33 protein-coding genes, 1 pseudogene and 1 CRISPR repeat array are annotated in these 43227 nt (G+C 61.3%); of the genes and pseudogenes, 17 read left to right on the top strand and 17 right to left on the bottom strand.

Annotation, left to right across the window (positions count from 1 at the left end; translation table 11 throughout):
- A partial coding sequence (locus HMPREF3120_RS01305) for an IS1249 family transposase (protein ID WP_070450099.1) occupies positions 1–820 on the bottom strand: 820 nt, incomplete at its 3' end.
- Between the two features lie 161 nt (positions 821–981).
- Here HMPREF3120_RS01305 and HMPREF3120_RS01300 point away from each other — a divergent pair.
- From HMPREF3120_RS01300 to HMPREF3120_RS01290, 3 genes are all read left to right on the top strand, one after another.
- Entirely contained in the window at positions 982–1803 is an 822-nt protein-coding gene (locus HMPREF3120_RS01300; protein ID WP_070450072.1) for a PhzF family phenazine biosynthesis protein, read from the top strand.
- Between the two features lie 81 nt (positions 1804–1884).
- The gene (locus HMPREF3120_RS01295) at positions 1885–2463 is read left to right on the top strand and encodes an HD domain-containing protein (protein WP_070450069.1); all 579 of its coding nucleotides are present in this window, start codon (positions 1885–1887) and stop codon (positions 2461–2463) included.
- 120 nt (positions 2464–2583) lie between these two features.
- Positions 2584–4008, top strand: coding sequence for an FAD/NAD(P)-binding protein (locus HMPREF3120_RS01290; RefSeq protein WP_070450066.1), 1425 nt, complete (start codon positions 2584–2586; stop codon positions 4006–4008).
- 3 nt (positions 4009–4011) lie between these two features.
- Here the strand turns inward: HMPREF3120_RS01290 and HMPREF3120_RS01285 are convergent, their stop codons facing one another.
- Positions 4012–5790, bottom strand: coding sequence for a fibronectin type III domain-containing protein (locus HMPREF3120_RS01285; RefSeq protein WP_141739330.1), 1779 nt, complete (start codon positions 5788–5790; stop codon positions 4012–4014).
- Between the two features lie 136 nt (positions 5791–5926).
- Between HMPREF3120_RS01285 and HMPREF3120_RS01280 the strand changes: the two genes are divergently transcribed.
- A complete protein-coding gene (locus HMPREF3120_RS01280; protein ID WP_070450060.1) occupies positions 5927–7621 on the top strand; it encodes an alkaline phosphatase D family protein in 1695 nt (564 codons plus the stop codon).
- 85 nt (positions 7622–7706) lie between these two features.
- Here the strand turns inward: HMPREF3120_RS01280 and HMPREF3120_RS01275 are convergent, their stop codons facing one another.
- Entirely contained in the window at positions 7707–9896 is a 2190-nt protein-coding gene (locus tag HMPREF3120_RS01275) for a YhgE/Pip domain-containing protein (RefSeq protein ID WP_246815388.1), read from the bottom strand.
- Complete coding sequence (locus HMPREF3120_RS01270) at positions 9893–12484, bottom strand: YhgE/Pip domain-containing protein (RefSeq protein ID WP_168156393.1); 2592 nt, start codon at positions 12482–12484, stop codon at positions 9893–9895. Before HMPREF3120_RS01270 ends, HMPREF3120_RS01275 begins: the two co-directional genes overlap by 4 nt.
- Positions 12485–12635: 151 nt before the next feature.
- Here HMPREF3120_RS01270 and HMPREF3120_RS01265 point away from each other — a divergent pair.
- Positions 12636–13028: pseudogene (locus HMPREF3120_RS01265) on the top strand (hypothetical protein); the annotation flags it as partial.
- A 48-nt stretch (positions 13029–13076) separates the two neighbouring features.
- Here HMPREF3120_RS01265 and HMPREF3120_RS01260 read toward each other — a convergent pair.
- Positions 13077–13763 carry an IclR family transcriptional regulator gene (locus HMPREF3120_RS01260; protein WP_070450053.1) on the bottom strand — a complete coding sequence of 229 codons (687 nt, stop codon included), beginning with the start codon at positions 13761–13763 and terminating at the stop codon, positions 13077–13079.
- Positions 13764–13823: 60 nt separating this feature from the next.
- Here HMPREF3120_RS01260 and leuC point away from each other — a divergent pair, with 60 nt between their 5' ends.
- Together leuC and leuD are read left to right on the top strand one after the other, a co-directional pair.
- Positions 13824–15245, top strand: a complete 1422-nt coding sequence (leuC, locus tag HMPREF3120_RS01255) for a 3-isopropylmalate dehydratase large subunit (RefSeq protein ID WP_070450050.1) — start codon at positions 13824–13826, stop codon at positions 15243–15245.
- Between the two features lie 12 nt (positions 15246–15257).
- Positions 15258–15851 carry a 3-isopropylmalate dehydratase small subunit gene (gene leuD / locus HMPREF3120_RS01250; protein ID WP_070450047.1) on the top strand — a complete coding sequence of 198 codons (594 nt, stop codon included), beginning with the start codon at positions 15258–15260 and terminating at the stop codon, positions 15849–15851.
- Between the two features lie 31 nt (positions 15852–15882).
- Here leuD and HMPREF3120_RS01245 read toward each other — a convergent pair whose 3' ends face one another.
- Genes HMPREF3120_RS01245 through HMPREF3120_RS01235 form a run of 3 tightly spaced genes read right to left on the bottom strand, consistent with a single transcriptional unit; the run spans position 15883 to position 17885 of the window.
- Positions 15883–16329, bottom strand: coding sequence for a hypothetical protein (locus HMPREF3120_RS01245; RefSeq protein ID WP_070450044.1), 447 nt, complete (start codon positions 16327–16329; stop codon positions 15883–15885).
- A 3-nt stretch (positions 16330–16332) separates the two neighbouring features.
- Positions 16333–16827, bottom strand: a complete 495-nt coding sequence (locus HMPREF3120_RS01240; protein ID WP_070450041.1) for a YbjN domain-containing protein — start codon at positions 16825–16827, stop codon at positions 16333–16335.
- 26 nt (positions 16828–16853) lie between these two features.
- The gene (locus HMPREF3120_RS01235) at positions 16854–17885 is read right to left on the bottom strand and encodes an NUDIX hydrolase (protein WP_141739329.1); all 1032 of its coding nucleotides are present in this window, start codon (positions 17883–17885) and stop codon (positions 16854–16856) included.
- Positions 17886–17989: 104 nt separating this feature from the next.
- Here HMPREF3120_RS01235 and HMPREF3120_RS01230 point away from each other — a divergent pair, with 104 nt between their 5' ends.
- Together HMPREF3120_RS01230 and HMPREF3120_RS01225 are read left to right on the top strand one after the other, a co-directional pair.
- Positions 17990–18988, top strand: coding sequence for an NAD(P)H-dependent glycerol-3-phosphate dehydrogenase (locus HMPREF3120_RS01230; RefSeq protein ID WP_070450038.1), 999 nt, complete (start codon positions 17990–17992; stop codon positions 18986–18988).
- 25 nt (positions 18989–19013) lie between these two features.
- Entirely contained in the window at positions 19014–20063 is a 1050-nt protein-coding gene (locus HMPREF3120_RS01225) for a D-alanine--D-alanine ligase family protein (RefSeq protein ID WP_168156392.1), read from the top strand.
- A gap of 35 nt (positions 20064–20098) precedes the next feature.
- On the opposite strand, the gene HMPREF3120_RS01220 is transcribed toward HMPREF3120_RS01225, so the two are convergent.
- Positions 20099–21025 carry a DUF3515 domain-containing protein gene (locus HMPREF3120_RS01220; RefSeq protein WP_070450085.1) on the bottom strand — a complete coding sequence of 309 codons (927 nt, stop codon included), beginning with the start codon at positions 21023–21025 and terminating at the stop codon, positions 20099–20101.
- Between the two features lie 34 nt (positions 21026–21059).
- Here HMPREF3120_RS01220 and HMPREF3120_RS01215 point away from each other — a divergent pair, with 34 nt between their 5' ends.
- Genes HMPREF3120_RS01215 through HMPREF3120_RS01185 form a run of 7 tightly spaced genes read left to right on the top strand, consistent with a single transcriptional unit; the run spans position 21060 to position 28265 of the window.
- Positions 21060–22022, top strand: a complete 963-nt coding sequence (locus tag HMPREF3120_RS01215) for a thiamine-phosphate kinase (RefSeq protein ID WP_070422950.1) — start codon at positions 21060–21062, stop codon at positions 22020–22022.
- Positions 22023–22664 carry a uracil-DNA glycosylase gene (locus HMPREF3120_RS01210; protein ID WP_070422949.1) on the top strand — a complete coding sequence of 214 codons (642 nt, stop codon included), beginning with the start codon at positions 22023–22025 and terminating at the stop codon, positions 22662–22664.
- A gap of 24 nt (positions 22665–22688) precedes the next feature.
- Positions 22689–24341, top strand: coding sequence for a DAK2 domain-containing protein (locus tag HMPREF3120_RS01205; RefSeq protein WP_083284720.1), 1653 nt, complete (start codon positions 22689–22691; stop codon positions 24339–24341).
- On the top strand, positions 24342–26444 hold the full coding sequence (locus tag HMPREF3120_RS01200; protein WP_070450032.1) for an ATP-dependent DNA helicase RecG: 2103 nt from the start codon (positions 24342–24344) through the stop codon (positions 26442–26444).
- An 18-nt stretch (positions 26445–26462) separates the two neighbouring features.
- Positions 26463–27044 carry a 16S rRNA (guanine(966)-N(2))-methyltransferase RsmD gene (gene rsmD, locus HMPREF3120_RS01195; RefSeq protein ID WP_180949979.1) on the top strand — a complete coding sequence of 194 codons (582 nt, stop codon included), beginning with the start codon at positions 26463–26465 and terminating at the stop codon, positions 27042–27044.
- A 1-nt stretch (position 27045) separates the two neighbouring features.
- Positions 27046–27525 carry a pantetheine-phosphate adenylyltransferase gene (gene coaD / locus HMPREF3120_RS01190; RefSeq protein ID WP_070450029.1) on the top strand — a complete coding sequence of 160 codons (480 nt, stop codon included), beginning with the start codon at positions 27046–27048 and terminating at the stop codon, positions 27523–27525.
- The gene (locus HMPREF3120_RS01185) at positions 27525–28265 is read left to right on the top strand and encodes a sulfite exporter TauE/SafE family protein (protein WP_070450026.1); all 741 of its coding nucleotides are present in this window, start codon (positions 27525–27527) and stop codon (positions 28263–28265) included. Before coaD ends, HMPREF3120_RS01185 begins: the two co-directional genes overlap by 1 nt.
- Positions 28266–28322: 57 nt before the next feature.
- Here HMPREF3120_RS01185 and HMPREF3120_RS01180 read toward each other — a convergent pair whose 3' ends face one another.
- The 4 genes from HMPREF3120_RS01180 to HMPREF3120_RS01165 all read right to left on the bottom strand — a co-directional run bounded on the left by HMPREF3120_RS01180 (position 28323) and on the right by HMPREF3120_RS01165 (position 31686).
- A complete protein-coding gene (locus HMPREF3120_RS01180) occupies positions 28323–29075 on the bottom strand; it encodes an amino acid ABC transporter ATP-binding protein (RefSeq protein WP_141739328.1) in 753 nt (250 codons plus the stop codon).
- A gap of 20 nt (positions 29076–29095) precedes the next feature.
- A complete protein-coding gene (locus tag HMPREF3120_RS01175) occupies positions 29096–30061 on the bottom strand; it encodes an amino acid ABC transporter permease (RefSeq protein WP_070422944.1) in 966 nt (321 codons plus the stop codon).
- A gap of 2 nt (positions 30062–30063) precedes the next feature.
- The gene (locus HMPREF3120_RS01170) at positions 30064–30972 is read right to left on the bottom strand and encodes an ABC transporter substrate-binding protein (protein WP_070422943.1); all 909 of its coding nucleotides are present in this window, start codon (positions 30970–30972) and stop codon (positions 30064–30066) included.
- A 90-nt stretch (positions 30973–31062) separates the two neighbouring features.
- Complete coding sequence (locus HMPREF3120_RS01165; RefSeq protein WP_070422942.1) at positions 31063–31686, bottom strand: hypothetical protein; 624 nt, start codon at positions 31684–31686, stop codon at positions 31063–31065.
- 70 nt (positions 31687–31756) lie between these two features.
- Between HMPREF3120_RS01165 and HMPREF3120_RS01160 the strand changes: the two genes are divergently transcribed.
- Positions 31757–33379 carry an SWIM zinc finger family protein gene (locus tag HMPREF3120_RS01160; protein WP_141739327.1) on the top strand — a complete coding sequence of 541 codons (1623 nt, stop codon included), beginning with the start codon at positions 31757–31759 and terminating at the stop codon, positions 33377–33379.
- Between the two features lie 223 nt (positions 33380–33602).
- Positions 33603–36136: a CRISPR direct-repeat array (repeat unit 28 nt; unit sequence GGACCACCCCCGCGTATGCGGGGAAGAC).
- A 115-nt stretch (positions 36137–36251) separates the two neighbouring features.
- On the opposite strand, the gene cas3u is transcribed toward HMPREF3120_RS01160, so the two are convergent.
- The 4 genes from cas3u to HMPREF3120_RS11635 are packed head-to-tail and all read right to left on the bottom strand — an operon-like array spanning position 36252 to position 42912.
- Positions 36252–39614, bottom strand: coding sequence for a type I-G CRISPR-associated helicase/endonuclease Cas3g (gene cas3u, locus HMPREF3120_RS01155; protein ID WP_070450018.1), 3363 nt, complete (start codon positions 39612–39614; stop codon positions 36252–36254).
- Entirely contained in the window at positions 39611–40861 is a 1251-nt protein-coding gene (gene csb2, locus HMPREF3120_RS01150) for a type I-G CRISPR-associated protein Csb2 (RefSeq protein ID WP_070450015.1), read from the bottom strand. Before csb2 ends, cas3u begins: the two co-directional genes overlap by 4 nt.
- On the bottom strand, positions 40861–42153 hold the full coding sequence (gene cas7u / locus HMPREF3120_RS01145) for a type I-G CRISPR-associated RAMP protein Csb1/Cas7g (protein WP_070450012.1): 1293 nt from the start codon (positions 42151–42153) through the stop codon (positions 40861–40863). Before cas7u ends, csb2 begins: the two co-directional genes overlap by 1 nt.
- Positions 42154–42186: 33 nt before the next feature.
- On the bottom strand, positions 42187–42912 hold the full coding sequence (locus HMPREF3120_RS11635) for a type I-E CRISPR-associated protein Cas6/Cse3/CasE (protein ID WP_141739326.1): 726 nt from the start codon (positions 42910–42912) through the stop codon (positions 42187–42189).
- Positions 42913–43227: the final 315 nt, after the last annotated feature.

The following is a 43227-nucleotide window of genomic DNA, read 5'->3' as shown; positions in this document are numbered from 1 at the left end:
CAAACAGCAGGTCATTGCGCCACAGGTGGTTGAGGCTGTTGTAGGCCTTGCGCACGTTGACATGGGTCCACACGAGTGTGTCTTTGCCTGTTTTCGGGTCTTTGACCTGTGTCTTTTCGTTGAGCCAATCCTTGTAGAGCGTGTGAAACTCTTGCAGTTGTGCACCCCATTGTGCAGCCTCGTCCAGGGTGGTGATGCGGGTGAGTTTCAGTGCGAGTTGGTAGATGGTGCGGCCAGCATCAGTGCGTGGTCGTGAGGTGGTGTAGCGGCGTACTCTGCGTTGGGCGTGCACGAGGCAGCGTTGGATTTTGGTGTTTGGCCAGCACGTTTTAATTGCGCTTGTGGCCCCTTGTCCACCGTCGATCACAGCGATCAACGGTGCTTCGATGCGCTCAAGCAAGCGCTTGTAGTCGTGCGTGGTTTCTTGTTTGCACCAGTGCCAGGCGATGACGTGGTCGAGCGTTGCCGCCACGATCAGACAGCCACCTGCGGTGTAGGTGCCGTCGATGAAGATCTGGTCGTAGACCCTGCCTGCATGGCCGATGGTCGGATCAGGCACGTCAACCAGCCAGCACCAAGTAAACCGTCGTTTCATGGTGGCAAGGCTGATCCCGTGGCGTTGAGCCATTGCCCTTAACGAGCTTGACGTGGTGCAGTGATCAATGAACTGGGCGAACACTGCAGCATTGGCTAGATCGTCACGGCGTTTCACGCTGGACGCACCGCAAGCCTTGCATCGCCATCGGGTAGTTCCGTTGCTGGTGGTGCCGTTTCGTTTCATATCGCCGCCACAGTGGCAGCGTGGTCGGTTCTTTGGCATTGGGCAACCGAACCACCGCCGCGTAGCACACCAGGGCAGCCACACCGGGGATTGAGAGCGAAACTGCCAGATATATACCCGCAGCGCTTATACTTTCAGCATTAGCCCAGATCAACTGCTAAAAATCAGCCCAATCGGACACACTTTTTGAGCCTTAACCCGTGACTTCCCTTAGTTTCTTCGAACTCGACGTGTTCTCAACCGGTGCCTACACGGGAAACCCTCTCGCGGTGATCTGCGGGGCGGACCATCTGACCACTGAGCAGATGCAGCGGATCGCAGCTTGGACGAACTTCTCGGAGACGACGTTTCTGCTCGAACCTACTAACGACGAGGCCGACTACCGGGTCCGAATCTTCACCCCAACCGAGGAATACGCCTTCGCAGGGCACCCGACCTTGGGCACGGCGCGTGCGTGGCTGGAGTTGGGTAACACGCCGAAGGCCTCAGACGGCGTCGTCCAAGAGTGCGGTGTTGGCAATGTGCAGGTGCGTATCAGCGACTCGATGCTCGCGTTCGCAACCCCACCGCTGAAGAATTCTGCACCTCTTACGGCATGCGAACGTGCAGAGATCTGCGACGTGTTCGGGGTGGGGGAGAGTTCGCTCGTTGACGCCGCGTGGGGCGACAACGGGCCGGGCTGGCGGTTGGCACTGCTGGATAGCGTAGAAACCCTTCTCGCGTTACAACGACCGGCATCGAGCGATCTCAAGGTTGCATTTGCCGCACTCACGGGTGGGACGGATCCGGCGTATGTGTTACGCGCTTTTACTCCGACGTTTGAAGACCCGGTGACGGGTAGCGCGAACGGTGCGATGGCGCAGTGGCTGCGATCGCGCGGGGACGTGCCGGCAACTTACTCGGTCTCCCAAGGTACTGCGCTCGGCCGGGACGGCCGTGTGACCATCAGTGACGACGGCTCTGACATCTGGGTTGGTGGAGCGGTGACGGTACGGGTGCGGGGACAGATTGTCGTCGATTAGCAGCAGTGTTCGAATGTTCCGTCTTTCGTGTCGGCGGCATCTTTACAGTGGGACGTGTTTCCCGACAGAAAGGAGCCGTACATGGCAGAACACATTCCGGTTGTATCACCGCGAATCATTCGGGCTATCAACGTCGCCGCATTTGCGCACCGCAATGACGTGCGCAAAGGCACCGACATTCCCTACGTATCGCACGTGTTTGGCGTGATGCACTTCGTTTCTCAAGTCACCGACGACGAGGACGTTCTCATCGGTGCACTATTCCACGACATTTTCGAAGATGTCCCCGAGGAATACAGCGCAGAGCAGATGGCTGCGGATTTCGGCGAACGCGTCGTCGAGCTCGTCCGAGGCGTGACCAAAGAGGACAGCATCGGCAGCTGGCAGGGGCGCGCCGACGCATACCTTGCGCATCTTCGCGAAGCCGAGGAAGGCAGTGTTTTCATCGCAGCGGCAGACAAACTGCACAACCTGCTCTCCATTCATGCCGACCTCGACACAATCGGGGATGACCTCTGGGGACGCTTCAATTCGCCTGTAGAGCGGCAGGTGTGGTGGTACCGCTCAGTGTGCGATGTGGTTCAGGAACGCTTGCCGGGCAATCAGTTAGGTGCGGAGCTTCGTCGCCAAGTCGAGCGATTGGAAGCCCGCACCGCCTAAGGTGGGGCACATGTCCGGCGTACCTTTTGGCGAATGCGACGCGCGTCGCGGCATACGCCGTGCCGATTTCGAGTGGGCAGCAGCAACGCTCGACGAGTACTCCGCAAAGGGGCGTAGGAAATGAAAGTTGCCATCATCGGAGCAGGCCCCCGTGGGCTGTGGGCTGCAGAAGAGCTCATTGATCGTGCGGGGCAGCGTGGAGCAGCCATCGAACTTACGGTGTTTAACGAGACACCGATGGAAGAAATTTCAGCACCAGGAGCGTTTGGTGCCTCGGTTCCGGAGCAGTGGATCCTCAACGCCCCAAAATCCATTGTGGAGACCCACCTGGGGCCCTTAGATCCAAACGACGAGTTAGAAGGGCAGTTCCCTCCACGACGACGCGTAGGCGAGCACTTGGATGCTTCGTGGGAAGCCTTGCGGACGAACTTGCCAGCAAAGTGCACGCTTGATTTCCGCATCACTCGAGTACAGGACGTAACCCCTGTGGGAAATGGCGTTGAAGTGGACGGCGAGCAGTTCGACGAAGTACTCATGGTGACAGGGCACGCGCATGATTGGCCAGGCTCGCTTGCTCATCAGGATCTCGGGGATCTTCGTGTAATCGCCCCGGCGTACCCGGCAAGCAATCTGGATTCGGTCACATCCGATGACATCGCGCTCGTGCGCGGAGCAGCGCTGACCTTTATCGATGTCGTGCGCTACGCAAAGGCGAAAGTGTTTTACCCAGTGACCCGATCGGGCCGTTTTATGGAGGTCAAGGCCTACCTCGACGAGGAGCAATCGCGCCAGGCCCAACCCGTTATTGCGGAAGCTGACCGGGCGATTCTGCAGTGCCAGTCGCTTGAAGAGCTCAAGGAAATTCTGACGGAGTCAGCAGAAGCCATCCTCGCGATCGTCGGTGGCGAAGGTGCGCGTGAGGATATTCAAGCGGTGATCAACGGTGAGGACTTCACAGGGGATCCAGTGACGGAACTTCGCACATCGGTCGCTGCTGCAAAAGGGGAGAGACGATGGACGTCGGCGCTTGCTGTGGCGCTGGCGTTTCGCGACACCGAGGATGCGCTCATCCAGCGCGCGTCCTTCGGCGGCCGAGAATCGCTTGGCGGCTCCGAGTTCGACGATTTCATGAGCACACTCGGGCGCGTTGCTACCGGCCCACCTGTTGAATCGGCGGTGGAGATGCTCGCGCTTATCGACGACAACCGGATCCGCACCGACGTCTTCAACCGTGGCGAAGACGATTTGACCGAAGTGGCCAAGGAGGTCGGCGCAACAGCCGTGATTGACGCCGTGAACGCACCTGCCGGAGTCGTCGACGGGACTCTCATTGGGGATCTCGTCGAGCATGGTGTCGGGATGCGTTATGCAGACACTAGCGCCCTGCACATCCACCCAGACGGCACATTGGTGGGGCAGAAGCACCTTGCTGCTGCAGGGCGGATGAACGAGGGGTTGGTCCTCGGCCACGACACGCTGCGCCGAGATAAACAGAACATTATCTATCGGTGGGCTGAGCGTGTCAGTGCCCGTGCAGCGGAGTAGCCCTTAGATCCCGTACTTGTGGCGGATGTCTTGGACGAACTGAGGGTTCAGGTTGACCAGCACCGCAATAATGGCAGCGATGAGGCCGAACAGGATGCCCAACACCGTCAGGACGATGCCGGTCGTGCTGGAGCCGGATGCGTCGGTTTCAGTGGTCTCGTGAGAGCCGTTGTTGGCGTCGTTCTCAGACGGAGTGTTCCCGGTGTCGGCGCCGGATTTCTCTGTGGTGGGCGTGACGGTTTGCTTCACCGTCGTGGGGACAACCTTGGTGGTTTCCACAACGGTGGGAGATGGGGACGTAATCGTCGAGGTTTCCGTCAACGTCACCGTGGACACCGAAGTGAGCGTGGTCGGCTTCGCGGCGCTCGTCGTGGTCGCGCTTGGTTTTTCAGTCGTCGTCGGTGCTTCCTCCTGCGGCGGTTCCTCCTGTGTGGCGTCCTTCTTCAGCAGGGTGACCTGATCCACCACGTACGGGGTGTTGATGTTGTACGTCGTCAGTTTTAGCGACTCAGACGAGACGTCAATGCTGGTGTAGTCCGGGTTGTAGTCTTGGCGCCAACGTGCGGTGGACTTGTGTGCCAGGTCAGTAACGTTTTCTTCGCGGACATTCGGGTGGGTTGTGCCGTTTTCGTCCTGGAAGTCGTAGTACTTGCCACCTGTTGCCGTGGTGGAGGTGACGTAGAGGACCTCGTTGTCTTCCGGAATAAGAATGTCGCCGGACTTCGATGCGCCAGCGGGAATGACAGGGTCGACACCGTTCATCAGATGCGTGCGAGTGTAAATGTGGTCGTGGCCGCTAAGCACCAGGTCCACACCGGCTTCGGACAACTTTGGGGTCAAGGAGTTGCGTAGTTCGACGACATCCTTGTCGGTGTAGTGCGTGCCCTGGGAGAACGGTGCGTGGTGGATACCGACGATCACCCAGTCAGCGTCGGCACCATGTGCGGCGATCGTTTCGTTGACAAACTTCGCGTGGACGTCGATGTCGGCCTTGGATGCGCGGTTGCCGTCCAACCCGATGAACAAGACGTTGTTGTAGTTGAAGAAGTAGTTCGCGGTGTCATCAACTTCGTTGGGCAGGAAGTACGTGTCCTGGAAGTGACGGTCGAGCGTGTATGTCTCGTGATTGCCCTTCAGTACGGCAAGGCGGTACTCCTGGAGTTTTTCTGGCGCGGTGAACTCCTCAAGCTGCTTGACCGGGGCACCCCAGCCCTCAACCTGGTCGCCCAGGTGCATGATGAACGCGGAGTCGGGGTGTTCACCGGTTGCGGTATTGACCGCTTTGTTCCATGCGGCGGACTGCTCGGCGATTTTCGTATCTACACCGATTTGCGCATCGGCCATGGCGAGGAAGCTCCAGGAATCTCCGTCGGTGCCGGTGGTAAAGGTGCGCTGCTCGCTATAGCCACGACGATCGCTTCCAACCCGGTAGGCGTACTCCGTGTCAGGCTCGAGGCCGGTCATCGTCGCTTCGTGCGGGTAGAAGACAGCCGAGTTGTACGGGCCACGGGGCGATTCCACGCGCGTGATGTTGGTTGGGTCAGCAGTCGGCCAGTACTCCAGGAACTGTGTCTCGTTGGTCTTCGACTGCCAGGCCAAGTTCGCTTCCGTTGCGTCGGATCCGATGCCGAGGACGATGCGGCTGATGCGGGTGTTGATTGCACCTGCAGGGGCATCCGCAGCGACGGCCGTCGTGGCAGAGCCGAACAGGGACACGACGACAGCCGCAGAAATTGCGGTGCGACGAATAGAACGAGGGGCACGGGAAAGCGAAACAGTCATGTCCACCCACACAAGTCACGTTGTTTTAACAGTGGGTTACTAGCGGATCGTCACCTCAGTGAAGTGTGGGTAAATTTTTGGAAACTTGGCGGTTTCCTCGTTGCGAGCGCCTGTGAGCTGGTTGAAAGTGGGCGTCATGAGCTCGAAACCCCGTGTCAATCGTCGTATATTTCTCCAAACCGTTGCCGCGTCTGTCGCAGCCGTAGCACTGGGTACTGGCGGTGCTGTTGCTGCGCGCCGCAGCACTGTCTCAACTCCTGAGGTGCCAACGCCAGCGGATCAGTGGGACTTGCCATTTTTGCACGGGGTTGCGTCGGGAGACCCGTTGCCGGATCGCGTGGTGTTGTGGACCCGTGTGACACCCTCGCGCGAGGCGTTGCCAGGCTCAGGTCTTGGCGACGATGTCGAGCTGGAATGGCAGATCGACACCACTGAAGACTTCACTCACCCAAAGACAGGAAGCGCGATTGCGCGTGCGGAATCCGACCACACGGTGCACGTCGATCCGGACGGGCTCGATCCAGATACGGAGTACTTCTACCGTTTCATCGTGAAATCGGGTGAGCACGCAGGTTCTTTTTCCCCGGTGGGGCGTACGTTGACTGCGCCAGCCGTAGACGCTGACCTGGATACGCTCAATCTCGCAATCGCATCATGTGCGAACTGGGAGTCCGGATTCTTTAGCGCCTACGCTGACATGGCTCAGCGCGCGCGTGCGGGCGAAATCGACCACGTGGTGTTCCTCGGCGATTACATCTATGAGTATTCAACCGGCGAGTACGTAGGCAAAAGTGGTGTGGCCAGGATGCACCATCCGGAGTGGGAAATCACCACGTTGGAGGATTACCGCCAACGTTACGGCCGCTACCGCACCGACTTGAACCTGCAGGCGGCCCATGCGGCGTGCCCTTGGATTGTGGTGTGGGACGACCACGAGTCAGCCAACAACAGCTGGCGCGAAGGAGCCGAAAACCACACGGACGGCCGGGTTGAAGGGCAGTGGAAGCAACGCGAAGCAGCGGCGATGCAGGCGTACTTCGAATGGCTCCCGGTACGTCGCAGTGCGCTCATTGAGGCTCCAGGCATCTACCGCAGCTTCCAGTTTGGCAACCTCGCGCAGCTGACGATGATGGATCTGCGAACATTCCGCGACGAGGAAACCACCAGCGACTACTTTGCCAACGATGAGCGCACAATGCTTGGCGACGAGCAGTTTGCCTGGGTGGCAGAACAACTCCAACAGTCCACCGCACGCTGGGATGTGCTGGGTAACTCCGTGATGGTGTCGCCCATGCGCTTTGTCACCATCAAGGACAACGAGAAGGCCAATATTGCAACGGGCTACATGAGGGAGCGCGCTACCGGTATTGCGGTGAACTCGGATCAGTGGGATGGCTATGCGGCCGAGCGTGACCGCCTGCTCACCATGCTGGACGAGCAGGAGTCGAACGCCTTGTTCCTGACCGGCGACATCCACTCAGAGTGGGCGAACTCGATTGCCTCCCCGTCGGGCTTTGGTGAGATCGGCTGCGAGATGGTGACAACCTCAATTTCTGCACCAAATGTGGATGAAATCCTCACCACAGTGTTTGGGACGTACCACCCGGAAGACAACTCGACGTCGCTGCTGGTGGAGAAGACCATCCGCGATGCCAATCCCTGGGTCAACCACATCGATTTCGATGCCCATGGCTACGGCATCGCAAGCATCCACTATGACTATGTGGACATGCTCTACTACCGGGTCTCGGACGTGGAGGACCCGGACGCTTCCGTCAGCTTGGGCGAGAAGCGCCAGTGGCGCATCGGCGAGGGGTTCGTCGAAGCATAATCTGCTAATCGACGACGGCCGCGACATCTGGGTGGGCGGGCTGGTGACCGCGCGCGTGCGCGGCACCATCGACCTGTAGGCGCGGCTAGGACATCATCACCTTGGTCTGAGCAACCGCCTCGTCCATGCGGCTGATCGCGTGGTGCAGCCGGTGGCGCAGCCAGAGGCCGAGGAAGAGGAAAGGCAGCACGAAGAGGACGAGGCTGCCGAGGGCTCGCCAGAAGTCCCAGCCGTAGGTGCCGAAGACCGCGGCGCGCATAGCGCGGATCGAGTAGGTCGCGGGCAGCCAGGGGCTGATCGCCTGCGCCCAGCCCGGCAGCAGCTGCAGCGGGTAGGCGCCGCCCGCCGCCGAGACCTGGAGCACCAGGATGAGCACGCCCACGGCCTTGCCGGCGTTGCTCAGGGAGAGCACCAGCGTGTAGCAGATCAGGTGGAAGACCAGGCTCGAGACCCACCCCGCCATGAAGAGGAGGAAGGGGTGCGCGGGCTCGATGCCCACGTAGACGATGAGCCCCGCCATGAGGAGCGTGGATTGGGCCAGACCGGTGGTCACGAACGTCAGGTAGCGGCCAAAGCACTTCTGGCCCGCGGTGAGGCGGTCGGGATCGACCACGTTCTGTTCGATGGAGCGATCGTCCGTGCGCACGGCCACCGACGTCAACAGGGCGCCCACCCACAGGGCGAGCACCGTGTAAAGCGGGGCCATGCCGGCGCCGAAGCTGACGCGGGGGAAGACCTCCTTGCGCTCCACCTTGACTGGGTCGACGAGGGCGTCGGCGAGCTCCTCCGGGTGGCTGGAGACGAGGTCGGCCAGCTTCGTCAGGTCCCCGCTCGAGCGCGACTGCGCGATCGACCGCTGCGCCTCCTGCATCCTCGCCGCGCTGGCGCGCAGAGATTCCGCCGTGTCGCGCAGGTTCGCACCGGAGGCTGCGAGGGTGTCGCGCAGCGAGCCGGGCCGATTGGCCAGGGCAGAGGAGACGCCGTCCATGTCCGAGCGGGCCTTGTCGACGTTCGCCCGGACGTTGTCTAGCGAGCCCGACAGCGCCTCGAGGCGCGGGCGGATCCCGGTGTCGTAGGAATTCTTGGCCGAGTCCATCGCCTCGCGGGCCCGGGCGATCGAGTCCTTGATCTCCTGCCGGTCCGCGTTCTTCCCGTCCCGGCCGCCCTGCCCGGCGGTGAGGCGCGCGGCGGCGTCGTTGAGTCGGTCGCGCACGGCCGTCTGGCGGGCGATAGCGTCGTTGAGGTCGCCGACCACCGCGCGCACCGCCGGTTGGGCGTCGGGGGGAAGCACCGGGGCGACTTGGCCGTTGATGGTGTCGCGCAGGGCCGTGTACTGCTTCACCTGGACATCGATGCGCGCGGCGATGTCCGTCAGGCTCGCGGCGGTCGCCTGGGAGGTGGCGGAGGAGTCCGCCATCAGCTGGTCGACGCGGTCGCTTATGGCGGCAAAGCTTTCCGACGTTGCCCCCAGCGCCGCCGCAAGCGCTGCGCCGCCTCCGCCGAGGCCCGCCCCGGTGGCTCCGAGGTCGACGGGGCGGACCTGCCCGAGGGAGTCGCCCAGCGCCCCGGAGATCCGCTCGGCGCTGTCGACGAGCGGCACGCTCGACTCAGTGAGCGAGGCGAGCGCGTCCACGGTGCTGGCGCTGGAGAGCAGCTGGTCGCGGGCGCTGGCGGTGCGCGTCTCGATGGAGTCGAGTGCCTGCTTGGTTTCCGCCTCGTTGAAGAAGTCCGAGGTCGTCTCGATCAACCCGAAGGACACCTCGGCGAGGACTCTAGTAAACGACGCGCTGATCTGGGCGCTGACGCCCTGCGCGCCGCTGGAGATGAGCACCGGGGAGATGGGGTTCTTCTTCTCGTTGACGTAAAGGTCGATGCGGCTGGGTTCGGCGTTTCCGGCGTAGAAGGTGAACATGTCGTCGCTCAGCGTGGGCGGCAAGACGATGGCGGCGTAGTACTCACCGGACTTCGCGCCCTCGATGGCGTTGTCGGCATCGGTGATGACCCAGTCCATAGAGTCGTCGCGGTAGAGCTGGGAGAGGACCATGTCGCCGACGTTGACGGACAGCGGGGTGAGATCGCTCGTGTGGCCGCGGTCGGTGTTGGCCACCGCCACCTCGAGGCGCTCGGTGTTGCCGAATGGGTCCCACGTGGCCAGCACGTTGAACCAGGCGAAGAGGCAGGGGATGGCGATCAGGCCGACCATGACAATGCCCGCCATGACGTTGGTGTAGAGCCGGCGCAGGTCGTTGTAGGCGATGGAGAAGACGGTACTCACTTGGTGTCCTCGCTTTCGGCATCCGCGGGCCCGATGGTGACGCTGGTGCCGGCGGAGTCGTGGCGGTGGATCACGGCGTCGCGCAGCTCGGCCTCGCCGAGGCGCGAGACCTGTTCGGCGTCGACGAGGCTCTGCGTGAAGTACTCCACCGCGCCGAGGTAGAGGACGACCAGCAGTGACCAGGTGACGACGATGGCCAGCATGATCGTCTTGTCGGTGGGCAGGAGCATGGTGAGCAGGGTGATGATGGCGATGCCGACAACGCCCGCGCCGATCCCGCCGAAGATGAGGGTGCGGTAGTTCTCCCGCAGCATCCGCGCCCGCTTCTCGACGCCACCGCGGAACTCATCCCGGTCCGACAGGGCGGCCATGATGTCGGACGCGCGGTAGGGCGAGCCCATGACCTCCACCTTCTCGTTGGTGATGAGGTTCGTGCGCGCGAGCTGGCGGTTGAACAGGAGGTTGGCGTGCGAGGAGGTGAGTCGGAACAGCCACCCCAGGGCGAAGGCTGCGGCGGACATGGCGAGAAGCGCCGCCAAAAAGCGGAGGTAGTGATGACCGTAGAACCCGGCGATGGTCTCGCGCATCGCGTCGATGCCGTAGCGGAAGGGGAGGAAGGGGTAGATGCGGCGGAAGAAGTCGGGCATGAGCTCGATGGGGTAGAGGCCCGACGCGCCCGGGATCTGGATGACGACGAGGAAGACGGCGATGCCGCGGCCAATGTGGCCGAGCGCGGAGACGATGGAGTAGATGATCCCTGTGTAGGCGACCCCGATGACGATTGCGGTGGCGAGAAAGGCCGTGACGGACTGTATCTGCACCCCAAATGCCACGTTGCCGAGCGTCACCACGACGGCCTGGAGCACCGAGAGCGTGGCGAAGAGGAGGAAGCGGCCGAGGTAGGCCTGGCCGACGGTGAGGCGGCGAAAGCCCTCGGTGTCGACCTCGACGCGGAAGATGATCGTCAGCACGAACGCGCCGATCCACAGGGCCAGGTTGGTGAAGAAGGAGGCCATGGAGCTGCCGTAGTTCTCCGTGGGGAAGACGGCCTGCTGCTCGACGGTGACGGGCGAGGAGATGTACTCGCCGATCTTCGCGGAGTTGAGGTTCGTGACAGTGTTGAGGGCCTTCGAGTCGGAGGTGGCCAGGAGGGCGTTGATGTCGGACTGGGCGGCGCGGGCGCCGTCGGCAAGCGTGCCGAGGTTGCCCGAGACCTCGTCGAGGATGCCGAGGCTGGCCGCGAGCTGGTTGTCCACCCCGGCGAGCAGCGAGGTCGTTTCCTCGCGCAGGGCACGCTGGCTGTTCAGCGCGCCGCGCACGGAGGCGACGCTGCCGGAGGCCTGCGCGAGCGAGGCGTTGATCGCGGGCACGGACTCGCCGAGCTGCGTGCTTGCGGCGCGCGCTGCGGCGTTGGAGTCGGCGGTCGCGGCCTCGAGGGAGTCGCCGAGCTCGCCTATTGACGCCAACGCAGCGCCCGTGCGGCGGTCCACGTTGTTCAGGCCGTCGAGGACGGCGCGGGAGGCGACGGTACGCTCCTCCAGCGCGCTGGCCGCGGCGTCGAGCTGAGCGCGGACCCCGGGCGATAGGGCGGCCCCGGCCGACATGGCGCGCAGCTGCGCGGCGGCGGATTCGCCCTGCTTGACCACGCCGTCGACCTCGCCGACGGCGGAGCGCACTCGCCCTTGGGCGGTGCCGAGCTGGCCCGTCGCCTCCGCGATGGAGGCGTTGGCGGAGGCGGCGCCGAGGCTGAGCGCGTTGGTGGACTCGACGAGCGCGGCCGACGTGTCGGCGCTGAAACCGGCGGAGGACTTCTGCAGCTCGGCGATGATCCCCTCGGCCTCGCCGAGGGAGGAGTCCACGGACCGGAGGGTGTCGTCGACGGAGCCGACGAGGGTGTTCAGCTCGGCGACAACCGGGCGCGCACCGCTGATGCTCTGCTTCATCGTGGCCACCCGCCCCTGGGCGGCGTCGAGGCCGGCGGCGATCTGGCCGAAGCTCCCGGAGGCCTTGCCTCGGACCTCCTCGGCGTCATCGCGCGCCGCGAACCCCTTGTTGCGCAGCTCGGTCGCCGCGGCCTCGCCGACCTTCTTCTTGAAGGCCTCGGACACGGCCGTGTTGACGGCGGAGGCGCCGGCGTCGGTGATCGAGGGGGCGACGCCGTTGCTTTTCTCATTGACGTAGTACTCCAGCACCGGCTGCGTGTAGGTGCCGCTGACCAGGCTCAGCAGGTCCTCGCTGAACTCGGGCGGGATAAGGAACATGGCGTAGTAGTCGCCGCGCATGAGCCCGTCGCGGGCCTCGTCCTCGGGGAGAAACACCCACCCGATCTTGTCGTTGGCCTTGAGCTGCTCGGTGATCTGCTCGCCGACGTCGACCTCGCCGACGCGCTCGGCGGAGGCGCCGCGGTCGTTGTTGACCACCGCGATGCGGATGTTCTGGGTGTGGGCGTAGGGGTCCCAGAAGGCGTTGATGTTGAACCACGCGTAGAGCGCGGGGGTGATGAGCACGCCGACGATGATGATGAAGGCCCGGGGAACGCGCAGCAGGCGACGAATGTCCCGTCCAAGAATCTGCCCGCTCTTGCTCACGTGGCGAGCGTACCCTCGAATGGAGCGTTGGGGGAAACACCCCGGGTCTGGGCCAAACTCGAGTCCTTCAACCCCGGCGGTAGCGCCAAGGACCGCACAGCCCGCGCCCTCGTCGCCGACGCCCTCGAGCGCGGCGTGCTCGGCCCGGGACTGGCAGGAGCCGACGCGCGGCGCGTGGCTCACCGAGGTACTCTCCGGCGGCGTCGCAGAGGCGCTGCGCGAGCGCGGGTTGCGTCTGTATCTTGAGCCGGGGCGCTCGCTTGTCGACGGCTGCGGGCTAACCCTTGCCGAAGTCGCCTTCACCAAGACCCGTTCCGACGCCGTGCCCCTGTTGGGCCTAGCCATGAACCGCACCCGGTGCCGCACGACCTCGGATAACTTCCTCATCGACCCCTACCTGGTCAAGCGGACCCCGCCGAGTGAGGAGATCGAGGCGTTCTTGGTCGGCGCCTACTGCATCGAGGACGAACTGATCCTGCGGCGGAAGATCCGCTTCCCCGCGGTGTGGCCCGCGAGGCGCTTGGACGACATCGACGTTCGCTGACGCCCGTTGGCGCCCCCAGTGCCGGGCCGGAGCTCGGCTAGAGCTCGGCTAGAGCTCGGCGCTCAGCCGAGCGGTGGCGTTCTTGAGCGCCTCGCCGCATGTTGCGCCGGGGGAGGGCTTCAAGCGCTCGGCGGGACCCGACACAGACAGGACCGCGACTAAGGTGCCGTCGGGCTGGAACACCGGGGTGGACACGCTCGCCAGGCCAACCTCGCGCTCGGAGACAGACTCGGCGTAGCCGACCTTGCGTACCTGTTCGAGGTCCGCTGCATCAAACGGGGAGTCGATCGGGCAGTGGGCAGCAAACACGCGGGCGGCAGAACCGGCCGATAGTGTGAGCCTGGAGCCAACCGGCACTACGTTGTGGAGTCCGCTTTCCGGTTCTTCGGCAGCGATGCAGGTGCGGGTCGACCCCGTCAGTTGGTAAAGCTGTGCGGATTCCCCGGTCTGTGCAACCAGGTCTCGCATAACCGGCGCGGCTGCCGGAAGCAGCGCGGAGGGAAGCCCCGTGGCAAGACCGGTCAGTGCTGGGCCGAGTGTCCATTCGCCGTGTTCGTTGCGGGAAAGCACATGGTGCAGTTCCAGCGCAGTGGCAATGCGGTGGGCGGTTGCGCGTGGCAGGCCGGTGTCGTCGCTAAGTTCTGCGAGTGTTTTATCACCCGCACCAACCGAGCGTGTGATGGCAACTGCGCGGTCGAGGACTTTAATCCCGGAACCTTCGTTATACTGTCTCACAGTTCGAATCCTAGCATCTCATAGTGTGGGATGTTGGGAGCCCGTATGAAGGAGGACCGGATGACTCAGCCACCGTTGACATTAGCGGAGAAAGTGTGGCGCGACCACGTGGTAACGAAGGGGGAAAACGGCGAGCCTGACCTCATCTTCATCGATTTCCAGCTCCTGCACGAAGTGACCTCGCCGCAGGCGTTTGACGGTCTGCGGATGAACGGACGCACCATGCGCCACCCCGAGTTGCATTTGGCAACGGAGGACCACAACGTGCCCACCACGGGTATTACCAGCGGTGACCTCATCGAGATCACCGAGCCTACCTCGCGCACCCAGGTAGCCACCCTGCGCGACAACTGCGCCGAGTTTGGTGTGAAGCTGCACCCGATGGGCGATATCCAGCAGGGCATCGTGCACACCGTCGGCCCGCAGCTGGGCATTACACAGCCCGGAATGACCATTGTCTGCGGCGACTCGCACACCTCGACGCACGGCGCGTTCGGCTCGATTGCCATGGGCATCGGCACCTCTGAGGTGGAGCACGTCATGGCCACCCAGACCCTGCCGCTGAAACCCTTCAAGACCATGGCCATCGAGGTCACCGGCGAGCTGCAGGACGGCGTGACGGCCAAGGACCTGATCTTGGCGATCATCGCCAAGATCGGCACCGGCGGCGGCCAGGGCCACATTATCGAGTACCGCGGCGAGGCCATCGAGAAAATGTCCATGGAAGCACGCATGACGTTGTGCAACATGTCTATCGAGGCAGGCGCGCGAGCCGGTATGGTCGCGCCGGACCAGACCACGTTCGACTACGTCGAGGGCCGCGAGTACGCGCCGAAGGGCGAGGACTGGGATGCAGCCGTGGAGTATTGGAAGACGCTGCCGACCGATGAAGGCGCAAAGTTCGACACCGTTGTAGAAATCGACGGTGCAGCACTGACGCCGTTTGTCACCTGGGGTACCAACCCAGGCCAAGGTCTGCCGCTCGGCGAAAACGTTCCCGACCCGGAGGACTTCACCGACGACAACACGAAGGCATCTGCTGCGAAGGCCATCGAATACATGGGCTTGACCCCGGGTATGCCGCTGCGCGACATCACCATCGATACGGTCTTCCTCGGTTCCTGCACCAACGCGCGCATCGAGGATCTGCGTGCAGCCGCCGACGTTGTCAAGGGCCGCCGCATCGCCGAAGGTACACGCATGCTCGTCGTACCGAGCTCCACACTTGTGAAGCAGCAGGCCGAAGAAGAAGGCCTCGACGCGATCTTCACAGAGTTCGGCGCAGAATGGCGGACCGCGGGCTGCTCCATGTGCCTCGGCATGAACCCAGACCAGTTGCGACCGGGGGAGCGCAGTGCCTCCACAAGCAACCGCAATTTCGAAGGCCGCCAAGGCCCGGGTGGCCGTACCCACCTCGTATCCCCGCTGGTTGCAGCAGCAACTGCGGTGACCGGCCACCTCGCAAGCCCGGCAGATCTGTAAAGGAGCCCGATCATGGAAAAGTTCACCACTCACACCGGCGTCGGCGTTCCGCTGACCCGCACCAACGTTGATACCGACCAGATCATCCCCGCGCGCTACCTCAAGCGTGTGACCCGCACCGGTTTCGAGGACGGCCTGTTTTCTAATTGGTGTGAAAACGAAGCCACATTCGTCCTCAATCAGGACGCGTTCAAAGACGGCTCCGTGCTGTTCGCCGGCGAGGACTTTGGCACAGGCTCCTCGCGTGAACACGCTGTCTGGGCGCTCATGGACTACGGCTTCCGCGCCGTGTTCAGCCCTCGATTCGCGGATATCTTCCGAGGAAACGCCGGCAAAGCTGGCCTGCTCGCGGGCATCATGAGCCACTCCGATATCGAGCTGATCTGGAAGCACCTTGAGCAGCACCCAAGTGATGAGGCGATCGTCTCGCTCGAAGACTGCACCGTCACCGTCGGCGGCAACACCTTTACCTTCGAGATCGACGATTACACCCGCTGGCGGCTCATGGAAGGCCTCGACGATATTGGGCTGACGCTTCGCGACGAGCCCGCCATCGAACGATTCGAAGCAACGCGTCCAGCGTTCAAGCCGTCCGTCGCGGGTTAGACCCCGGACGGCGATAGCGCCCTCGGGCTGGTTATTTGCCCAACTGGTCGACGACGCCCGGGGCGAACGCCTCCAGGAACTCACGCGCAGCGACAACGACGCCTTGGATACCGGTCTTGATCTCGTCGGAAAACTGCTGGTCGCTGCGCTCCCAGTAACCCGGCAGAGAGTAGGTCACGGCAAGCGCGGTGATGCCGCGCTGTTCGTCCTTCACTGCGGTCACGGTGGGGTAAGCCTTCTCAATGTTGTATCGCTCCACCCACTCGAGCACCTCATTAAACTGCGCGGCCTTCACCGAATCCACAGCGACGGTGGTCAGCACGTTGAGATTCGGCTCGATCATGTTGATTTCCAGACCGATACCGGAAAAACCGGTGCGCAGCGCAGGGCCAAGCGGTGCCTTTTCGTACTTCCAGCCTTCCTTGTCAAACAAGGCGATGACACGGTCGATGCTGAGGTTGCTGGTTGCAGAAGTCATGTCCTAGTCCTCCTGGTTAGCTTCGGCGTTAGCTTCGGTGTTTGCTTCGGTGGTGAAGGTTTTCGGGCCGCTCGTCGACAAGAGCTCGCTGGTATCTGGCAAGGCCTCGCGCAGCAGGTTCACCACGTGATGGATTGCGGAGAAGTAGTAGTCCAACATTGCACGCACCTGCTCGTCGGTGAAGCCTTCGTTGGAGAAGAACGGCGCGTCGATCAGCACGACGGCATCGTCCTCACGACGTACCGGGTGTACGCGCACGAGGGGCATCGTCCGGTTGATCTCGTTGCAGCGCAGACGCAGCGTCTCAATATCGTCGCCCTCAATGATGCCGAGCCAGCGTGCGGTGGCCTTGAAACCACCCTCGGCTACCTCGAAGAACACCATCAGGCTGGGAAATGCGGTGCGAACCTCGCCGCTGTCTTCTCGGAAGTACTGCACCCCCATTGATTTCAGGGTGGCCGCGATGCGGTCTTGGGAAATGGCGGTAGGAGCTGCCATGGTCTGGGCCTTTCGTCGTGGTGGGGTTACAGAACTGGAAGTGGGGAGGGGATGTAGTCCGCGCCGATGAGCTTGCCGTCGTGGAACGTCAGCACCCATACGGAGGCTTTCTTCGCGCGGATTTCTTCGTCGATAGGCAGTGTCCCTTGCGCCGAGAGCCACGCGATTATGCCGGGGATGATCCCACCTTGCGCGCACACCACGCTGGTTCCGCCGGCCTCAATCACGTCCTTGAATGCGTGCTTGGCGCCAACCATGTCGGCGATCCAGGCATCGTCGCCAAACTGCTTATCGACGACAACCTGACACTCCATCTCATCCGCCAGCGGCGCAACCGTGTGCTGGCAGCGCTCCGGAACCGCCGAGTAAATACGTTCCGGCGCGAACGCACTGAGCAGGGGAACGAGCATCTCGGATTGGCGGCGGCCCTTCTTATCCAGAGGACGCAAGTTGTCGTCGCCGGACCATTTGTTGCGGTCGTGGGCGCGGGCATGTCGGACATAGAGGATGCGTGCATCTGCGGGCGTGTTAAAGCGCTTCTGGGCCTTCTGGAGCACCTCGCGGTCGAGGTCGTACGTCATCAACTCAAGCGCTTCATTGAGTGGCAGCCAGCGGATCTCGTCGACCTCGTTGTTGGGTACGAACTCGCCACCGACGACCTCGCCGGTCCAGTAATAGACCACCTTGGTGGTCTTCTTTACCGGGTAGACCGTCTTGCCCAGCAACTTGCCCAGGCGAACGTCGTAGCCCGTTTCCTCCTTGATTTCACGTACTGCGGTTTGTACAAGCGACTCATCAGGGTCGACCTTGCCCTTGGCCAGCGACCAGTCGTCGTAATGAGGACGGTGAATGCACGCAACCTCAATGGTGTCGGGTTGCGTAACGTCACCGCGCCACAGCACCGCACCCGCAGCAAGCGTGGTGCGCTCGAACCCCTTCTGCGGTTTTAACGGAATAGCCTGAAGCCTGCCAGTGAGAAACTTCTCACCCAAGGCGTCCTTATCTTGCTCGGAGAGCTTCCCGCTGTTTCCTGGTGTCTTGGATGCGTGAGTAGGCATGTCCTCCATTGTGTCCCAAGTAACCCACTCACGCCGGACACGCCACGCGCCACGGCCGGTGGTAGGTTAAACCGGAACAATCGGCTGGGAGGATTCAGAAAAATATGGTCAACGTTGCGGTACTGGGGGCAGGCTCCTGGGGTACAACCCTGGCGAAGGTGTTCGCGGACGCCGGCAACAGGGTCACGCTGTGGGCGCGTCGGGACAACCTTGCCCGCACCATTCAGACCACGCGGGAAAACCCGGAGTACCTTCCCGGCATCACACTCCCGGATGCGATCGAAGCCACCTCGGACGAGCAATACGCGCTGCAAGACGCGACCATCGTCGTCTTTGGCGTACCCAGCCAGACCATGCGGGAAAACGTCGCGCGTTGGGCACCCATGATCCCGGCTGATGCGACGATGCTGTCCATCTCAAAGGGTGTGGAAACAGGAACACATCTGCGTATGAGTGAAGTTATTGCAGAGGTCACCGGAGCGGACCCGAACCGGATTGCAGTGCTCAGCGGGCCCAACCTGTCGCGCGAGATTGCGCTCGAACAACCTGCCGCCACCGTGATTGCATGCGCTGACGAGAACCGCGCAAAACTCGTCCAAGCCGCGTGTGCGACTAACTATTTGCGGCCGTACACCAACACCGATGTTGTGGGCTGCGAAATCGGCGGCGCGACGAAAAATGTCATTGCGCTTGCCTGCGGTATGGCTTCCGGCCAGGGGCTTGGCGACAATACCCTGGCATCCCTGATCACCCGTGGCCTTGCAGAGACCACCCGTCTGGGCAACGCGCTCGGCGCGGATCCCCGCACGTTTGCAGGTCTTGCCGGTATGGGAGACCTCGTGGCCACGTGTGCTTCGCCGCTGTCGCGTAACCGCACATTTGGCTCCGCTTTGGGGCAAGGTGCGACGATGGAAGAGGCGAAGGCTGCGACGAAGGGCCAGGTTGCGGAGGGCGTGGTGTCGTCGAGAAGCATTTTCCAGCTCGCCGAAAAGCATGGCGTGGAGATGCCGATTACCCAGGCAGTGTTTGCCATTTGCCACGACAACTTCAAAGTTGCGGACACGATCGCGACACTGATGGGGCGCAGCAAGAAGGCAGAGTAAAACTGCGCCATGGCTACGCGGTAGATTGGTCAGCGTGATTCGCGTAGCAGTTCTTTATGGTGGCATGTCCACCGAGCACTCCATTTCCTGCATTTCCGCAGCGTCGGTGATGCAACACATGCCGGCTGACTACGAGGTGTTTCCCATCGGTATCACCCGTGACGGCGTATGGGTTGAAGGCACAACAGACCCAGTAAACGGCGTCGCGCTGCCTGAGGTGCCCGCTGGCCGCGAAGTTGCACTCTCCATCAACCCGACGCGCAAGGGGCAGGTTTTCGACGTCGCAACCGGCGAAAGTATCGCTTGCGTCGATGTTGTCTTCCCGGTGCTGCACGGCAAATACGGCGAAGACGGCACAGTGCAAGGACTGCTCGAACTTGCTGGTGTCCCGTACGTCGGCCCAGGGGTGCTTGCATCCGCCTGTGGCATGGACAAGGAGTACACGAAGAAGCTCGTCGCGGCTGAAAACATTGCGATCACCAGGGAAGTGATCCTCGACGGTCGGGCAGTGCTTGACGACGACGAGCGTGACTACCTCGGTCTACCAGTGTTCGTAAAACCCGCCAACGGTGGGTCATCGATCGGTGTGTCCAAAGTGAGCTCCTGGGACGACTTCCCGGCGGCGTACGACCTTGCGCACGAATCCGATTCCAAGGTGATTGTGGAAGCGGAACTTGTCGGCGACGAGGTTGAGGTGGGAGTCCTCGAACGACCCGACGGGACCATTGCGGCATCTCTGCCAGCGAAGCTCAACGGCACCGAAGACTCCGAGGAAGGCTTCTACGGGTTTGAAACGAAATACCTCGAAGAGGGCGTTACGGCAACGATTCCGGCACCGTTCGACGAGGCAACAACCGCGCAACTTCAAGACATGGCGGTGACGTGTTTCAAGGCGCTGAACTGTAAGTCGCTCGCACGTGTGGACTTCTTCGTCACCAAGGACGGCCCGGTGCTCAACGAGGTCAACACCATGCCTGGATTCACCGCGATTTCGATGTACCCGCAGGTGTGGGCAGCCACCGGAGTGGACTACCCGGAACTGCTGGACACGCTGGTGCGGACCGCGCTGCGTTAAAGCACAGCGTTAAGGCGCAGCGTTAAAGCGCAGCGTTAAAGCGCAGCGGTGTGCTCGGCGATCAGTTCAGTCAGGTTCGTAATCGCCTCGTTGCTCTCCGCCTGCGGCAAAGAGACTGCGATACCGCTGTCGCGCCCCAATGCGTACCACGTCGATGCCGTGGTGCCGTTTGCCAACAGCACATCCTCGAACCACGGAATGTCATTGACCTGGGCAAGTTGTGCACCCGGTGCGTAATTCGGCGATGGGGCGACACCGCAGCGCAGAACGATCGGATCACGTCCCTCGGCACGCCATGCGACGGTGTTTTCGGACGCAGGCTCTGTCCGGGTGTAGCCCTCGGCGATAGCATCCGGTGCGGCCTGGAGCAGCGCGTCGCACTTCGATGCATCTGCGCCTTCCAACGCGGACAAAGGCGCGGGGTTGTGGGGCTGATCCTTCGATGGCAGCCCATCGGCGCCCAAGCGTCCAATGGATTTCTTTGAGTCGTGGAGTACCTGCGCATCACCGGTCACGGCGATCACAGGGGAGCGGTCCACGGTGTACCAGGTGGCCAGGTTGGACTGGGGCGTAATGTCGTCGATACGCATCCACGTTGCATTGCCGATGGTTTCAGTAACGGCGTAGTCCGTGTACTGCGCCGGCATGTCTACACCGCAGCGCAGGGCGACGCGGTCATCGGTGGACTTGCGCCAGGCGGCGGCGCCTTGTGGTGCCGGTTCTGCGAGTTCGGCACGGGGAAGGCCGGCGAACCGGTCGGGGAGGGCGTCGATAAGCGATGCGCACTCCGGGCTATCGGCCATCGGGGCAGGAAGATCAGCCATCGCGACCGGCTGCAGCGCCACACGTTGGAAGAACACACGAGCGCCAATAACGGCTCCGAGGACGAGAAGGACTGCGAGGCCAAGACTGACCAAAATTGTTGTGCGATTAACCTGTGGTTCGTGCGCCGTGGTTGCCATGGCGAAATAGTCTAACGAAAGGGCTGCCCAACCCGTGATCACCACCGGATTTCCCACTGATGGTCCGACGCTTGCGCAGGTCGGCGAGCGAGCGGTTATCGCCGCGATTCGCGCTGCCGCACCGTCTGCCCTCAACGGCGACGACGCAGCGGTACTTACCCCCTCAGTGCCAAACTCGAGAGTCGTCGCCGGCACCGACATGTTGGTGGAAGGCCATCACTTCACTCGTGCGACCACAACCCCGTACCTTTTGGGCCGCAAGGCGACGGTGCAGAACTTCGCGGATATCGAGGCAATGGGCGCGCGCCCGATTGCAGCACTGATGGGGGTGTCTGTCTCCCGCGATGCGCCGGCAGCATGGGTCGAAGAGATCGCCCGCGGCATTGGGGATATGGCAGGGGAGTATGGCTGTGAACTCGTCGGCGGGGATCTGACCGACGGGCAAGAACTTGTGGTCTCCGTAACCGCAATCGGCTCGCTTGGTGGTAACCGTCCGCCGCTGACGCTAGATGCGGCACGCCCCGGTCAGCGAGTGGTCGCGCACGGCAATATCGGTTATTCAGCCGCAGGATTCGCGCTGCTGCAGTCCGGGATTGATGTGCCGGAGGAGCTCGAGGTGCTTGTGAAGGCGCATCAGGCCCCGGTGCTTACCCCGGGGCGTGGCGTGGTGGCGCGCGCGGCAGGCGCGACCGCGATGACGGACAACTCGGATGGGCTCATCCGGGATGTGACGACGCTGGCAAAGGCATCTTCGGTAGGCATCGAACTGTCAAAGGTGGCGCTGCGCCCGGATGCGACCTTGCAGGCTGCGGGCGTACTCCTTGGCGTCGACCCGTGGGAGTGGGTGCTCACAGGTGGGGAGGACCACACCCTCATCGGCACGATCGATGGGTCCGCACCGGTTGGGTTCCGTTCGATTGGCGCAGTCACCCGCAAGCCCGGGGTGCGCATCGACGGCGAGGCCCCAGAATTGACCACCGGATGGGAGAGTTTCTAAATGCTGCCCGTGCACGAATCTTGGCAGGAACCGCTCGCTCCGGTGGAAGATCGAATCCACGCAATGGGGCAGTTTTTGCGCACAGAGGACGACTACCTGCCGCGTGGCCACGATATTTTGCGGGCTTTTGCGGATCCGTTCGACGATGTCCGGGTCCTCATCCTGGGCCAAGACCCGTATCCGACCCCAGGACACCCGATGGGGCTCGCGTTTTCCACCCAGCCTGGGGTGGCGGCGCCAAGGTCGCTGGTGAATATCTACAAAGAGCTGCAGGCTGATCTGGGTATCCCGCCCCGGGCGGATGGGGACCTGTCGTCGTGGTCGTCGCAAGGCATTTTGCTGCTCAACAGGGTGCTTACCGTGCGTCCGAGAAAGCCCGCGTCACACCGTGGCAAAGGCTGGGAAGAGGTTACCCAGGCCGCAATTGAGGCGCTTGTCCGCCGAGATGCGCCACTCGTAGCTATCTTGTGGGGCCGTGACGCACAGACAGCTGCGAGATTTTTGGGGGATACTCCCCGGATTGAGTCGCCGCATCCGTCGCCGTTATCAGCATCGCGCGGTTTCTTCGGTTCGCGCCCGTTCTCGCGTGCAAATGAAGCGCTTCAAGCACAGGGTGCGAATCCCATCGACTGGAGTCTGTAACAGCTCCCTGTAAGCTTTCGCTTCATGTCTGTCACTCCGCTTATCGACGCCGCAGGGTTGCGTGCGTGGGCCCAACGCGCCTCCGCCGAGCTGGAGCGGCGCCGAGTGGAGATCAACAGCCTCAACGTCTTTCCCGTGCCGGACTCCGATACGGGCTCCAACATGGCGCACACGATGCGTTCAGCCTGCGAGCAAGCAGCTTTGCTTGGCGACGACGCCAGCGCCGTCGATGTCGCCGAAGCCCTGGCCGTCGGCGCTGTACGTGGAGCACGCGGCAACTCAGGTGTGGTGTTGTCCCAGGTGATGCGTGGAATCGCGCAGTCTGTCAAAGACGATGCTTCGGACGGGGAGATGGTCGCGGACGCATTGGCGCATGCCGTGAAGTTTGTGGACCAAGCCATTGCGGATCCGGTGGAAGGCACCGTGATTACGGTGCTCCGAGCGGCGTCTGTGGCTGCCCAACAAGCGGTGGAGGACATTGGGCGTCCGTTGAGTTTGCTCGATGTTGTAGCACCTGCGACATCCGCGGCCAGGGTGGCCTTGGCCAACACGCCGTCGCAGCTGCCAGTGCTGCGCGAGGCCGGAGTGGTTGATGCCGGCGGTACCGGTGTGGTGATTCTGCTCGAGGCGCTGTTGGAAGAGGTAGAGGATAGTCCCGCAACGGCACCCGATGGTGATGTCCAAGAGAGCGCCGTACGCAGCGCAGAAAGCAGCACAGAAGCCAGTGCAGAAAGCACCCCGGCACCTGCTGAAGGGGCAGACCGCGACGTGCACGTTGACATGGCGCATGCGGGGCCGTCGGGTCGGGAGCACTCCCTTGAGGTGCTCTTTGGGTTTCAGGGCGATATTGCGGAGTTGGAAACCGAGCTGCGCCCCTTGGGCGACAGCCTGGTCATCGCTCGGCTATCTGATACGGAAGCCACTGTGCACATTCACTCGCTCGATGCAGGTGCTGTGATTGAGACGGCGTATCGCCTCGGCAAGGTCCAAAACCTGCGCCTTGAAGTGCTCCCGGGTGCCCCAGTGGTGCGAAACCCCGATCGCTTGATTGTGGCCGTGACTCCTCCCGGCTCCCTGACAGAGCTGTATAAGGAAGCAGGCGTGGTCACTGTTGCCCCGGGCGACGAGGTGATCTCGGACATGCTCTCCGTGATTCGGCGTTCGGGCAGCAACGAGATCATCGTGCTGCCGAATGGGCTGCTCAGTAACCGGAATCTCGCTGCCGTGGAGAAAGCAACCCGAGCGCTGGAACAGACGATCACACTGCTTCCTACAGTCCGGTTAGTCTCCGGTATTGCAGCGCTGTCTGTGCACGATCCGAACCAGCCGCTGGCTACCGCCGCGTTTTCCATGTCTGAGGCGGCTGGCGAGATGCGTACGGCAGTGGCTCACCGCGCAAAGAAGGGCGCGCTGACACTCAGCGGCGCGGTTGCCAAGGGTGATGTGGTGGTCACCGCACGTGGGGAGACGCTGCTTATCGCCGAAGACCCGCTCGATGCTGTGAAGCGGGCATGCAAACGCCTGCTCGAACACGGCGGGGAGCAAGTCACGGTGCTGTTTGACCCAGCTGAGCTGTCGGAGGAGGAGCTTCGCACGCTGAACACTGAGCTCGGCGTCCAGGTCATGGTTTATCCTGCAGATGGATTGCAAGCATGTGCGGAGATCGGGGTGGAGTAAATGCTGGGGTTTGAGGACAATCGGCCACTGACTGAGGTTATTCCTGCGAAGCAGGCACGGGCGATTGAGAAACACCTCAACATTTCCACGTGTGGCGAGCTGCTTCGGCACTATCCGCGACGCTACCTGCACTACGGCACCGGTGCTGACCTGACCGGGGTCGAAGCAGGCGATACTATCACCGTGATCGGCGAGGTCGTCGACGCCAACACGTTTTACACCAAAAAGACGCCCAAGCGGCCGATTACCAAGGTGATGATCCACGATGGGCGTACGGAGTTCCAAGCCACCTTCTTCGGCTCCCAATATGCCCAACGGGTGCTGAAGCCGGGTCGGCGCGCGATGCTGACGGGCAAGTTGGATTTCTACCGTAATCAGCCTCAGCTGCAGCACCCTGACTTCGTGCTCATGGACGGTCCTACTGAGGCGACCGGTTCCATGCGTCAGCTGTCTCACTTCGGCGATCTGGAAGAAATGCTGCGTGGCCGCCAGTGGCTTCCCCTGTATCCGGCGTCGAAGCAGGTCAGCACGTGGACGATTATGGGGGCTGTGCATGCGGTGTTGAAATCGCTGCCGCGTATCGACGAGCCCCTTGGCTTCACCCCCATCGGCCTGCTGCCGTTGAATGCTGCTGTGCGTCAGATCCACGAGCCCGGTGCAGAGGGACCTGCGCGCGCAAAGGAGCGCCTGAAGTATGACGAGGCCCTGTCTGTGGCGTTGGCGATGGGTGTGCGACGCATCGACACCTCCGCTCACAGGGCGCCCGAGATGCCCTATGTGAAGGGGGGCGATGAAGACAAGCTGCTGGACGGTCTGCCGTTCCCGCTGACCCGCGGCCAGAAGGAAGTGATCACGGATATCACGGCTGATATGTCCAAGACAGTGCCGATGAGTCGCCTGCTCCAAGGCGAGGTTGGCTCCGGAAAGACGGTGGTGTCGCTGATGGCGATGCTCCAGGCCGTCGATAACGGCGCGCAGGCGGCATTGCTTGCTCCGACGGAAGTTCTCGTGCTGCAACACGCGCGTTCGCTAACGTTCACTCTCATGCGTGCGGGTCTCCCCACCCGAGTGGTTGCGCTGACAGGATCGATGACGGTCGCGCAGCGCCAAGAGGCACTGCTGAAGATTGTTTCCGGGGAGGCCGACATTGTCGTCGGTACGCACGCCCTGCTCCAAGAGGGCGTGGACTTTTTCAACCTGGGGCTTGTCGTTGTCGACGAACAACACCGCTTCGGCGTAGAGCAACGCGACGCCCTGCGTGCCAAAGCGGGGGAGACCACACCGCATTTGCTGGTGATGACGGCAACGCCGATCCCACGCACCATTGCGATCACGGTGTTCGGCGACTTGGAAGTATCCACGCTGCGCGAACTTCCCGGTGGGCGCAAACCGATCCAGTCTGCGGTGGTCCCGGAATTCAAACCGCGCTGGGTGGAGCGCGCTTGGGAGAAGATCCGCGAAGAAGTTGCAGCCGGGCACCAGGCCTACATTGTGTGTCCGCGTATCGACGGCGAAGGCGGCGTACTTGAGGTTGCCGAGCATCTCGCCGCAACGGAGTTTGCGGACCTGACCGTCGGCATCCTGCACGGACGCCTCAAAGGCGACGAGAAAGACAACGTCATGGCGGACTTCGCCAAAGGCGGCATCGACGTGCTGGTGTCCACGACGGTGATCGAGGTCGGCGTGGATGTGCCGAATGCCACGGTGATGGTCGTGCGCGAGTCGGAGCATTTCGGTGTCTCCCAGTTGCACCAGCTGCGCGGCCGAGTTGGGCGTGGCGGCAACCAGTCGCTGTGTCTGTTCCACACGCTCGCGGAGGAAGGCAGCCCCGGCTTCACCCGCGTATCCCAGGTAGCGGCTACAGCGGACGGGTTCGCGCTCGCGGAGCTTGACCTGCTTAACCGCGGCGAAGGTGACGTGCTCGGCACAGGCCAGTCCGGCATCAAAAGTACGCTGCGGTTGATTAACTTGGTGGAGGATTACGACATTGTCAAACGTGCCTACGACGACGCCGCCACGTTGGTGGCAAACCAGCCCGAGTTTGCCCGGGCAGCTACCGCCGGGTTCGTGGCAGAAGACTTCGAATATTTGGACAAGAGTTAGCTGGTTAAAGTTATGGGAATGAACCGCATCATTTCGGGAGAAGCCCGCGGCCGAAAGATCAAAGTGCCGCCGGCAGGAACGCGACCTACATCCGACCGGGCCCGCGAGGGGCTGTTTTCGTCGTTGCAGGTGCGTTTCGGGTTCGTCGATAAGCATGTGCTCGACCTGTTTGCAGGCTCGGGTGCGCTCGGGCTCGAGGCCGCGTCGCGTGGTGCGGCAGAGGTCGTGCTGGTGGAGAGCGACCCTGAGGCAGCGAAAATCATCGAATACAACGCAGGCGTGGTCAAGCACCCCAACGTGCACATCCACCAGATGAAGGCGTCGACCTACGTTGCATCGGCGCCGAAGAAACACTTCGACATGGTGCTGGCAGACCCTCCATACGAACTAGCCGACGAGGCGGTCGCAGAGATGGTCGAGGCCCTCAAACCTGCGCTGGCGGATGGGGCAGTGGTTGTCGTTGAACGCCACCGCGAAAGCCCGGAGACTGCATGGCCTGCGGAGTTCACCCCGACCGGCCAGAAGCTCAAGCGTCGCATCTACGGTATTGCACGTATGGATATGGCGGTCTACGCCGACCCGGAAGCAGAGGACAACTAAATTGACCATCGCAGTCTGCCCTGGCTCGTTCGACCCGATCACGAACGGGCACCTCGACATTGTCACCCGTGCCCTTCGTCATTTCGACGAAGTGATCGTGCTGGTCACTGGCAACCCTACGAAGACGTCGGGGCTGTTTACTATCGACGAGCGCGTCGACCTCATCCGCGAAGCCACCTCACACCTTGAGGGCGTCCGCGTGGATAGCTGGGCGGGCCTATTGGTCGATTACACCACCCAGCACGACATCAGCGCGCTGATTAAGGGCTTGCGCTCCTCGCTCGATTACGAGTACGAACTGCCGATGGCACAGATGAACCGACGCCTGACCGGCGTGGATACCTACTTCCTGCTGACGGATGAGAAGTACGGTTACATCTCCTCGTCCTTGACCAAGGAAGTCGCAAAGTTTGGCGGTGATATCTCTGGGCTCGTGCCAGAGACGGTCCGCGACGCAATCATGGAGAAATACAGTAAGTGATGGTCTTCGTCGCTGTTGCGCTCGCAGTGGTCATGGGGGCGGGGCTGCAACGCATTTCCGGCATGGGACTCGGCTTGATCACAGGCCCTGTGTTGTCGTTGCTCCTTGGACCAGTGGTCGGCATTCTCATGATCAATGTCATCGCCATGGTGAATGCGGTCTTCAACACTTGGGGGATGCGACGCGACATCGACTGGTCAAAGTTCTGGCCGATTGCCGGAGCACTCCTCGTCGGTGTCGTCCCAGGTGTGTGGGTGGTCTCCCGCGTATCGACGAGCGCCCTGCTGATCATCGTCGGCACCCTGCTCATTATCGCCTTGTCCGTGGTGACGCTTGGTAAACGCTACGTCCCCCAGATCGAGGGCGTGGTCCCTGCAGCGACCGCCGGTGCAGTCGGTGGCTTCATGAACACTCTGGCCGGCGTTGCAGGCCCCGCCTTTACCGTTTATGCGCATGCGGCACGTTGGCCACAGCGGGTCTATGCGGCGACCTTGCAGCCGTTGTTCTTCGTTGCCGGTGCGTTATCGTTCGGTGCTAAAGAACTCTCCGGTGCTGCAGATATTTCATCGATTAGCCCGTGGTTGTGGGTGGCGACGTTCGGTGGTCTGATTGTCGGCATCACTGCCGGGAAACGTCTGTCGCCTCGTGTGCCTTCAGCAAAAGCCCACAACATCGCGCTGGGGCTTGCTTTCTTCGGCGGTGCAACCACACTGGTCCGCGGCCTTGCAGGCTTGGTGTAGGGATGAAAAACGGCCGCCCGGATGTGGGCGGCCGTTTCGCGTAAGGGGAGTGCCCGGCTAGAACAGCGTGGAGACGAACGACTTCGTGCGCTCGTGCTGCGGGTTATCCAGCACCTGTTCCGGTGTGCCGTATTCGATGATCTGGCCGCCGTCCATGAACGCCACCTTGTCTGCGACCTCGCGGGCAAACGACAACTCGTGCGTAACCACCAGCATGGTCATGCCATCATCGGCGAGCATGCGCATCACGCGCAGCACTTCGCCAACGAGTTCGGGGTCGAGGGCGGAGGTGGGCTCGTCGAAAAGCATCAGCTTCGGATCCATCGCAACCGCACGAGCAATCGCCACACGCTGCTGCTGGCCACCGGAGAGCTGGATCGGATACGCGTCAGCCTTCGACTCAAGACCGACCATCGCAAGCAGCTCCTTCGCGCGCGCAGTGGCCTCTGCAACCGGCTGGCCCTTGACGTGCACCGGGGCTTCGATGATGTTGTCCAGCACCGTGCGGTGGCCAAACAGGTTGAAGTTTTGGAACACCATGCCAATATCGCGACGCTGCTTGGCGGCGTCCTTCTCACTCATCTCGTAGAGTGCGCCGTCGCGCTCCTTGTAGCCGATCAACTCGCCGTCGACGTACAGACGACCCGCGTTGACCTTTTCCAAGTGGTTCACACAACGCAGCAGCGTGGACTTACCAGAGCCGGACGGGCCGATCAGGCACGTCACCTCGCCGGGGGCGACCTCAAGGTCGATGCCCTTGAGCACGTCGAGGCTGCCGAAGGACTTCCAGACATCTACCGCCTGGATCATAGGAGTTTCCTTGACGGTCATTAGCGCTGTCCCTTCTTCTGCGGTTCTTCGACAATTTCAACGTTGTTCGGAATGGTGCCCTCGGCGTCAGCCAGGCTGGCGAGCTGGCGAGCAGTGAGCTGGCGGGTAGCACCGCGGTCGAAGTAGCGCTCCAGGTAGTGCTGGGCGACCATGAGCAACGACGTGATCACCAGGTACCAGGTCGCAGCCACCAGAAGGAGCGGTACTGGCTGGAACAGGGCGGCGGCGATATCCATCGAGCGGCCGTAAAGCTCAAGCGAGTACGGCACAGCAACGACGAGCGAAGATGTCTTGAGCAAGGAGATGAATTCGTTGCCGGTCGGCGGAATGATGATGCGCATCGCTTGCGGTAACACCGTACGGGTCATCGTCTGCCCCCAGCTCATACCCAACGCCTTGGAGGCCTCAACCTGGCCTTCCGGCACAGCGGAGACACCAGAGCGGACAATCTCTGCCATGTAGGCGGCCTCATTCAAACCAAGGCCAACAACGGCCAGGGTAAACGCAGAAGAGGTAAACGGCTCAAGCGGAATCTGGGCGAAGCCGACGTTGATCGAGTCGTAGATCGCGCCAATCAAGCCCCAGAACATCAACTGGACGTAGACCGGGGTACCACGGAAGATCCACAGGAACACCCACGCCACCGTCTTGAACACCGGGTTCGGGCTCATGCGCATGACGGCCAACAGCACACCGCCGACAACGCCGAGCAGCATCGCCAACACCGTGATTGCAATGGTGTGCAGGGCCGCCATAGCGATGCGGGTATCCAGCAGGTACTGGAAGTAGATGTCCCAGCCGTAAGCCTCGTTTCGGGCCGCGCCGATGACAAACCAGACCACAAGCAGTACAAGAATCACTGCGAGCGTCCACCGTCCAGGGTGGCGCAGCGGTTTCGCCTCGATACGCTCAGGACGCTTGCGTTCGCCCTGAGAGGCGACGTACTGGGAATAGGGGGTGCTCATGCTTAGTGTTCTCCCACTGGTTGTTCGTTAATCAAAGCCTGGTCGAGCAGACCTGTCGAGATATTCCATTGCGCAAGGATGCGCTGGTAATCGCCGGTATCGATGAGGTGCTGCATCGCGGCAGCCATCGCCGGCGCAAGCGCAGAACCCTTCGGCACAGCAATGCCGTACGGCGCGGCGTCAAACATGTCGCCGATCATTTCCATCTTGCCGTCGGAGCGCTCCACAGCCCACGCGGTAACAGGGGAGTCGGCGCTGTAAGCATCGGCGCGCCCGACAAGCGTTGCAAGCGCTGCGTTGTCTGCTGTGTCGAAGGCAAGCACAGTAATCGGGTCCTTGCCCGCTGCTTCGCAGGCTTCTGACTTCGGACGAACGTCGTCGGTCTCCGAAACCGTCGTACGCTGCACCGAGACCGTCAAACCGCACGCATCATTCGGATCCACGTCGGCGCCAGGAGCGGCAGCCCACTGAATACCCGCGTAGAGGAAATTGATGAAGTCGAAGGTCTGGCGGCGTTCCTCGTTATCGGTAAAACCTGAAGCACCGGCGTCGAGGCTGCCACTGGAGACAGCGGGCAGGATCATCGAGAAGTCCATGTCTGCAACATCGAAGTCCATCCCCATGACACCAGCGAGTGCACGGGCAATGTCCATCTCCACACCGATGACCTGCCCGGTGGAGTCTTTGAACTCGAACGGGGCGAACGGTGGGTTCGCGCCGACGTTGAGCACGCCGTCTGCGGCAATTTCTGGCGGCACCATCGCCGCAATCTCAGGTACGGCGTCCGGAACGATCGGCTCCCAGCCGTCCGGATTGCCGCCCTCTGTGTTAGTAACGCAGCCCGCGAGCGGCAGAGCCGCGGCAAGCACAGCGGCGAACAGACGCCGCTTTGCGTGGGGTGGGTAATGCATTGGTCTCCCGCATACGATGAATACTTGCGTAGTCCCGTATATTACGCGCCGAATGCGGGATGATAAAACGCACCGCCCGAGCAGTAGAAACTACTGTGTTGCCATACGAATACCACGCATAGCCAGCTCAATGATCTGGCCAATGACCATCATGCCGAGGACGACCGGGATCCACACGGAAGTACGCTGGCTGGATCCTTCTGAGCTCAGGGCGAAATCGCCGGTGAAAAGCCCTTTGCCCATCTTTGCGGAGCCCTGGGCTTCCATCTTCCACAGCTCAACCGGGTTAGCAGTATCCGGGATGGAAGAGCCCCTTGCCCAAGCTTGGACGACCTCCTTGCCTTCGCCTTCTTCCATGTCGTCGGTCCACTCGGTAAACATCTCGGAGCTAGACACCTTCTTCAGCGGGTTTTTCTCCGGATCGATGTACATCGGATCCTTCTCCGGGTTCGGCTCAAGAGCCTCGATGAGCCCCTTCGGCTTGTCCTTGGAGTCCTTGCCGTCTGTGCTGTCCTTGTTGCTCTCAGCGTCCTTCTTTGCCGAGCTGGTCGCGTCAGACAGCGCAGCAAACGAATCGATGGTGTCCTTCAGCGCGTTGCTCGGGGAGACTGGAGCGTCCTCTTGCGCTGCCCCTTCCTGTGCATGTGCGGGAACCGTCAGCGTGGTCAACATGAGTGCTCCGGCGACAAAGCCGGCGATATAGGTCTGGCGCATGCGCCGTAGTCTAACCAAGCCATCGCCTAATGCCCATGTTGCTCTTCTCTACCTGCGTTAAACTGGCGAAATGACTACCACCATTTTGGGCTGGCTGACGGAAGAATCCATCGAAGACGCCGCAGGTTCAGGAGCATTTAACCGAGGGAAAAAAATCTCCTCCGCAGATGTCACCATCCTTAGCGATACTGAATCTGAAGTTCAGGCCGCAGTCCAAGGGACGTGGACATACCGAACGACATTGTTTGTGCAAGGGGATCGGGTTGGCACTACGTGCGACTGCCCGGTGGGCACGCAATGGTGTAAACACGCGGTGGCAGTCGCACTTGCGCTGCTCATCCCGAACGAGCTCTCGTTCGACGATTCCGCGGTTACCGATTCCTCTGCTACCTCCAACGAGTCGGCTCCAGACGCGGTGGACACCTACGTGGATTCTGCCAGCCCAGATGAACTGCGGCGACTCATTCACCATCTGCGGCAGATTCCAGAGGTCGAGGAGACGCTGGAGGTTAACGCCTTGAAGCAGTCGGGCGATGACAAACAAGTCCGTGAACACGTGAAATCAGCGATCACCGCTGCATCGCGGAAGAGCAGTGGTTTTCGGGATTATTGGCAAAGTATGGAACTCGCACGGCACTGGAGCGATGCCATTGACGTAGTCGAAGCGTACGTTGATGAGCACCGTGGCGTCGCAGTACGGCCCCAAATTGAGCGCGCGATCACGAGGTTGAATGCGGTTTTGCAACGTGCGGATGATTCTTCCGGGATGCTCGGCGACGAACTGCATCGATGCTTCGACCTTCACGTGCGAGCATGTACTGACGGCGTTGAGGACCAACAAAAACTTGCCAAGTGGTTGGTGAAGGAGACACTGGAAGCACCGTTCCTTGAGCCTGACCTGAGGGGCTATGCGGGACTTCTCGACGCTGACGCGGTCGAATCGATCGCCGCAGCCTTTGAGGCGAATCCACCGAAGTACGGGGCCAAGGCGCTCTTCCTCGATGTTGCATTCCTGCGTGGCGACGACGACGAGATCGAATCAATGCTGCTCGAAGGTAGCTCCGTGAAGGACCTCATCGAGTTCTACGAGTCACGCGGCAGGAAAGATGAGGTCAAAGCAGTCCTTTCGACGTGGGATACACCGATCCACTGGAACGAAATCGACTTCTTTGAAAACCGTTTGCGCGCCTACCTGGGCGACAAAGCGTTGTTGGACTACCGGATTGAGAAGTTCAAAGAAAACCCGGGAACAGCGACATTTGACCGCGTGATCCATGGTCCGGGAGTGACCGAGGACGTGATCGACCTAATCCCGGAGGGTATCCCGGGCAGGGACATCATGCTCATGCATGCGGCAATGAGATTCAACGATCCGGAACTGGGCCTATCGGTGGTAGATAGCGACGAGGTGGATGTTCACTCTGCATTTGAATTCGCCCGTTCAGTGCTATCCAGTCACGACCCGGAACGTGCACTGGAAATCATGCTCAGAGAACCTGAGCACATTGTTCGGGCAACTGGCGACAGGCCGTACAAGCAGGCTGCCGCATCGGCGATGCAGATCATCGACTGCTTCCCGGCCGATCCAGTCGTACGTAAGGCAGTGCTGGAAAAGATGGAAGAGTTAGCCATCCGATACAAAAATCGGCCCAAGATGCTCAAGATTTGGCGCAGCAGCGGGCTGATCAGCTAGCCGCGAGCCCCCAAATCGCTCCCGAGTCGTTTTGGCGAATGTTGGAGCGTTTTATGGCGTACCTCAAACTCAACCTTTGGAGGTCATGCCCTAGGAGCGAGGAAACTATTGGACTTCTCGTCGGCATCGGTGCAGTACGGTTGCGTCCCTTAGTGTGGTGTAACGCTTGCTGATGGTGGGCGCTTGAAAATAGTGGGGCGGCCATCGTCAGTAACCTTTCGACTCAACTACCCCCGCGCATGCGGGGAAGACCAGCGACTGTGCCTTCTTGTCCGTGGCTTCGAGGGACCACCCCCGCGCATGAGGGGAAGACTTTTGTCGTGGTGGCTTCCTGATCGGCTGGCTGGGACCACCCCCGCGCATGCGGGGAAGACCGCATGCCCGGAACCGCAGCCGTGCAGCAGCGGGGACCACCCCCGCGTATGCGGGGAAGACCAAAGAATCAATGGTGTGCGCGTCTATTCCAAGGGACCACCCCCGCGTATGCGGGGAAGACTTCGGGCAGTTGTTTGCGGTCGTGCCGGATTGGGGACCACCCCCGCGTATGCGGGGAAGACTCGTCGACGCCGCCGTGGCTGATGTGCTGTGCGGGACCACCCCCGCGTATGCGGGGAAGACCACCTCGGACTGTCGCTCGGCACAGTCCAGGGACGGACCACCCCCGCGTATGCGGGGAAGACCGCACGCTTGAAGACCGCGAGGTCCTTTTCCACGGACCACCCCCGCGTATGCGGGGAAGACGATTTGCAGAACATGCCCGATGGTGCATCCGAGGGACCACCCCCGCGTATGCGGGGAAGACCCGCAAGCGAGGTTACTGCGGTAGTCATACTGGGGACCACCCCCGCGTATGCGGGGAAGACCCCGGACGGCATTAACCCCTGCCAATGGTGGGGGGACCACCCCCGCGTATGCGGGGAAGACAAGCGCGGGTCGTTTTGCAGGATGAGTTCGAAGGGACCACCCCCGCGTATGCGGGGAAGACACCGTGAACGTGTGCAGCCAGTCGGTGGCTGCGGGACCACCCCCGCGTATGCGGGGAAGACCGTGCCCACAATGTCGCCTACCTGCTCGGCACGGGACCACCCCCGCGTATGCGGGGAAGACCGGGTGGAGGTCTTACGCCCGTCGCCACGCACGGGACCACCCCCGCGTATGCGGGGAAGACCTCGGCGGCAAGGCGCGCGTTAATGTCGGCTTGGGACCACCCCCGCGTATGCGGGGAAGACCCAATGCGCCCCCGAGCGGGCCAAATTGACCTGGGACCACCCCCGCGTATGCGGGGAAGACAACGACGGTGTTTTCCGCGGATGCTGCCTTTGGGGACCACCCCCGCGTATGCGGGGAAGACGCTGATGGGTATACGAAGCGCGGGCCTGCGGAGGGACCACCCCCGCGTATGCGGGGAAGACGTTCACCTGTCCGGCCCCAAGCCCGGCAACCCGGGACCACCCCCGCGTATGCGGGGAAGACTGGTACTAAACTTGCGTTACTACTAACGCCGTGGGACCACCCCCGCGTATGCGGGGAAGACCGGTGGGGTAGTCGTACTGCCTTCCGGCGCCCGAGGACCACCCCCGCGTATGCGGGGAAGACTTTTCCGCAGGCCCATTCACACCACCGCCTGGGGGACCACCCCCGCGTATGCGGGGAAGACAACTCACCCGGCTCAATGCGTGCGATCGGCATCGGACCACCCCCGCGTATGCGGGGAAGACGATGTGGACGGTGCCGCGTGGGGTTCGTCCTTGGGACCACCCCCGCGTATGCGGGGAAGACCTGCACATCCTCCGCGTTCGAGGTAACCAACAGGGACCACCCCCGCGTATGCGGGGAAGACACGGGTTTTACCCGCGATGAACTCGACGCACTGGGACCACCCCCGCGTATGCGGGGAAGACCTATATCGAACGTTCGACATGAAACGCAGCACTGGACCACCCCCGCGTATGCGGGGAAGACCTCTGCTTGATGCTGATTGGTGCCACACGCCTGGGACCACCCCCGCGTATGCGGGGAAGACGGTAGCAGTACCCACGCCACATCCAGAACGCTGGGACCACCCCCGCGTATGCGGGGAAGACCGCCGGACACTATCGCGTTCGTGATCGTGGTGCGGGACCACCCCCGCGTATGCGGGGAAGACGCTTCGCGTTCTGGGTGAACTCGAATTCCATGGGGACCACCCCCGCGTATGCGGGGAAGACTCCAAGGGGGAGCCGAAAACCGGCAAGGTGATCGGACCACCCCCGCGTATGCGGGGAAGACTGCCGGTCAACAACCAGTACTCGTAAGGGGGGCGGGACCACCCCCGCGTATGCGGGGAAGACACCTCTAGCAGGCCCGCAAGATTGCGTGGGTAGGGACCACCCCCGCGTATGCGGGGAAGACTCTGGGTTCTGTACCCATTCGATGATCAGCCCGGGACCACCCCCGCGTATGCGGGGAAGACCTCGAATACGTCGCTGACGCGCTGCGTAACCCGGGACCACCCCCGCGTATGCGGGGAAGACGTAGACCGCTACGGGAAACAAGAGGATTACGTGGGACCACCCCCGCGTATGCGGGGAAGACGACGGAACGGAGCGCCCATGATCACGTTCACCGGGACCACCCCCGCGTATGCGGGGAAGACGACCCCTGCCAATTGGTGGGGGTCACCCACCAAGGACCACCCCCGCGTATGCGGGGAAGACGAGCGCGACATCACGCTGGTTGGTCTGGGCGGGGGACCACCCCCGCGTATGCGGGGAAGACACTCGCTGACCTGGAACAATGTCCCGACACTGGCCATTCTAGATACGACTGCTTCAGCGGCTTGGCAGGGTCAGAGGCGCGCTTAAACCGGAACATAACCGTGGCAGTATGGGCATTAAGAACTGTCCATGATGGGCTCCCATACTTTGATTTGGCCAGACTGCCGGGTGGGCTGGTCACGCCACTTGTACGTCGGCAAGGTCGAAATGGGACTCATGACAAAGTCTTGGATCTCTTCCAAGGTCGACCATTCGGTAGGCGCGGTCAGTGTCAATTGCCTATCGCGGACACCGGACCCGTTCTCGTTACCTGGCATGCCGAGTGCAACTATGCCTGCGATTGCCCAGGCCAGATGGTCTTCGGAGTATCGCCGATCCATATCACCAGAGAAGCGATCGTCTGGGTTGACGTCGAGTCCTCCGGTCCCTTTGCCATCCACGAGGCCGATGGTGGGGTCGTAAAGTGATTGTGTCCGTTGGGCTGGGTCGTCGGTGATAATAGCGAAATAAGGACTTCCGTTCCCGTGGAAAATCGGGATTGAGAACAGTTTCGGCTTTTTGTCGTTAGTGGTGGCGTCGAACAAGAAGGGAAGGGCGTCGGGGCATTGCTCGAGGGCTCGACGCCTATGGCTGAGATACCACTTGTTACGTTTCTTCACTCGATCCTTTGCATCACTATCGCACAAAGTGCCATCCGCATTCCTGAAACCGGCCCCGACCTCTAGAGACAAGGCCATCGAGTTATAGAGCTGCATGTCCCAAGAAGGATCAACTGTCGACGACAGTTCCACCTTGCCGTCGACCACCCTGAGCCTCGCTGAGCTATCGCCATTGCGAACGCAAGAAGCGAGCGCTCCGATGCCTACGAGAAGCATCGTGAGGGAATACGGTCGTGGGCCTGTGAGCACGTGCGTCACCGGATACTCAGCGACATCGGCGAGGGAATCGGGGTTGACGTGGATGTTGAGTGACGTCCACGACTCGGCTAGTCCACTGCGTGGGGAGGCCGATGCCGCCCAATCCGCGCTCCGCAGCACCGTTTCGTAAAATGCCAGACCCCAGGGTCCAAATTGTTCCTCGAGAAGACGGTAACGCAGGGAGTTCGTATGCGTCGTGTCATCGTGTGGACTCAAGCGCCGGGCCCAACCGTGGTGAGTCAGGATCAGGTGGCGCACGAGTTCGTCCGCGAAAGAGTCACCACGAACGGCGGTCGCTGAAAGGACTTCGTGACGCCACGTCGTTTGACCGCGATCAAGCAACGACGGCATCACACGACCGACCGGTTTCGCAACGGGTTCAGGCAGATAGTTGCCGAAACTGTGTTGGAATCCGGGGTCAACCTTGCCGGCGTCATGAAAGAGCCCAGCGCGAGAGACTGCTTCAACCATGTCGTCGGGAATACCGGAAAGCGTCGCGTATTGTTCGGCGAGCTGGGAAGTCTGCACGCTGTGGTCGGCAAGCGTGACGCGTTTGGGGGTGCGTCGCGCTGCAGCTGTGGAGTAGCGGACGCCAACGGCACGGCCGCTGAGCACAACGTCGAGGTTCTCAACGTCAACATAGGAGAAGCGCTCCGCTATGCGTTGCAAAATGAGATCGGCTGGTTCGAGACCAAGTTGCTCGGCAAGCATGAAGAGGTCTTGCTCATCGAGAAGCCCGATATCGAAGAAACCACGTCCCTGCTGAACACAGATCTGCATCGATTGGTCTTCCACCGTCGCTTTCAGCTTTGTAGAGAACCCTGTTGCCGGGGAGTAGCCTCCCTCGGACGCAGCGATAACCACCAGCGCATCCGGTTCCACCTGACTGATGGAGTCGGGCTGCACCCATTCTTCGCCAACACGAATACGACAGTTGACGGTGATGCTCTGCGACTTCGGTTTGTCGCCACTCCCCGCCACAGTATCCGCGAACGACGCATCCGATGATTTTCCAGAGAGAAACGCTTGCGCCTGCCCGATCGGAATAGTGATTGTTTCGTCTGGGAAGACTTGCGCTTGGTCAAGTATCTCATCCAGGTTTTCACGCCACGCCAATGTGACACTAGCGCGGTCTGTCGCATCAGGTCCGAACGCCAACGCTTCCCACGGGACCTGTGCCGGAGGCCTGGTCGAAGTCAAACGCGGCAAGTACTCCTCCACCGAACAGGTACGAGGATCAGGTTCCCATGCCTCGGAGGGCACCACGAGCGTGTTTGCGTCTCCGATCAGACCGTCTTCTGCCTGTGCAAAGAGACTGTCACGCGATGCCTGCATCTGCTCGTCCCCATAAATGGATTTCGTGGCATCGTCAGGATTTTCCGGAATCACGACGGTGGACTCTCGCTCCTGACGCAGACCGGTACGATTCACACGCCCAAAGCGCTGCACCAACGCAGGTAGCGACGGCAACTCCGTCACCAATGCCTCTGCATCAATGTCAACACCGACTTCAACAGTCTGCGTTGCGACGATCACCGTGTCCGGAGTGAAATCATCCGGCAGCGCCCGATCAACGGGTCGAACCGTCGAAGTCAGCAACACGACATTGGCAGGGCTACGCTTCAGCTTCGTACGCAATTTCTTCGCCACATCAACGGCCCGCTTTACCGTGTTCACTACGACCAAGATGCCATCGCTGTCTGGGTCTTGGGAGCGTGAATGGAATGCGGCTTCCGCAGCCGCTACCAGCTCGTCTACCGGCTTCGACGTCTCAACTAATCGGACCGGCTTCTTGATCCCCAACCGAGCCTTCGCAGCCGGAGACGGATCCTCGGCAAGAGAACCAATGAAGCAATCAGCTGACCTCAGGCTTTCAGGAATTGTCGCTCCGAGAACAACGGTCGAGCCAACGAGAGGTGAACGCGGGTACTGGCGTTGGAGTTGCTCCACGTCGCGCCACATTTTGACGGCGGCAGGGGCAAGGTGGGGTTCGTCGATAAGAATGAGACGGTCAACACCCGTAAGGCCTGCATGCATGGACAGTGTGCGTGGGGAGACAGAGACGCCTCGGAACAGCGTGCGGGAGGCAAGCTGTGTTACCGTTGCCGTAATGATTTGCGCACCAACCGGAGTGAGCCACTCACGTTCGGGGGCTTTGCCGCCGTGGAGCGACGTGACACGAAGTACCGACCCCTTGTGATCTCGTGGAAGCAGCTGGCGTAGCGCGTCTCGTACCGGCGCAAGCTGCGGCTGTGTCTCGAGTTTGTTCGCGATAATGGCGCCGTGTGCAGCAGCACCATCCACTACCAAGCGACGCTCAACCGTAAGGAAAATGCGCAGCGGAAAATGGCGCGCGCCCACGCCGTGCTCGGCAACATCTTTTGCTAACGCCCAGACGGCAATATCTAACGTCGAGGTCTTGCCGGCACCAGTTGGCGCAGCGACCTGCTCAGGCCAGCTCTTGCGCTCCCACACTTGCTGGGCGAGCTCATCTTGCCACTTGAACGGCGCGAATCCATGCACCGCCTCGTAGAACGAGGCAAATGTTGGGAAAGTGCTCATGATTGGGCCTCTTTCGCTAGATAATCGGGAAGACATACCCCGGTGCCATGCTTGGGGTCCAGCAGAAGCGGTCCGTGGACGACATCCGGGGTACGCAAAACAAGATGCCAAGCGCGCTGCGTGGGCGACGTCGGAACATGCCGTTGCCCGGCGCGAACAGGCGCTGCAGACATCTCAAGGATTTCGGCATCGGGTACCGCGGCAAGAATCTGCTGGGTAGCCACCCACTTGTCCGGGTGGCCTATGAGCGGAACCGCTGTCATCCATACCTGCGCTGGGCGGAGCCAATAGCTTGGCTGCAGCGTGATCGCCCCGGTATTCTCACCGAGCACCTCAGTATCGAATGACGGGTCAAGGACCACTCCGCCAGTGGTAACGACGCCTAGACCTACCGCGGAACCATCCAGGTAACGGTTGCCTGAACGAGTCAGAGGGAATGCTGCAACGCCGCCTTCACCACGGACTGACTTCGCGTACTTGAGCGCCTGCTCGAGGGGAAGTGGGCGCCGAAAAGCGAGGGGAACGAGCACACTGTCGCTGTTCGGAACCACTGCGGCGGGAGCATACGAAGCTGTCCGCACGCGGTGATCCACGGGAATGGTGACCCGTGCATCCTCACCAAACGTGGATGCGTAACGATCATCAAGCCAGCTCAGGAACCCCGGCGAGAGCACGCGGAGTTGCTTACCTCCCCGTGGCATCGGCGAGTAGAACTCATGCGAGTGCGCACACTGGCGGATCAAATCAGCCTTGGAGGTGCGATCGGCGCGGATCACCACCAGGTCAGACTCGCGGCCGAAATACCCGACGTCGCTGGCGAGCTGCTGCGCCAGCGTAAGCTGCTCATCGTTGAGGACGAGCTCCTCCCAGACGAAGTACAAGTCCCCCGTGACCACAAAATGCCCACTGGAGCGCTTGCGAATCTTTCCACCGCGCTGCCCCATGATTCGCTGCGGACCTGCAAACACAGTTTGATTAGCCTTCTTACCGCCCGGGGTTGCGGTAATCGGCTGCATATACGTTTCTCCTGAGCCTCCTGCATACGCGGGCGGGACGACGATGAGCGGATCCGCCGCAGCGCATATCTCACTCAAAATTGCACGGGCATCATCGACCTGCGGTGAGCGATGCGCCGCAGCAAGCAGCGCTGCGACCAACCTCGCTGGCGACGGCGGGAACACGACATGATCCTCGTGGTGCCCCGAGTACATCCCCGCGACAAATTGAACGGAAAAAGTCAGCGCCACTACTTCTTGCCTTTCTCAGACTTCGAAGCTTTGGACTCGTTTAGGATAGTCGCCGCTCGTGCAGCCAAAATGGCTTCCGGGTACTCGGTATAGATCCGCTCTGCGAAGCGCAGCTCCTCAGGCAGTCGGTCATATGCTGCTTGGAAACCAGCGATCGCTGCGTCCAAGTCAACGTCCCAATCCTCAGCAGTACCAGTAGCGGTGATGCGCTTGAATCCTGATGTCGATTGCGCCGTGACCAGATCACACCCTGAGCGGAGGAAGTTGTCATCCTGCGTAATAAGCAGCCCAAAGATTCCCAGCCAGGCAAGCACATCAGCAATCAGATGCGACGCTTCGCGGTTACCTGGCACCTTAAGGTGCCGCAGGTTGGTCAACGATACAGACGACTGGCGCAGAATAGAACCGCACGAAAAGGCCTTTGTCGTCGGTGCGTTTGGTACAGGACCGAGACCGAACTCCGATGGGGACCGTTTGCCGCCCTCACGCAGCTCCAGTGTCTTTTCATCCAGTTGTAACTTAGCCTCGGACGCGATGCCGCCAAGTACGTCGCCTTTCGTCGCGCCATACGCAATATCGTGCGCGTCGTAGCCCGTCATCACGGAAGAGAGCGAACGCGCCAGCTTGTGACGCCGCGGAGCGACCGAAGACAGCCAGAATCCGAACAGCGCGGAGTTAGGGAAGTAGCGGAACAGCAAGTCCGCACGATCGGCCGAGGCGTTTGTGATGATCTTGTAGACCTCACTATCGCGGTCTGCCCAGATCTGCTTGCCATCAACCTCGCTGTGTCTGATGTACGCATCCGCATGGCGGTGGGAGGTCATCCACGTACTCGCCTCAGCCTGGCGGAGGTCATCGCGCAGCATTTCTGCGAGGAACTTCGCATCATACGGTGCTGGCTCCTTCCACTTCTTCAGCGCATTCGTTGCCACCTTAAGTAGCTTCTCGTCGCTAGTCTTTTCGTGATCCAAGAAGATGCCCGGCAGTTTTGCCCCCAGGAGATCTTCATTTTCGATGATCGCCGTTTCAATCTGCGTTGCCTCAGCGCCTTGCGAATTCACGACGACCGACGGGCGAAGTACGAGCGCACCAGAATCAGGATCCTTTGCGAACTCGCGATAGTCCGATTCAGGAGTAGGCACCGGTTGCGCCTCAGAACGAGCAAACACAGAGCCATCAGAGTTGGCGATGTAGGTCGGCGGTGCGATCGGTGCACCGCGGCCAGCGGTGGGCACCATGTCCCCGACATATGTGATCGCGGCGTAGTTCTTTGAGAGGGAATCATGAGACATAGGAGATAGTCCTTTCAGATAGTTCAAGTGGAGTTATGCAAGTGGTGAGAGCCGCAAAAGGCCGCAGCCAAAGTTTTTCGACCTACCGAAGCCCTCGCGATACGCCTTGAGCGCTAGATCAGGGTCCGCGACTGTGACTTCAGCGGCAATATCTGCAACCGGCACCGTACGTTTCCTGATCGGCAGCCGGTACGAGCGTGCAGCATCAAGACTGGCGACCGAGAAGCCAGCCCGCTCGAGCTTTTCCACCAACCATTGCTCAAGCTTTTCGTTCGGCACGGGGACACGTTTGCCGTGGATCGCAGGCCGATTCGGAAGGTTCCAGATTTCCTCCGGCACCCACGTAGCAGGGGTGTACGTGGTTTCAACCGTTGTCTGGAGAAGATAGCGTTTTCCAGCCTGCGGTTCGGTGTGTTCTGCGTCCGCCACCGATATATCCGCTGCCTGTCTCAACGGGATGCAAGAACTGACGAGCATCTCAGTTGGTTTCGCCATCGTCCACAGCAGGTGTGCGGACTGTCGTGGGGATTGGTGATCAAGCACTCCGTCAGGGAGCAGCGCCATCAAAAGGCGGTGGCCAGCGCCGTGGTCTGTCGCGATTTTATTGGCTACTCTCGACGGCAACATGAGCATATACCGCGCGTATGTAGGGTTTTCATTTGTCATAGACCCCAATATAAAAGACGGTCCGGACATTACTGGCGGGCTGTGGAACTCTTGTTCGAACATAGGGGTGAAGAAATCATGAAACTTAGACACTTCCTAGCCTAAGACTTCACGGAACCCATCCTCCAGAGGGCTGCAGCAGATGCTTCTGAGCTAAAATTAGTTTCTTTTGCCACGCTGTTTGAGCGTTGAAACAACTCCAGGACTTCCTGCTCACTAACCTTGAGCGCTATCAGAAGATGAATCGTAACTACTGCGACCGCGGGTTGCGTCCCTTAGTGTGGTGTAACGCTTGCTGATGGTAGGCCCTTGAAAATAGTGGGGCGGCCATCGTCAGTAACTTTTCGACTCAACTACCACATCTCCCCGAAAGACACGTAACGATGACCGCTGCTCCGCATTCTATCG

This window comes from Corynebacterium sp. HMSC11D10 (genome assembly GCF_001806995.1).
In the GTDB taxonomy this organism is placed as follows: Bacteria; Actinomycetota; Actinomycetes; order Mycobacteriales; family Mycobacteriaceae; genus Corynebacterium; species Corynebacterium coyleae.
Note: the sequence above shows the minus strand (reverse complement) of the source record. Positions and strands in the feature narration are given on the sequence as shown.

Coding starts and splice junctions, on each gene's coding strand:
- rsmD (WP_180949979.1), top strand. CDS start 26,463: ATGAACCGCATCATTTCGGGAGAAGCCCGCGGCCGAAAGATCAAAGTG.
- HMPREF3120_RS01205 (WP_083284720.1), top strand. CDS start 22,689: ATGTCTGTCACTCCGCTTATCGACGCCGCAGGGTTGCGTGCGTGGGCC.
- HMPREF3120_RS01295 (WP_070450069.1), top strand. CDS start 1,885: ATGGCAGAACACATTCCGGTTGTATCACCGCGAATCATTCGGGCTATC.
- HMPREF3120_RS01290 (WP_070450066.1), top strand. CDS start 2,584: ATGAAAGTTGCCATCATCGGAGCAGGCCCCCGTGGGCTGTGGGCTGCA.
- HMPREF3120_RS01240 (WP_070450041.1), bottom strand. CDS start 16,827: ATGGCAGCTCCTACCGCCATTTCCCAAGACCGCATCGCGGCCACCCTG.
- HMPREF3120_RS01220 (WP_070450085.1), bottom strand. CDS start 21,025: ATGGCAACCACGGCGCACGAACCACAGGTTAATCGCACAACAATTTTG.
- HMPREF3120_RS01235 (WP_141739329.1), bottom strand. CDS start 17,885: ATGCCTACTCACGCATCCAAGACACCAGGAAACAGCGGGAAGCTCTCC.
- leuC (WP_070450050.1), top strand. CDS start 13,824: ATGACTCAGCCACCGTTGACATTAGCGGAGAAAGTGTGGCGCGACCAC.
- leuD (WP_070450047.1), top strand. CDS start 15,258: ATGGAAAAGTTCACCACTCACACCGGCGTCGGCGTTCCGCTGACCCGC.
- HMPREF3120_RS01165 (WP_070422942.1), bottom strand. CDS start 31,686: ATGCGCCAGACCTATATCGCCGGCTTTGTCGCCGGAGCACTCATGTTG.
- cas7u (WP_070450012.1), bottom strand. CDS start 42,153: ATGTCTCATGATTCCCTCTCAAAGAACTACGCCGCGATCACATATGTC.
- HMPREF3120_RS01280 (WP_070450060.1), top strand. CDS start 5,927: ATGAGCTCGAAACCCCGTGTCAATCGTCGTATATTTCTCCAAACCGTT.
- HMPREF3120_RS01285 (WP_141739330.1), bottom strand. CDS start 5,790: ATGACTGTTTCGCTTTCCCGTGCCCCTCGTTCTATTCGTCGCACCGCA.
- HMPREF3120_RS01230 (WP_070450038.1), top strand. CDS start 17,990: ATGGTCAACGTTGCGGTACTGGGGGCAGGCTCCTGGGGTACAACCCTG.
- HMPREF3120_RS01160 (WP_141739327.1), top strand. CDS start 31,757: ATGACTACCACCATTTTGGGCTGGCTGACGGAAGAATCCATCGAAGAC.
- HMPREF3120_RS01175 (WP_070422944.1), bottom strand. CDS start 30,061: ATGAGCACCCCCTATTCCCAGTACGTCGCCTCTCAGGGCGAACGCAAG.
- HMPREF3120_RS01210 (WP_070422949.1), top strand. CDS start 22,023: ATGCTGCCCGTGCACGAATCTTGGCAGGAACCGCTCGCTCCGGTGGAA.
- HMPREF3120_RS01245 (WP_070450044.1), bottom strand. CDS start 16,329: ATGACTTCTGCAACCAGCAACCTCAGCATCGACCGTGTCATCGCCTTG.
- HMPREF3120_RS01180 (WP_141739328.1), bottom strand. CDS start 29,075: ATGATCCAGGCGGTAGATGTCTGGAAGTCCTTCGGCAGCCTCGACGTG.
- HMPREF3120_RS01170 (WP_070422943.1), bottom strand. CDS start 30,972: ATGCATTACCCACCCCACGCAAAGCGGCGTCTGTTCGCCGCTGTGCTT.
- HMPREF3120_RS01200 (WP_070450032.1), top strand. CDS start 24,342: ATGCTGGGGTTTGAGGACAATCGGCCACTGACTGAGGTTATTCCTGCG.
- cas3u (WP_070450018.1), bottom strand. CDS start 39,614: ATGAGCACTTTCCCAACATTTGCCTCGTTCTACGAGGCGGTGCATGGA.
- HMPREF3120_RS01185 (WP_070450026.1), top strand. CDS start 27,525: ATGGTCTTCGTCGCTGTTGCGCTCGCAGTGGTCATGGGGGCGGGGCTG.